Annotated in this window: 64 protein-coding genes, 3 tRNA genes, 2 rRNA genes and 1 pseudogene (2 of these 70 cut by a window edge); 19 read left to right on the plus strand and 51 right to left on the minus strand. The window is 23.8% G+C overall.

Annotated features, from left to right (window positions below):
• Positions 1 to 1,341 carry the 5' portion of a cytochrome o ubiquinol oxidase subunit I gene (gene cyoB / locus BUCICURV3402_RS01520; RefSeq protein ID WP_154029341.1) on the minus strand. It extends 657 nt beyond the left edge of the window, so the window shows 1,341 of its 1,998 coding nt (coding positions 1-1,341); it begins with the start codon at positions 1,339 to 1,341; its stop codon lies off the left edge, out of view.
• A gap of 67 nt (positions 1,342 to 1,408) precedes the next feature.
• Positions 1,409 to 2,287, minus strand: coding sequence for a ubiquinol oxidase subunit II (gene cyoA / locus BUCICURV3402_RS01525; protein WP_154029342.1), 879 nt, complete (start codon positions 2,285 to 2,287; stop codon positions 1,409 to 1,411).
• Between the two features lie 935 nt (positions 2,288 to 3,222).
• Here cyoA and BUCICURV3402_RS01530 point away from each other — a divergent pair.
• The 10 genes from BUCICURV3402_RS01530 to BUCICURV3402_RS01580 all read left to right on the plus strand — a co-directional run bounded on the left by BUCICURV3402_RS01530 (position 3,223) and on the right by BUCICURV3402_RS01580 (position 17,805).
• Positions 3,223 to 3,840 carry an ATP-dependent Clp protease proteolytic subunit gene (locus tag BUCICURV3402_RS01530; RefSeq protein WP_154029343.1) on the plus strand — a complete coding sequence of 206 codons (618 nt, stop codon included), beginning with the start codon at positions 3,223 to 3,225 and terminating at the stop codon, positions 3,838 to 3,840.
• Between the two features lie 38 nt (positions 3,841 to 3,878).
• Positions 3,879 to 5,144 (plus strand): ATP-dependent Clp protease ATP-binding subunit ClpX, encoded by a 1,266-nt coding sequence (gene clpX / locus BUCICURV3402_RS01535; protein ID WP_172598553.1) that lies wholly within the window; start codon positions 3,879 to 3,881, stop codon positions 5,142 to 5,144.
• Positions 5,145 to 5,268: 124 nt separating this feature from the next.
• A complete protein-coding gene (gene lon / locus BUCICURV3402_RS01540; RefSeq protein ID WP_154029345.1) occupies positions 5,269 to 7,617 on the plus strand; it encodes an endopeptidase La in 2,349 nt (782 codons plus the stop codon).
• 139 nt (positions 7,618 to 7,756) lie between these two features.
• The gene (locus tag BUCICURV3402_RS01545) at positions 7,757 to 9,583 is read left to right on the plus strand and encodes a SurA N-terminal domain-containing protein (RefSeq protein WP_154029346.1); all 1,827 of its coding nucleotides are present in this window, start codon (positions 7,757 to 7,759) and stop codon (positions 9,581 to 9,583) included.
• Positions 9,584 to 9,714: 131 nt separating this feature from the next.
• A complete protein-coding gene (locus tag BUCICURV3402_RS01550) occupies positions 9,715 to 11,451 on the plus strand; it encodes an ABC transporter transmembrane domain-containing protein (protein WP_154029347.1) in 1,737 nt (578 codons plus the stop codon).
• Positions 11,452 to 11,496: 45 nt separating this feature from the next.
• Positions 11,497 to 13,248: an ABC transporter transmembrane domain-containing protein gene (locus BUCICURV3402_RS01555; protein ID WP_154029348.1), complete on the plus strand. Its 1,752-nt coding sequence runs from the start codon at positions 11,497 to 11,499 to the stop codon at positions 13,246 to 13,248.
• Between the two features lie 291 nt (positions 13,249 to 13,539).
• Positions 13,540 to 14,667: a DNA polymerase III subunit gamma/tau gene (gene dnaX, locus BUCICURV3402_RS01565; RefSeq protein ID WP_154029349.1), complete on the plus strand. Its 1,128-nt coding sequence runs from the start codon at positions 13,540 to 13,542 to the stop codon at positions 14,665 to 14,667.
• Positions 14,668 to 14,782: 115 nt separating this feature from the next.
• Positions 14,783 to 15,088, plus strand: a complete 306-nt coding sequence (locus tag BUCICURV3402_RS01570; RefSeq protein WP_154029350.1) for a YbaB/EbfC family nucleoid-associated protein — start codon at positions 14,783 to 14,785, stop codon at positions 15,086 to 15,088.
• Positions 15,089 to 15,195: 107 nt separating this feature from the next.
• Positions 15,196 to 17,070, plus strand: coding sequence for a molecular chaperone HtpG (htpG, locus tag BUCICURV3402_RS01575; RefSeq protein ID WP_154029351.1), 1,875 nt, complete (start codon positions 15,196 to 15,198; stop codon positions 17,068 to 17,070).
• Between the two features lie 75 nt (positions 17,071 to 17,145).
• Positions 17,146 to 17,805, plus strand: coding sequence for an adenylate kinase family protein (locus BUCICURV3402_RS01580; RefSeq protein ID WP_232036851.1), 660 nt, complete (start codon positions 17,146 to 17,148; stop codon positions 17,803 to 17,805).
• Positions 17,806 to 17,812: 7 nt separating this feature from the next.
• Here the strand turns inward: BUCICURV3402_RS01580 and BUCICURV3402_RS01585 are convergent.
• Positions 17,813 to 17,887, minus strand: a tRNA-Arg gene (locus BUCICURV3402_RS01585).
• Between the two features lie 322 nt (positions 17,888 to 18,209).
• On the minus strand, positions 18,210 to 19,619 hold the full coding sequence (gene cysS / locus BUCICURV3402_RS01590; protein WP_154029352.1) for a cysteine--tRNA ligase: 1,410 nt from the start codon (positions 19,617 to 19,619) through the stop codon (positions 18,210 to 18,212).
• 256 nt (positions 19,620 to 19,875) lie between these two features.
• Here cysS and ybeD point away from each other — a divergent pair, with 256 nt between their 5' ends.
• Positions 19,876 to 20,139 (plus strand): DUF493 family protein YbeD, encoded by a 264-nt coding sequence (gene ybeD, locus BUCICURV3402_RS01595; RefSeq protein WP_154029353.1) that lies wholly within the window; start codon positions 19,876 to 19,878, stop codon positions 20,137 to 20,139.
• Between the two features lie 90 nt (positions 20,140 to 20,229).
• Here the strand turns inward: ybeD and cspE are convergent, their stop codons facing one another.
• From cspE to aroE, 5 genes are all read right to left on the minus strand, one after another.
• Complete coding sequence (gene cspE, locus BUCICURV3402_RS01600) at positions 20,230 to 20,439, minus strand: transcription antiterminator/RNA stability regulator CspE (protein ID WP_025369112.1); 210 nt, start codon at positions 20,437 to 20,439, stop codon at positions 20,230 to 20,232.
• Positions 20,440 to 20,667: 228 nt separating this feature from the next.
• Positions 20,668 to 20,783, minus strand: a 5S ribosomal RNA gene (rrf, locus tag BUCICURV3402_RS01605).
• Positions 20,784 to 20,818: 35 nt separating this feature from the next.
• Positions 20,819 to 23,747: ribosomal RNA gene (locus BUCICURV3402_RS01610) — 23S ribosomal RNA — on the minus strand.
• Between the two features lie 134 nt (positions 23,748 to 23,881).
• A tRNA-Glu gene (locus BUCICURV3402_RS01615) sits at positions 23,882 to 23,953 on the minus strand.
• Positions 23,954 to 24,131: 178 nt separating this feature from the next.
• On the minus strand, positions 24,132 to 24,977 hold the full coding sequence (gene aroE / locus BUCICURV3402_RS01620; RefSeq protein WP_154029354.1) for a shikimate dehydrogenase: 846 nt from the start codon (positions 24,975 to 24,977) through the stop codon (positions 24,132 to 24,134).
• Positions 24,978 to 25,127: 150 nt separating this feature from the next.
• Between aroE and def the strand changes: the two genes are divergently transcribed.
• Complete coding sequence (gene def / locus BUCICURV3402_RS01625; protein ID WP_154029355.1) at positions 25,128 to 25,577, plus strand: peptide deformylase; 450 nt, start codon at positions 25,128 to 25,130, stop codon at positions 25,575 to 25,577.
• A gap of 39 nt (positions 25,578 to 25,616) precedes the next feature.
• A complete protein-coding gene (fmt, locus tag BUCICURV3402_RS01630) occupies positions 25,617 to 26,573 on the plus strand; it encodes a methionyl-tRNA formyltransferase (RefSeq protein WP_154029356.1) in 957 nt (318 codons plus the stop codon).
• Positions 26,574 to 26,678: 105 nt separating this feature from the next.
• On the opposite strand, the gene rplQ is transcribed toward fmt, so the two are convergent.
• From rplQ to aroK, 39 genes and pseudogenes are all read right to left on the minus strand, one after another.
• A complete protein-coding gene (rplQ, locus tag BUCICURV3402_RS01635; protein ID WP_154029357.1) occupies positions 26,679 to 27,041 on the minus strand; it encodes a 50S ribosomal protein L17 in 363 nt (120 codons plus the stop codon).
• A 69-nt stretch (positions 27,042 to 27,110) separates the two neighbouring features.
• The gene (locus BUCICURV3402_RS01640) at positions 27,111 to 28,100 is read right to left on the minus strand and encodes a DNA-directed RNA polymerase subunit alpha (protein WP_154029358.1); all 990 of its coding nucleotides are present in this window, start codon (positions 28,098 to 28,100) and stop codon (positions 27,111 to 27,113) included.
• A gap of 31 nt (positions 28,101 to 28,131) precedes the next feature.
• The gene (gene rpsD, locus BUCICURV3402_RS01645; RefSeq protein ID WP_154029359.1) at positions 28,132 to 28,752 is read right to left on the minus strand and encodes a 30S ribosomal protein S4; all 621 of its coding nucleotides are present in this window, start codon (positions 28,750 to 28,752) and stop codon (positions 28,132 to 28,134) included.
• A gap of 32 nt (positions 28,753 to 28,784) precedes the next feature.
• Complete coding sequence (rpsK, locus tag BUCICURV3402_RS01650) at positions 28,785 to 29,165, minus strand: 30S ribosomal protein S11 (RefSeq protein ID WP_430809861.1); 381 nt, start codon at positions 29,163 to 29,165, stop codon at positions 28,785 to 28,787.
• Positions 29,166 to 29,194: 29 nt separating this feature from the next.
• The gene (rpsM, locus tag BUCICURV3402_RS01655) at positions 29,195 to 29,554 is read right to left on the minus strand and encodes a 30S ribosomal protein S13 (RefSeq protein ID WP_154029361.1); all 360 of its coding nucleotides are present in this window, start codon (positions 29,552 to 29,554) and stop codon (positions 29,195 to 29,197) included.
• 113 nt (positions 29,555 to 29,667) lie between these two features.
• Positions 29,668 to 29,784, minus strand: a complete 117-nt coding sequence (rpmJ, locus tag BUCICURV3402_RS01660) for a 50S ribosomal protein L36 (protein WP_154029362.1) — start codon at positions 29,782 to 29,784, stop codon at positions 29,668 to 29,670.
• Between the two features lie 35 nt (positions 29,785 to 29,819).
• On the minus strand, positions 29,820 to 31,115 hold the full coding sequence (gene secY / locus BUCICURV3402_RS01665) for a preprotein translocase subunit SecY (protein WP_154029363.1): 1,296 nt from the start codon (positions 31,113 to 31,115) through the stop codon (positions 29,820 to 29,822).
• Between the two features lie 48 nt (positions 31,116 to 31,163).
• Entirely contained in the window at positions 31,164 to 31,601 is a 438-nt protein-coding gene (gene rplO / locus BUCICURV3402_RS01670; protein WP_154029364.1) for a 50S ribosomal protein L15, read from the minus strand.
• The gene (gene rpmD / locus BUCICURV3402_RS01675) at positions 31,592 to 31,786 is read right to left on the minus strand and encodes a 50S ribosomal protein L30 (RefSeq protein WP_172598550.1); all 195 of its coding nucleotides are present in this window, start codon (positions 31,784 to 31,786) and stop codon (positions 31,592 to 31,594) included. The genes rplO and rpmD overlap by 10 nt, the downstream gene beginning before the upstream one ends.
• Before the next feature lie 21 nt (positions 31,787 to 31,807).
• Positions 31,808 to 32,302 carry a 30S ribosomal protein S5 gene (gene rpsE, locus BUCICURV3402_RS01680; RefSeq protein ID WP_154029366.1) on the minus strand — a complete coding sequence of 165 codons (495 nt, stop codon included), beginning with the start codon at positions 32,300 to 32,302 and terminating at the stop codon, positions 31,808 to 31,810.
• A gap of 18 nt (positions 32,303 to 32,320) precedes the next feature.
• Positions 32,321 to 32,689, minus strand: coding sequence for a 50S ribosomal protein L18 (gene rplR, locus BUCICURV3402_RS01685; RefSeq protein WP_154029367.1), 369 nt, complete (start codon positions 32,687 to 32,689; stop codon positions 32,321 to 32,323).
• Position 32,690: 1 nt separating this feature from the next.
• The gene (rplF, locus tag BUCICURV3402_RS01690) at positions 32,691 to 33,230 is read right to left on the minus strand and encodes a 50S ribosomal protein L6 (RefSeq protein ID WP_154029368.1); all 540 of its coding nucleotides are present in this window, start codon (positions 33,228 to 33,230) and stop codon (positions 32,691 to 32,693) included.
• Positions 33,231 to 33,265: 35 nt separating this feature from the next.
• On the minus strand, positions 33,266 to 33,658 hold the full coding sequence (gene rpsH / locus BUCICURV3402_RS01695; protein WP_154029369.1) for a 30S ribosomal protein S8: 393 nt from the start codon (positions 33,656 to 33,658) through the stop codon (positions 33,266 to 33,268).
• A 57-nt stretch (positions 33,659 to 33,715) separates the two neighbouring features.
• Entirely contained in the window at positions 33,716 to 34,021 is a 306-nt protein-coding gene (rpsN, locus tag BUCICURV3402_RS01700) for a 30S ribosomal protein S14 (RefSeq protein WP_154029370.1), read from the minus strand.
• A gap of 20 nt (positions 34,022 to 34,041) precedes the next feature.
• Complete coding sequence (rplE, locus tag BUCICURV3402_RS01705) at positions 34,042 to 34,581, minus strand: 50S ribosomal protein L5 (RefSeq protein WP_154029371.1); 540 nt, start codon at positions 34,579 to 34,581, stop codon at positions 34,042 to 34,044.
• Between the two features lie 24 nt (positions 34,582 to 34,605).
• Positions 34,606 to 34,920: a 50S ribosomal protein L24 gene (rplX, locus tag BUCICURV3402_RS01710; protein ID WP_154029372.1), complete on the minus strand. Its 315-nt coding sequence runs from the start codon at positions 34,918 to 34,920 to the stop codon at positions 34,606 to 34,608.
• A gap of 13 nt (positions 34,921 to 34,933) precedes the next feature.
• A complete protein-coding gene (rplN, locus tag BUCICURV3402_RS01715) occupies positions 34,934 to 35,305 on the minus strand; it encodes a 50S ribosomal protein L14 (RefSeq protein WP_154029373.1) in 372 nt (123 codons plus the stop codon).
• A gap of 145 nt (positions 35,306 to 35,450) precedes the next feature.
• Positions 35,451 to 35,705, minus strand: coding sequence for a 30S ribosomal protein S17 (rpsQ, locus tag BUCICURV3402_RS01720; protein ID WP_154029374.1), 255 nt, complete (start codon positions 35,703 to 35,705; stop codon positions 35,451 to 35,453).
• Positions 35,702 to 35,899 (minus strand): 50S ribosomal protein L29, encoded by a 198-nt coding sequence (rpmC, locus tag BUCICURV3402_RS01725; RefSeq protein ID WP_154029375.1) that lies wholly within the window; start codon positions 35,897 to 35,899, stop codon positions 35,702 to 35,704. The genes rpsQ and rpmC overlap by 4 nt, the downstream gene beginning before the upstream one ends.
• Before the next feature lie 2 nt (positions 35,900 to 35,901).
• Positions 35,902 to 36,312, minus strand: coding sequence for a 50S ribosomal protein L16 (rplP, locus tag BUCICURV3402_RS01730; RefSeq protein WP_154029376.1), 411 nt, complete (start codon positions 36,310 to 36,312; stop codon positions 35,902 to 35,904).
• 17 nt (positions 36,313 to 36,329) lie between these two features.
• Positions 36,330 to 37,034: a 30S ribosomal protein S3 gene (gene rpsC / locus BUCICURV3402_RS01735; protein WP_154029377.1), complete on the minus strand. Its 705-nt coding sequence runs from the start codon at positions 37,032 to 37,034 to the stop codon at positions 36,330 to 36,332.
• Positions 37,034 to 37,384, minus strand: coding sequence for a 50S ribosomal protein L22 (gene rplV / locus BUCICURV3402_RS01740; RefSeq protein WP_154029378.1), 351 nt, complete (start codon positions 37,382 to 37,384; stop codon positions 37,034 to 37,036). Before rplV ends, rpsC begins: the two co-directional genes overlap by 1 nt.
• Before the next feature lie 22 nt (positions 37,385 to 37,406).
• A complete protein-coding gene (gene rpsS, locus BUCICURV3402_RS01745; protein ID WP_154029379.1) occupies positions 37,407 to 37,688 on the minus strand; it encodes a 30S ribosomal protein S19 in 282 nt (93 codons plus the stop codon).
• A 19-nt stretch (positions 37,689 to 37,707) separates the two neighbouring features.
• Positions 37,708 to 38,529, minus strand: coding sequence for a 50S ribosomal protein L2 (gene rplB / locus BUCICURV3402_RS01750; protein ID WP_154029380.1), 822 nt, complete (start codon positions 38,527 to 38,529; stop codon positions 37,708 to 37,710).
• Between the two features lie 18 nt (positions 38,530 to 38,547).
• Positions 38,548 to 38,853: a 50S ribosomal protein L23 gene (rplW, locus tag BUCICURV3402_RS01755; RefSeq protein WP_154029381.1), complete on the minus strand. Its 306-nt coding sequence runs from the start codon at positions 38,851 to 38,853 to the stop codon at positions 38,548 to 38,550.
• Positions 38,850 to 39,455 (minus strand): 50S ribosomal protein L4, encoded by a 606-nt coding sequence (rplD, locus tag BUCICURV3402_RS01760; RefSeq protein WP_154029382.1) that lies wholly within the window; start codon positions 39,453 to 39,455, stop codon positions 38,850 to 38,852. The genes rplW and rplD overlap by 4 nt, the downstream gene beginning before the upstream one ends.
• Positions 39,456 to 39,475: 20 nt before the next feature.
• Positions 39,476 to 40,108 (minus strand): 50S ribosomal protein L3, encoded by a 633-nt coding sequence (gene rplC / locus BUCICURV3402_RS01765; RefSeq protein WP_154029383.1) that lies wholly within the window; start codon positions 40,106 to 40,108, stop codon positions 39,476 to 39,478.
• Positions 40,109 to 40,158: 50 nt separating this feature from the next.
• Positions 40,159 to 40,470, minus strand: a complete 312-nt coding sequence (gene rpsJ / locus BUCICURV3402_RS01770; protein WP_154029384.1) for a 30S ribosomal protein S10 — start codon at positions 40,468 to 40,470, stop codon at positions 40,159 to 40,161.
• Positions 40,471 to 40,724: 254 nt separating this feature from the next.
• Entirely contained in the window at positions 40,725 to 41,909 is a 1,185-nt protein-coding gene (tuf, locus tag BUCICURV3402_RS01775; protein ID WP_154029385.1) for an elongation factor Tu, read from the minus strand.
• A gap of 60 nt (positions 41,910 to 41,969) precedes the next feature.
• Positions 41,970 to 44,081 (minus strand): elongation factor G, encoded by a 2,112-nt coding sequence (gene fusA, locus BUCICURV3402_RS01780; protein ID WP_154029386.1) that lies wholly within the window; start codon positions 44,079 to 44,081, stop codon positions 41,970 to 41,972.
• Positions 44,082 to 44,162: 81 nt separating this feature from the next.
• Positions 44,163 to 44,633, minus strand: coding sequence for a 30S ribosomal protein S7 (gene rpsG, locus BUCICURV3402_RS01785; protein WP_154029387.1), 471 nt, complete (start codon positions 44,631 to 44,633; stop codon positions 44,163 to 44,165).
• 21 nt (positions 44,634 to 44,654) lie between these two features.
• The gene (rpsL, locus tag BUCICURV3402_RS01790) at positions 44,655 to 45,029 is read right to left on the minus strand and encodes a 30S ribosomal protein S12 (RefSeq protein WP_154029388.1); all 375 of its coding nucleotides are present in this window, start codon (positions 45,027 to 45,029) and stop codon (positions 44,655 to 44,657) included.
• Between the two features lie 118 nt (positions 45,030 to 45,147).
• Positions 45,148 to 45,438: a sulfurtransferase complex subunit TusB gene (tusB, locus tag BUCICURV3402_RS01795; RefSeq protein WP_154029389.1), complete on the minus strand. Its 291-nt coding sequence runs from the start codon at positions 45,436 to 45,438 to the stop codon at positions 45,148 to 45,150.
• Between the two features lie 13 nt (positions 45,439 to 45,451).
• A pseudogene (tusC, locus tag BUCICURV3402_RS01800) lies at positions 45,452 to 45,810 on the minus strand (sulfurtransferase complex subunit TusC).
• Between the two features lie 21 nt (positions 45,811 to 45,831).
• The gene (gene tusD / locus BUCICURV3402_RS01805; protein WP_154029390.1) at positions 45,832 to 46,218 is read right to left on the minus strand and encodes a sulfurtransferase complex subunit TusD; all 387 of its coding nucleotides are present in this window, start codon (positions 46,216 to 46,218) and stop codon (positions 45,832 to 45,834) included.
• 207 nt (positions 46,219 to 46,425) lie between these two features.
• Positions 46,426 to 47,442 (minus strand): tryptophan--tRNA ligase, encoded by a 1,017-nt coding sequence (gene trpS, locus BUCICURV3402_RS01810; RefSeq protein ID WP_154029391.1) that lies wholly within the window; start codon positions 47,440 to 47,442, stop codon positions 46,426 to 46,428.
• A gap of 66 nt (positions 47,443 to 47,508) precedes the next feature.
• Entirely contained in the window at positions 47,509 to 48,171 is a 663-nt protein-coding gene (gene rpe / locus BUCICURV3402_RS01815) for a ribulose-phosphate 3-epimerase (RefSeq protein WP_154029392.1), read from the minus strand.
• 106 nt (positions 48,172 to 48,277) lie between these two features.
• A complete protein-coding gene (gene aroB, locus BUCICURV3402_RS01820; RefSeq protein ID WP_154029393.1) occupies positions 48,278 to 49,381 on the minus strand; it encodes a 3-dehydroquinate synthase in 1,104 nt (367 codons plus the stop codon).
• A gap of 42 nt (positions 49,382 to 49,423) precedes the next feature.
• Positions 49,424 to 49,966 carry a shikimate kinase AroK gene (gene aroK / locus BUCICURV3402_RS01825; RefSeq protein ID WP_154029394.1) on the minus strand — a complete coding sequence of 181 codons (543 nt, stop codon included), beginning with the start codon at positions 49,964 to 49,966 and terminating at the stop codon, positions 49,424 to 49,426.
• Between the two features lie 195 nt (positions 49,967 to 50,161).
• Here aroK and BUCICURV3402_RS01830 point away from each other — a divergent pair.
• Positions 50,162 to 50,248: transfer RNA gene (locus tag BUCICURV3402_RS01830), tRNA-Ser, on the plus strand.
• 70 nt (positions 50,249 to 50,318) lie between these two features.
• Here BUCICURV3402_RS01830 and BUCICURV3402_RS01835 read toward each other — a convergent pair.
• Entirely contained in the window at positions 50,319 to 50,900 is a 582-nt protein-coding gene (locus BUCICURV3402_RS01835) for an NfuA family Fe-S biogenesis protein (protein WP_154029395.1), read from the minus strand.
• Positions 50,901 to 51,042: 142 nt separating this feature from the next.
• Between BUCICURV3402_RS01835 and BUCICURV3402_RS01840 the strand changes: the two genes are divergently transcribed.
• On the plus strand, positions 51,043 to 51,822 hold the full coding sequence (locus BUCICURV3402_RS01840; RefSeq protein WP_154029396.1) for an alpha/beta fold hydrolase: 780 nt from the start codon (positions 51,043 to 51,045) through the stop codon (positions 51,820 to 51,822).
• Positions 51,823 to 51,877: 55 nt separating this feature from the next.
• On the opposite strand, the gene ssb is transcribed toward BUCICURV3402_RS01840, so the two are convergent.
• The gene (ssb, locus tag BUCICURV3402_RS01845; protein ID WP_154029397.1) at positions 51,878 to 52,408 is read right to left on the minus strand and encodes a single-stranded DNA-binding protein; all 531 of its coding nucleotides are present in this window, start codon (positions 52,406 to 52,408) and stop codon (positions 51,878 to 51,880) included.
• Between the two features lie 274 nt (positions 52,409 to 52,682).
• On the opposite strand from ssb, the gene dusA reads away from it, so the two are divergent.
• From dusA to hemW, 4 genes are all read left to right on the plus strand, one after another.
• Positions 52,683 to 53,696: a tRNA dihydrouridine(20/20a) synthase DusA gene (gene dusA, locus BUCICURV3402_RS01850; protein ID WP_154029398.1), complete on the plus strand. Its 1,014-nt coding sequence runs from the start codon at positions 52,683 to 52,685 to the stop codon at positions 53,694 to 53,696.
• Between the two features lie 65 nt (positions 53,697 to 53,761).
• On the plus strand, positions 53,762 to 55,135 hold the full coding sequence (gene dnaB / locus BUCICURV3402_RS01855) for a replicative DNA helicase (RefSeq protein ID WP_154029399.1): 1,374 nt from the start codon (positions 53,762 to 53,764) through the stop codon (positions 55,133 to 55,135).
• Positions 55,136 to 55,399: 264 nt separating this feature from the next.
• On the plus strand, positions 55,400 to 55,804 hold the full coding sequence (gene ruvX, locus BUCICURV3402_RS01860) for a Holliday junction resolvase RuvX (protein WP_154029400.1): 405 nt from the start codon (positions 55,400 to 55,402) through the stop codon (positions 55,802 to 55,804).
• Between the two features lie 108 nt (positions 55,805 to 55,912).
• Positions 55,913 to 57,049, plus strand: a complete 1,137-nt coding sequence (gene hemW, locus BUCICURV3402_RS01865) for a radical SAM family heme chaperone HemW (protein ID WP_172598554.1) — start codon at positions 55,913 to 55,915, stop codon at positions 57,047 to 57,049.
• A 22-nt stretch (positions 57,050 to 57,071) separates the two neighbouring features.
• Here hemW and trmB read toward each other — a convergent pair whose 3' ends face one another.
• Positions 57,072 to 57,671 carry the 3' portion of a tRNA (guanosine(46)-N7)-methyltransferase TrmB gene (gene trmB / locus BUCICURV3402_RS01870; RefSeq protein WP_154029402.1) on the minus strand. 120 nt of this gene lie beyond the right edge of the window, so 600 of the gene's 720 nt are visible here — the last part of the coding sequence; its start codon lies beyond the right edge, outside the window; its stop codon occupies positions 57,072 to 57,074.

Below are 57,671 nucleotides of genomic sequence, written 5' to 3' on the forward strand. Positions count from 1 at the left end.
AAAACCAAAAATTTTTGGAAACCAATAAGTTATTCCGGCAAAACAACCAAAAACTACACCTCCAATAATAACATTATGAAAATGAGCAACCAAAAATAAACTATTGTGCAATATAAAATCCACCGGAGGTATAGATAATAATACCCCTGCCATTCCTCCTATTGTAAAACTAATCAAAAAACCAATAGTCCATAACATAGAAGAATGAAAAAAAATACTACCTCGATACATTGTAAATAACCAATTAAATATTTTAACACCAGTTGGAATAGCTATTATCATAGTTGTAATACTAAAAAAAGAATTTACATCAGGACCCGAGCCCATTGTAAAAAAATGATGCAACCATACAAGAAAAGATAATATTGTAATAACAATAGTAGCCCATATCAAAGATATATATCCAAATAATGATTTTCTTGAAAAAGTAGATACTATTTCAGAAAAAACACCAAATATTGGCAATATTAATATATAAACTTCAGGATGCCCCCATATCCAAATTAAGTTAACATATAACATCATATTTCCACCCATATCGTTAGTGAAAAAATGAAATCCAAAATATCTATCTAAAGATAAAAGTAATAGAGTAGTAAATAAAACGGGAAAAGAAATTAGAATAAGAATATTAGTACATAATGCAGTCCAAGTAAAAACAGGTAATTTAAACATAGTCATACCTGGAGCGCGAAAATTAATAATAGTTACTATAAAATTAATAGAAGTTAAAATAGCACCTAATCCTGAAATTTGCAAAATCCAAATCCAATAATCTACACCCACTCCCGGACTATATTTTATTCCTGATAATGGTGGATACCCTAACCAACCAGTTTGAGCAAATTCACCAATTCCTAAAGATAACATCATTAAAATGACTGAACTTGCAGTTAACCAAAAACTCAGATTATTTAATACAGGAAATGCTAAATCTCTTGAACCTATTTGTAGAGGAACAACAAAATTCATTAATCCAATGACCAAAGGCATAGCTACAAAAAAAATCATAATAACGCCATGAGCGGTAAATATTTGATCATAATGATTGGCTGGTAAAATACTTATATGTTCAGGTAAAGAAGAAAAAAATTGTTGAAATCGCATCATTACCGCATCTGAAAAACCGCGAATAAACATTAAAAAAGCTAATATAAAATACATAACAGCAATTTTTTTATGATCAACTGAAGTAAACCATTGATTCCATAAATATAACCATTTTTTAAAATATGTAATATATATAAAACCTAAAAAAGAAAATAAAAAAATCAAAATATATGTTATTACAATAATTGGTTCATGGTATGGTATTGAATTAAAAGTCAATTTTCCAAACACTATCGTTTATCCTCAAAATATTAAATATATAAAAAATTACTAATTTTTATTTATATAAATATAAAAATTAAACATTATGTAATATGTTAAACATATCAATTATTTTATAAAATAATAAAGGATCAATATATGAAAAATATTGTATATGATGTTGTTTACTATTATATGATAATTTTAAGAATTGTTTTTTAGAAAACAAAACATTTTTTTTTAATTTTATTCTTTTTATCCATTTATTAAAACTAAAGAGATTATTTTGTACACACACTCTAAATTTCATGTTAGAAAAACCATGACCGCTATAATTTGATGAAATACCTTTATAAATACCACTATTCATTGCAATTAAATTTAAATTAGTTTTCATTCCAGCCATAGTATAAATTTGACTACCTAAACTAGGAATAAAAAAGGAATTCATAACAGAATGAGAAGTGATATTAAAATGTACAGGAACATGTTTAGGGAAAGCTATTTCATTAATAGTAGCAATTTTATAATCAGGATAAATAAATAACCAACGCCAATTTAAAGATATAACTTCAATAGTAATTGGTTGATTAGTATTTAATTGTAATGATTTACTAGGATCTAATTTATGTGTAGTCTTATATGATAAATTTGCCAGGAAAGATATTATCATAACTGGAATTAACCAACATATTATTTCTAAAAAATATGAATGATTCCAATTAGGCTGATAACTTGAAGAAACATTAGATCGACGATAGTAATAGATAATAAAAATAGTTAAAAAAAATACAGGAATAATAATAACAAACATAAGTTTAAAAGTCGTTAAAACTAACCTAAGTTCATTTGTCAATATATACCCATAAGAATTTATATATATTTGTTTACTTGCATAAACTATTAATAATGTCACTAAAGAAAAAAAAGAAAAAATCAAAAATTTAAATATGTTATTTTTGTTAAATATTTTCATTATACTTAAACCTATATAAAAAAATATATTTATTTTATATTATTCATTTTAAAAAATGTAATAAAAAATACATTAAAAATAATAATAAAAATTATTTTTTCATTATAAAAATTATATTTTTATTAAAAAATAAAAATATATAAATATATTTTATTAAATGAAATTATTATAGTTAATACATTTAATCATTCTAAATTGACAGAAACAATAATTATATTGTATATTAAAAATAAAATTATTTTTAACTATAATAAAATTTTTAAAAAAAAGTGAATTAATAATATTAATTAATATATTATTTCTAATAATATAAATATATAAAAATTTATATTAAAAATAAATATTTCAAATATTATCAATATTATTATAATACTAAATTCATAAGTTTAATAATTTATCTTTATTAAAATAATAAAATATTATCTATAAAATATCCTTTAAATGTGTTCCTAAAAAATTGTTCAGTATTATATATATAATAATGTCATATAAAAATATTTTTATATTTATATGTATGAATAAAAAGTATATATTTTCGTTAAAATAATCATGTCTAGATATGTCTCATTAATATTAAGTATTATTTAAGGATAAATAAATAATAATATAAAAAAATAAATATTTATTAAATAAATATTAAATCTAATTAATAATAATTATTATTTTCTATCTTTATATTATATTAATTATTATATACTATGATTCAAAATGGTTTTATATTTATAAAAAATTTATTTTTATAAATTTTATTTATTACAAATTTAAATTTAAATATTACTATATAAATCAAAAAAAATGCAAAAAATAAATTATTACAATAATATGTAAATTTTATATAAATAATTATTACTTTTATAACAAAAATAATCCAAAACAATAAAATTAATAATATTTTTATTAATAAAAAAATAAATTTTTAAAAAAAGGATAATTAAATGAATTATATTAAAAAAAGAAATAAAAATAAAAAAAAAATGTCTTTAATACCTTTTGTTATTGACAAAAATTCACAAGGAGAAAGATCCTATGATATTTTTTCACGTTTATTAAAAGATAGAATTATCTTCCTAACAGGAAAGATTGATGATCACCTTGCTAGCATCATTATATCTCAAATATTATTTTTAGAATCAGAAAATAAAAAAAAAGATATTTTTTTATATATTAATTCACCTGGAGGAATAATTACTTCCGGTTTGTCTATTTATGATACTATGCAATTTGTTCAACCTGATATTAATACAATATGTCTAGGGCAAGCTTGTTCAATGGCTGCCATACTATTATGCGCAGGAAAAAAAGGAAAAAGATTTTGTTTACCTCATGCAAGGGTTATGCTACATCAACCATTAGGTGGATTTCAAGGACAAGCTTCAGATATTATAATACATGCTAAAGAAATAAAAAAAGTAAAAAAAATAATAAACAATTTATTATCTTTTCATACTAATGTATCTATAAAAAAAATAAACAAGGATACAGAAAGAGATTTTTTCTTTTCCCCTAAAGAAGCTATAAAATATGGACTTATAGATTCAATTTTAAAAAAATAAATAATAACGTTTACTATAAAATTATACAAATACTATTTATAATAGAGAAAAATATGGATAATACTATTAATAATAAAAAACTTATAATCTGTTCTTTTTGTAAAAAAAATCAAAATGAAGCAAAAAAAATGATTAGTGGTCTTTCAGGACATATTTGTGATCAATGTATTTTATTATGCAATGATATTTTAAATAAATATAATTTTAAAAAAAATAATAAAATAATTCCATTACAAACACCTAAAATTATAAAAAAATATTTAGATAAGTTTATAATAGGTCAAAAAAAAGCAAAAAAAATCATTTCTGTTGCAGTATATAATCATTATAAAAAATTAAATTATTTATTACAAGATAATCATAGCATTAAATTAGAAAAAAGTAATATTTTGTTGATCGGACCAACCGGTACAGGAAAAACATTAATTGCTGAAACATTAGCAAAATATTTAAAAGTACCATTTTCTATTGCAGATGCTACAACATTAACAGAGGCAGGTTATGTTGGAGAAGATGTTGAAAATATTTTAAGAAGATTAATAGAAAATAGTAATTATGATATTAAACAAGCAGAGAAGGGAATTATATATATTGATGAAATAGATAAAATTACAAAAAAATCAGAAAATATTTCCATTACTCGGGATGTATCAGGAGAAGGTGTTCAACAATCTTTATTAAAAATCATAGAGGGAAAGATAGCTTCTGTACCTATAAAGGGAGGAAGAAAACATCCTGAACAAGAAACATGGAAAATTGACACCTCAAAAATTTTATTTATCTGTGGTGGAGCATTTTTTGGTTTAAAAAATATTATTTCTAAACGTATAAATAATAAATCTAAAATTGGTTTTAATATAAAAAATATACATAAAAAAAAGAAATTTAGTTATAAAAAATATATACAACCTATAGATCTTATTAAGTATGGTTTAATACCAGAGTTTGTTGGTAGATTACCAATAAATATTATGCTTAAAAATCTAACACAAAAAGATCTAATCAAAATACTTTACAAACCTAAAAATGCTTTAATTAAGCAATATAAAAAATTATTTTCTTTAGAAAATATTAAATTGAAATTTGATAAATCAGCTTTAATAGAAATAGCAAAACAAACAATAAAGAAAAAAACTGGAGCTAGAGGATTACGATCAATTTTAGAGTCCATATTGTTAAATACAATGTATAAAGTACCTAATTTAAAAAATATAACTAGTGTTTATATAAATAAATCTGTTGTACAAAAAAAAAGTTCACCAAAATTATTTTTTCTAGAAAAAAAAACAGATAAAAAAATATAATATGATAATCTATTATTATAAATAAATATAAAATAAAAAATATTTACTATATATAAATACCATAAATAAAAATATAAAATTACAAAAATTTTTGTATATTAAAACACTGAAAAGAGAGATATATATGAATTCTGAGTATTCAGAAAATATTAATATTCCAATATTACCTTTACGAGATATAGTAGTATATCCGTATATGGTTACTCCTTTATTTATCGGTCGTAAAAATTCAATTAAATGTATAGAATTTTCTATGAAAAATGATAGAAAAATACTCTTAATTACACAAAAAGAAGCAAAAACAGAAAAACCAAAAAAAAATGATTTATTTAATATTGGAACAGTTGCAAAAATTTTACAAATATTAAATTTACCCGATGGTACTATAAAAATAGTAATAGAAGGAAAAAAAAGAGCAAAAATAAAAAATATAAAAAAAAATGATAATTACTATTTAGCTAACATTAAATATATAAAATCTAAAAAAATAAAAGAAAAAGAAAAGAAAGTATTTATTAAAACTACTGTTAATCAATTTAAAAGATATATTGAATTAAATAAAAAAATACCAATGGAAATTTTAGATTCATTGAAAAAAATTAGTAATATAGAAAAGTTAAGTGATATTTTAGCATATCATATGCCTTTAAAAATAAAAGAAAAACAAACATTATTAGAAATATCATGTATAAAAAAACGTTTAGAATTTCTAATTGGAATAATGGAATCTGAAATTGACCTATTAAAAATAGAAAAAAACATAAGAAATAGAATTAAACAACAAACAGAAAAAAATCAAAGAGAATATTTTTTAACAGAACAAATGAAAGCAATTCAAAAAGAATTAGGTGATTCAGAAAATTCTATTGATGAAAATGAAAAATTAAAAAATAAAATAAAATTAGCAAAAATGCCTAAAGAAGCTAAAAAAAAAACACAAGCAGAATTAAAAAAATTACAAATGATGTCTCCCATGTCAGCTGAAGCTACAGTTGTCAGAAATTATGTTGAATGGATGATACAAGTCCCTTGGAATAAAAAAAGTAAAATAAAAAAAAATATTCAAGTAGCTCATAAAATTTTAAATATTGATCATTTTGGATTACATGATGTAAAAGAACATATTTTAGAGTATTTAGCAGTTCAAAATAGAATAAGGAAAATTAAAGGTCCTATTCTATGTTTAGTAGGTCCTCCGGGAATTGGAAAAACTTCACTAGGTAAATCAATTGCTAGGGCAACTGGTAGAAAATACATTCGTATGGCTTTAGGAGGAATAAGAGATGAAGCTGAAATTAGAGGGCATAGAAGAACATATATTGGTTCTATGCCCGGAAAATTAATGCAAAAAATAACTAAATCAGGTGTAAAAAATCCTCTATTTTTATTAGATGAGATTGATAAAATGGCATTTGATATACGTGTAGATCCAGCTGCTGCTTTATTAGAAGCATTAGATCCCGAACAAAATAATTCCTTTAATGACCATTATTTAGAAATAGATTATGATTTATCAGAAGTAATGTTTATTGCGACTTCTAATTCTATGAATATACCAGCACCATTATTAGATCGAATGGAAGTTATTCGATTATCAGGATACACCGAAGAAGAAAAAATAAATATTGCAAAAAAATATCTACAACCAAAACAAATGAAAGAAAACGCCTTAAAAAAAACAGAATTATATATTCAAGATAATGCATTAATAAATATAATTCGATATTATACAAGAGAATCAGGAGTTAGAAATCTTGAACGATCTATATCAAAAATTTGTAGAAAATCAGTTAAAAAAATTTTACTAGAAAAAGATATTAATAATATAAATATTAATAAAAAAAATTTAAAAAATTATTTAGGTATTAAAAAATATACATATGGAAAAATCAACCAAAATAATGAAATTGGACAAGTAATAGGATTAGCTTGGACAGAAATGGGAGGTGATTTATTAACTATTGAATGTACATGCATTCCAGGTAAAGGTAAACTACTATATACTGGATCTCTCGGAAAAGTCATGCAAGAATCCATACAAACCGCCTTAACAGTTGTTCGATCACAAGCTAAAAAATTAGGTATTAAAAAAGATTTCTATAATAAAAATGATATTCACGTACATGTCCCTGAAGGTGCTACACCTAAAGATGGACCAAGTGCAGGGATAACTGTATGTACTGCTATAGTATCATGTTTAACAAATAATCCAGTTAAATCTGATATTGCTATGACTGGAGAAATTACTCTTAGGGGTCAAGTATTAAACATTGGAGGGTTAAAAGAAAAATTAATAGCAGCACATAGAGGAGGAGTTAAAAAAGTTTTAATTCCCTATGGAAATAAAAGAGATTTATCAGAAATACCTAAAAATATTCTTTCTGATTTAAACATACACCCAATAAAGAATATAGAAGAAGTACTAGAACTATCTTTAGAAAATCATCCCTACATTAATAATTTAAATAAATAAAAATGTGAAAAAAATTGAATAAAGTTATACTTTATACAATATAGCTAGAAGAATAGTATATTCTTACTAGCTAAAAGATTTTAAAAATAGAAAATTTATATAGCAATTAAAATGATTTAATTAAAAGGTTAATTTTACTATGTCTTTATTGAAAAACTTTTATAAAAAAATAATCTTAATAATTATTACTACTGTTATTGTATTATCTATAATACTCAGTAATATTTCTGGACTTTTTATAAATCAAAAAGAATTACCTATTATACATATAAATAAAGAAAAAATTTATTCTAAAATATTACAATTAAGCTATAATATTATTAAAAGAAAAAATAATACTAATATTAAAAATATATTAGAACACAGAATAAGCAAACAAGAATATAAACAATATATTCTTCAACAAATTATTATAAAAATAATTAACGAATCTCTTTTAAAACAATATATAGATATTATCGATCTAAAAATGTTAGGAAAATATGTAAAAGAATTAATTTATTCTTCAAAATATTTTAATGTTAATAATTCTTTTAATTATATTAGATATTTTAAGTTTATTAATTTTATTATGTATTCGCATAATCAATATGTTAATGTTTTAAAAAAAAAAATAGCAGTGCAATATTTAATAAAAATATTATTGAAATCAATTATAATTTTAAAACAAGATATATTTAATAAATTTAAAAAAATAACAAACAAAAAAAATATACAAATCACCAATTTTAAAATTGATTTAACAAAATCAGAAAAAAAAAATAATATTAATGACATCAAAAAATATTTTTATTTAAATAAAGAAAAATTCTATGCACCTTCATCTGCTACTATTCATGTAGCTAATTTAAAAAAAAAAATACCAATAAAAAATAACAATATTCAGTCATTAATAAAAAATATAAAAAAAAAATTAATAAAAAAAAAATATAATTTTAATTTTATTAAAATTAATCCCTCTACAATAAAAAATTTTTTTTTAAAAATATATCAAAGAAAAAAAATAAATAAAGAAATAAAAAATAAAAAAATAAATTATATAAAATTAGGATGGATAAAATCAAAAAACACACCTAAAATTATAAAAAAGTTTCGATTAAAAAAAATAGGAGATTACTCTAAAATAATATTTTATAAAAATAATTTTTTTATTTTCAAATTAAATTCTATACAAAACATAAATAATAAAAATATACATAAAATTAAAAATTATGTTATTAAAAAAATCAAACATCAAAAAAATATTTTTAAAAAAATAATTTTTAATAATATGTTATATATTTTATTAAATAATCATAATATAAAATTAAAAAATTTATTACCAAAAAATTCTATCAAAGTATACAAAAAAACAATAATAAAATTTCCAAAACAAATTAAAAATTATTATTTAAATACTTTTAATAAATATATAAAAAAAAACTTTTTTTATAAAAAAAAATCATACTTTAATCCAAACATCCAAACATATACTAATAAAAAAAAACATATTTATTTATTAAAAATGAAATCATATGTTAAAAAACATTTATTAAATAAAAAAATAGTTTATAAAAAAATATTAGGTAATTTTTTATTAAAAAAAATGTATAAAAAAAATCATACATCTATAAAAAACTTCTTACTAAAAAAATATAACAAAAAAAAATTCTTTTTTGACAAAAATCCGATATATATTTATAATCCTCAAACATTATTTTTTAAACATAATGATGAAATAAAAAAAATTATTAAACAATTACCTTCTATACAAAAGAATCGTTATATATACATTTTTTTTAAAAAATCTAAACAAAAAAATTATTTAATAATTTTTAAAAAAGAATTTTTTGAAAAAATAAATAAAACAGAAAAATATTTAATAAATCAGCAAATTAAACAATATCTAAAATTAAAAGTAATTACAGCAATTTTACAAAATTTATATAAAAAATCTAAAATAACGTATAATTCTAATATAGAATAATATATTTTAAAATAATATAAATTCAATAAAAATTAATAAAATAATTATTTATATATATCTTTTATATAAAATTAAATATTATTTTATTTTTTCAAAAACTATCCTATTCATAATAAAAACAAGGTAATTTTGTGAAATTATTTAAAGAATTAAAATGGTATTTTATAAAAGAATGGAAACGATATGCGGGTACATGCATTCTTTTAATGATAATTACATTATTACAATTACTACCTGCTAAAATTATTGGTTCTACTATTGATTTAATATTAACTAATCAAGCCTCTAATCAAGATGTAATAATAAAAATTACACAAATAGTTTTAATATCTATAACAATTTATATACTAAAATATTTTTGGAAAATTTTATTATTTAGTTCATCTTATCATCTAATTTCTCAATTAAGAATAAAATTTTGTTCTGCTTTGTTAAAAAAAAATTCGATATTTTATTCAAAATATAACAATGGAGATCTAATATCTAGGGCTACTAACGATATTGAAAGGGTAGTTTTTTCTATAGGAGAAGGAATACTAACAATAGCTGATTCTTTTATTACAGGAATTTCAATTTTTATTGTAATGTGTATACAAATAAACTGGAAGTTATCTTTTTTTTCATTACTTCCAATGCCTGTTATGGCTATAATTATTAAAAAATGTGGAAATAGATTATATTCAAAATTTCAAAAATCACAAAAATATTTTTCTATTTTAAATAATCAAGCTCAAAATAGTTTAAATAATATACATATGATACGAAATTTTCAGTTAGAAAAAACAGAAATCAAAAAATTTTCTAAAGCAGCAAACGATGTTAAGAAAAAAGATTTTCAAGTATCTAAAATAGATGCTCAATTTAATCCAATTATTCATATTTCAATTGCTATGTCTAATTTATTTGCAATCTTAGGAGGTAGTTTTTTAATTACAACAGAACAAATAACTTTTGGTCAATTAACAAGTTTTATTTTGTATTTAGGGTCTATGATTTGGCCAATTCTAGCATTTGCATGGATGTTTAATATTTTAGAACGAGGTAATGTATCTTGGAAAAGAATACAAGAAATAATAATAACAAAAAACAAAAAAACAGAAAAAAATAATAACATTAATAAAATTAATATAAAAAATAATTTATTTATAAATATAAAAAAATTTTCTTATCCTGAAAGAAAAAAAAAATCATTAAAAAATATAAAATTAGAAATACCAAATAATACTACTTTAGGTATTTGCGGTCCAACAGGATCAGGAAAAACTACTTTAATTCGTTTAATTCAAAAACATTTTGAAATACCATCAGGATATATCAAATATCATAAATATGATATAAAAGATATATGTATAAAAGAATGGCGTAAAATAATATCAGTAGTTAATCAAACACCATTTTTATTTTCTGATAGTATTTTTAATAATATTAGATTTGGAAAAGTAAATTCTTCCATGAAAGAAATTAAAAATGCAGCTAAATTAGCATGTATACATGATGATATAAAAAAATTACCTCAAGGATATAATACTCAAGTAGGAGAAAAAGGAATTAAATTATCTGGTGGACAAAAACAACGAATTACAATCGCTAGAGCTTTTTTAATTAAATCTAAAATTTTTATTTTAGACGATCCTTTATCATCTGTAGATCATGATACAGAACGCAAAATCATTAGAAATATTAAAAAATATACACAAAAAAATAAAATAACTACTATTATAGTTACTCATAGATTATCAATTTTAGAACAATTTAATAATATCCTTGTTTTAAAAAAAGGAGAAATTTTACAAATAGGTTCACATAAAAAATTATTATCTGAAAAAAATTGGTATCATAAAATGTATAATTATCAAAAATTTAAATAATAAAATATACATTTTCATATACTTTAATAAAAATAGGAAAAAAAAATGGAAGATCAACAATATTCTTCATGGAAGATAATAAAACGATTATTATCTTATTATAAAAAAAAAAAATATTTATTATTATTATCGTGTATATTAATTTTATTAGCGACAATAACTGAAATTTCCAGTCCTATTATTCTTAGTAATTTTATTAATAACATTTTAAAATATCGTATATTAAAAATGACAAAAAATTTATATCTAATTAGTTATTTTATAATATTACAAATATTGTCATCATGTTTTAATTATTTTTATACAATATATTTTAGTAAAATATCTACTGAAATTATTCAAGAATTAAGAATAAATATCATGAATGTTGCATTACAACAACCTATGAAAGTGTTTAATCAAAAACCAATAAATTCAATAATAACCAAAATAACAAATGATACAGAATCAGTAAAAGAATTTTATGAAACAATTTTATCTTCTTTTTTAAAAAATTTTATATTATTTTTCATAATTTTAACATCTATGTTTATTTTGGAATGGAGAATGGCTTTAATTAGTTCTCTTATGATACCTATAGTTTCTATTATAGTTATAATTCATCAATACTATAGCAAACCGATAATTAAAAAAATAAAATCATCTCTATCTAATTTAAACAATACAATTAATGAAATTATTAATGGAATTACTATAATTCAACAATTTAATCAAGAGAAAAAATTCATTGAAAAAATTAACTATATTAACAATGAAAGTTATTTAAATAGAATAAAAACATTAAAAATAGATAGTTTATTATTACGACCATTATTAAATTTAATATCTTCTATTGTTTTGTCCTGTATAATTACGACATTAAAATTATTTCCAATGGCGATTATAAAAATAAGTATCATACATACTTTTATAAATTATTTAAGACATTTAAATGAACCAATAATTGCAATTACAGGTCAACAATCACTATTACAGCAAGCTATTGTCTCTTCAGAAAGAATTTTTAAATTTATTGATTCCCCAATAAAAACATACGGAAATAATATTTCATCATTAAAAACCGGAGAAATACAATTTAAAAATGTGAATTTTACTTATCCAGAAACAAAAAAAAGAATTTTAAAAAATATTAATATAAATATTCCAGATAGAAGTTGTATAGCATTAGTAGGAAAAACAGGAAGTGGAAAAACTACTTTATCTAATTTAATTTTAGGACATTATACTGTTACAGAAGGGAAAATATATATAGATAAAAAACCAATAAATACTTTATCAAACAAAGTATTACGTAAAAATATTTCTATTGTTCAACAAGAACCTACAATTTTATATGATAGTTTAATTAATAATATATCTCTTAATAGAGAAATAAAAGAAAAAACAGTTATTAACGCACTATATAAAAGTCAGTTAAAACAACTGGTCGATGTATTGCCAAATGGATATATGTCAATAATTGGACAAAATAATGATTCTCTTTCTCAAGGACAAAAACAATTAATAGGTATTGCTAGAATATTAGTTTCTCATCCTAAAATACTAATTTTTGATGAAGCAACTGCTAGCATAGATTCTGAATCTGAACAAAAAATACAAAAAATATTATCTTCTATTCAAAAAAAATCTACAGTAGTAATTATAGCTCATAGATTATCTACAATAATAAATTCTGATATAATTATAGTACTAGATAAAGGAAGAGTAATAGAAACAGGAAATCATAAAGAATTATTAAATAATAAGGGATTGTATTATAAAATGTTTACATATCAACATAATTATAAAAATATTTGATTATGTAACAAAAATAAAATAAAAAAATAATTTTAATTTAACCTGTTAGGGGAAATCATAAAACCTATATCTTTTAATTTGGCTGCTTCCTTCCGAACCTGACCAGATAACTAAAAGTAAATAGAATTAAAATTAAACCCTAACAGGAGATTTTAATAATTAAAAAAAATTATTAATAAAAATAAAATTTATTTAAATGATATTTTCTATTAATATACCATATAAATCTTTAAAAATATATATATTTTAATATAAAAATTTAAAATTAAAAAATTTTTAATCTGGAGAAAAATGAAATATCAAATATTATCTAATCAATGGAGACCTCAGACTTTTAATCATATTGTAGGACATAAATACGTTATACGTATCATTAAAAACAGTCTTGATTTAAATAGAATTCATCAATCCTGGTTATTTTCAGGAATACATGGAACCGGGAAAACAACTATAGCAAGAATATTAGCTAAAAGTTTAAATTGTAAAACTGGAATTACATCTAAACCATGTCGAAAATGTTCAAATTGTATTTCAATAGAAAAAGGAAAATTTTTAGATTTTATAGAATTAGATGCAGCTTCTAAGACAAAAATAGAAGATATCAGAAGTGTATTAGATACAACAAAATATCCACCTATGGAGGGAAGATTTAAAATTTATTTAATTGATGAAATACAAATGTTGTCTAAACATAGTTTTAATGCTTTATTAAAAATATTAGAAGAACCTCCAAAATATATTAAATTTATTTTAGCTACTACACATGTAAACAAAATACCTGAAACAATTATTTCACGATGTCTTCATATACATCTTCCATACATTACATCTAATAATATATTTAATTATTTAAAAAAAAAACTAAAAAAAGAAAAAATAAAAATTAATAAAGAAACTTTAAATATAATATCAAATTCTGCAAATGGAAGTATTAGAAGCGCGCTTAATACTCTTGAACTTGCTATTTGTTCAACTAAAAATAGAATAATAGATACAAAAAAAATTAATAAATTATTAGGTATTTTTGATAAAAAAAAAATATTTATATTAGCTGAAAACATTATTATTAATAATATTAATAAAATATTAAATATACTAGATAATATAGAAGCAATAGGTATACAGTATAATAATATTATATCATCATTAATTATTTTTTTTCATAACTTATCTATAGTAAAAATTACTATATCAAAAAAAAATTATATAATAAATAATTTATCAGAATATAATAAAAACATTTATTTTTTATCTAAAAAAATTTCCTTTAAAGATATACAAATTTATTGTAAAATCCTTATTCAAGGAGAAAAGTATATGAAATATGCACCTAATCCTAGGATTGGTATAGAAATAATATTATTTCAAATATACCAATATATAAAAGAAAAAAATATATCTAATAAAATTTGTTTATAAAATAAATAATATTTATATCATATAAACATTTTTAATTTAAAACTTAAAATTATAAATAATATAATAAAATGTTTATTTATAATAAAAATTCTACTTAAGAAAAAAAAGAAAAAACATGTCTACAAACGAAAAAATTAATGAAATATTTAAACAAGCTCAAAAAATGCAGAAAAAAATGGAAGAAATACAAAAAGATATTAGCAAAACAAGTATTACTGGAAAATCAGGAGCTGATTTAGTAAAAGTAATTATGAATGGAAATTATAACTGTAAGTCTATTAAAATTAATGATGAACTCTGGAATGAAAATAATAAAATATTATTACAGGATTTAATTACATCAGCGATTAATGATGCTATTACACAAATTACAAAAATGCAGAAAAAAAAATTATCATTACAATCTAGTTTTATAAAATAAAAATAATATAAATAAAGTACAAAAAATCAGTTATAATATATTTTTAATAAAATTATCTCTATAAAATAGAGATATTAATTTAATAAATAAAGAAAATAGGATTTAAAATGAAAGATAAACAAAAAAAAACTCATATTTTTCAATCAGAAGTAAAAGAATTACTACATCTTATGATTCATTCTTTATATTCAAATAAAGAAATATTTTTAAGAGAATTAATATCTAATGCATCTGATGCAATAGAGAAAATAAGATTTGAAAAATTATATAATCCAGAAAAATACTCAAAAAATAATTATATACCTAAAATACAAATTTCAATAAAGAAAACAGAAAAACAAATCATTATTTCTGATAATGGTATTGGAATGACCTATAAAGAAGTTATAAAAAATTTAGGTACTATAGCTAAATCTGGAACAAAATCTTTTTTAAAAAAAATTGATAATATAGAAAACAAAGAAAAAAATGAATTTATTGGCCAATTTGGAGTAGGATTCTATTCATCTTTTATAGTTTCTGAAACTGTTTCAGTATATACAAAACATGCATCCAATAAAGAAAAAAATGGAACACTATGGATATCTAACGGGAAAGGAGAATATTCAGTAGAAACTATTCCTATGGAAGAATATGGAACAAAAATTATACTATTATTAAAAGATTCAGAAAAAGAATTTTTAGAAAGCTGGAAAATTAAACAAATCATAAAAAAATATTCTGATCATATTTCTATACCTATTGAAATAGAAAACTATGATAAAAAAACTAAAACAATTTCTTGGGAAAAAATTAATGAAGCACAAGCTCTATGGACGCAAAATAAAAATAATATTACTAAAGAATCCTACCAAAAATTTTATACATATATTACCCATGATTCTGAAAAACCGCTAATATGGAGTCATAATAGAGTTGAAGGAAATCAAGAATATATTAATTTATTATACATTCCTAAAAAAGCAACATGGGATATGTGGCATAGAGAAAATAAGCATGGTTTAAAATTATATGTAAAACATATATTTATAATGGATGAAGCTACACAATTTCTTCCAAATTATTTACGTTTTGTAAAAGGTATAATAGATTCTCAAGATCTTCCTCTTAATATTTCTAGAGAAATATTACAAGATAGTTCTATTACTCATATTTTAAGAAAATCATTAACAAAACGTGTTTTAAACATGTTAAATACATTATCAGAAAAGAAAAAAAAACAATATCAGGAATTTTGGAATATATTTGGATTAGTAATCAAAGAAGGATTAGCAGAAGATTCAGAAAATCAAAAAATAATTTCAAATTTATTAAGATTTTCATCTATTCAGACAAAAACAAAAGAACAAATTTTATCTTTAAAAGAATATACTGATAATATGATAGAAGGACAAAAAAAAATTTATTTTATTACAGCAGATAGTTATAAATCAGCTTTAAATAGTCCACATTTAGAAATATTTAAAGAAAAAAATATTGATGTTTTATTATTATCAGACAGAATAGATGAATGGATGATGAATTATCTTATTGAATTTAATAAAATTCAATTTCAATCTGTAAGTAAAGCGGATCAATCACTTGATGATCTTGTATCAAATAAAAAAATTGATAAAAATAAAAATAAATTTGATAATTTTATTAAAAAAATAAAAAAAGTATTAAATGATAAAGTTAAAGATGTACGTATTACTTATCGTTTAAAAAATACACCTTCAATGGTATTAACAGATTCAAATGATATGAGCACTCAAATGGCAAAAATATTTAGTGCTGCCGGACAACCTGTACCCAAAATAAAATATATATTAGAAATTAATCCTATACATCCTTTAATTAAAAAAATAAAAAAAATAGAAAATCAAGAAATATTTTCTAATTGGATTGAAGTATTATTTGAACAATCTATTTTAGCAGAAAAAGGTAGTTTAGATAACCCTCATTTATTCATTAATAGAATTAATGAATTACTTTTATCATAAAAAATTTATTTTTATTGAATTAAAAATTAAAATTATTTATATAGTGAAATCATTCTTTTAGAGGGAAATTTTATTATGATACGTATTATTATGCTTGGAGCTCCTGGAAGCGGGAAGGGTACACAGACACAACTATTATCAAAATACTTTTATATACCTTTCATTTCTACTGGGGAAATCTTACGTCAAGAAATAAAAAAAAATGAAAAAATACGTAACTATATAGAAGATACTATTAATCAAGGAAAGTTAGTAAAAAATTCTTTTATAATACAATTAATTAAAAAAAAAATTCAAGAAAAAAAATGCTACAATGGATTTATACTTGATGGATTTCCAAGAACTATTGAACAAGCAAAATCACTAAAAAAAAATATTAAAATACAATATGTAATACATCTAAAAATTAAACATGATTCTATAATAAATAGAATTAAAGGAAGGTTAATACATGAACCTTCAGGTAGAACCTATCATGAAATATTTAATCCACCAAAAAAAAAAAATCAAGATGATATAACAGGTGAATTATTAAATAAAAGAAAAGATGATAATGAAAGAATTATTATAAACCGATTAAAAGAATATGAAATACATACTAAACCATTAATAAAATGGTTTAAAAAAGAAATAAAAAATAATATTAAATATTTAGAAGTTAATTCTAATGCATCTATTAAATATATAAATAAAAAAATAATTAATTATATAAATAATAATAAAAAAAATAACTAGTTTTTTTTGCGCTCTACAGGATTCGAACCTGTAACCTACAGCTTAGAAGGCTGTTGCTCTATCCGAATTGAGCTAAGAGCGCGAAGAAAATAAAATATATAAATATCTATATATATTATAGATAATATAAAATAAATATCAATAATTCTATATATAGAAAATTATAATTATTTTAATAAAAACTTAACATAAAAGTATTATTTTTATAATTTTTATAAAATATAATACATTTTAATAAATGTATATATTAAAAATATCTAAATAAATTAAAAAAATTTAATTTAATATAATAATAAAATTAAAAATTAATTTTTTAAATACATTTAAAAAAATTAAAATATGAATATATAAGATTATTTTAATATATTTAATTATTTTTAATAGATAAAAAATTAAATAAATTATTAATTTATAAATCTATATGTTGAATTATTTAGATTATCTTCAACAATTACTCCTAAAGTTAATAATTTTTTTCTAGCAATATCCGCTAAATTCCATTGTTTATTAATACGATAAGAATTGCGTAATTTAACTAAAATTTCAATTATATTAATTTGACTAAAGGATATATTTTTATTTTTAAATAAAAAATCTTTTGGAATATAATTTAATAAACCTAAAATATTACCTAATTTAACAAGATCAGTAGCTAATATATTAGCTAAATAAATATTATTTTTTTTAATTTTATTTATATAACGGGATAATTTCTGAAGTATTAAACATGCTTTAGGTGTATTAAAATCATCATTCATAGCATCATAAAATTTGTTTCTAAATATATTTCGTAATTTAATTTTATAATTGGTTTTAACATGAAAATTAGTTATACAATTCAATAATGACATATATATTTTTTCTAAAATATTTTTAGATAAACACAAATTTTTTTCTAAAAAATATAATGGATGTCGATAATGAGTAGATAAAAAATAATACCTAATTACTTCAGAATCATATTTTTTTAATAAATAACGTATAGAAATAGTATTTGACAAAGATTTTGACATTTTATTGTTATTAATAATAACCATTCCAGAGTGCATCCAGAATTGAACAATAAAATCATTTTTAAAACTTTTTAATTGAGCTAATTCATTTTCATGATGTGGAAATAATAAATCAACTCCACCTCCATGAATATTAACTTTTCCTTTAAAAAATTTATTAATAATAGCTGAACATTCAATATGCCAACCAGGACGACCTGAACCCCAAGGAGACGGCCAAAATGGTTCATTTGGATCTATACTTCGTTTCCATAAGACAAAATCTTTAGTATAAATTGAACTTAAATTATTAATATTTTTATTTTCATAAAAACAACAATTATTAATTTTATGAGATAATGATCCATAATTTTTATATCTACAAATAGAAAACAATATATCACCATTATCAGATATATAAGCATGATTTTTTTTTAATAAAATCTTTATTATAAATATAATGTCTGATATACACTCTGTAACTCTAGGCTCTTTGTTTGGACGTAATAAATTTAAACATAAAAAATCTTCATTCATTAATTTAATCATACGTTTTGAAAAAAAACTAATTGATTCTTTTTTTTGTTTTGATTTATAAATTATTTTATCATCAATATCAGTAATATTTCTAACGTAATAAGTTTTATATCCTAAATTTTTTAAATAACGTATTATTATATCAAACATAATAAATGTACGTGCGTGACCAATATGACATAAATCATATACTGTTACACCACATACATAAATATTTATTTGTTCTGTAAATAAAAAATCAAATTTTTCCTTTTTCTTTGTTAAAGTATTAAAAATTTTTAACATATTGATGCTCTTAACGCTTAAAATAAAATTTATATTATAAAACAATTGATTAATTACTTACATAAATATAAAAATATTTTATTTATATAAATTATTTTATTTAATAGAAAAATACAATATAATATATAAATAAAAATTTAATTAAAAAAAATTTTATTATTAAATAATAAATTAATATATTATAAAATAAATTTAAAAAGAAGAGATAAAAAAAACAGTAAAATTATATAATAATATAAACAATAAGAGAGAAAAAATGAAAAATAAACTAGAAAAAATTTTAAAATTTCCCTGTACCTTTACTTATAAAGTAATAGGTTTAGCTCAACCAGAACTAACAAATAATATTATTAAAATAATACAACAACATATACCTGGAGATTATGCTCCTCAAATAAAATCTAGTAATAAAGGAACATATTTATCTATTTCTATAACTATTTGTGCAAAAAATTTTAAACAAATAAAAAATCTGTATACAGAACTAAGTAAAATACACTTAGTTAGAATGGTTCTTTAAATAATTTTGCGATGCGAGATTACTAATATTCGCACCGCAAAAGTACTACTAATATTTAAATAAATAAAATTTTTTTATTTCAAAAATTTATTATAAACTAACAACATTAGCAGCTGACGGCCCTTTTGCGCCTTCGGTAATTTCGAATTCAACACTTTGACCTTCTGCCAAAGTTTTAAATCCGTTGCTTTGGATAGCAGAAAAATGAACAAAAACATCTTTGCTTCCATCTTCCGGAGTAATGAAACCAAAACCTTTCGATTCATTAAACCATTTTACATTACCTTTAATCTTGGACATCTATATATTACCTTAGAGTGAAAAATTTAAACTAAAACTTATACCTACAGTTAATGCATTATTTATTATAATAAATAAATCTAGTATAGATTAGTAATATCTTAAATAAAATACAAAAACTTTACTAAATAAGTATTTAAATTAAATTAAAAAATTTAAAAAAATAGATATAAATAAGAATATAAAAATTTTAAAAAATATGATAGAAAATTAAATAAAAAAAACAATACCTGGCAATGTCCTACTCTCACACAAGGAGACCTTGCACTACCATTGGCGTTGATACGTTTCACTTCTGAGTTCGAAATGGATTCAGGTGGTACCATAACACTATTATTGCCAGGTCTTATTTTTTTTAGAAAAACACCTCTGGTGTTGTAAGGTCAAGCCTCTTGGGTCATTAGTACTAGTTAGCTCAACACATTACTATGCTTACACACCTAGCCTATCTACGTCGTAGTCTCCAACGTCCCTTCAGTAAATATATTTACATATATCACAGGGAAAACTAATCTTGAGGCAAGTTTCGTGTTTAGATGCTTTCAGCACTTATCTCTTCCGTATTTAGCTACCGGGCAATGCCATTGGCATGACAACCCGAACACCAGAGATACGTCCACTTCGGTCCTCTCGTACTAGAAGCAGCCCCTCTCAATTTTCCTACGCCCACGGCAGATAGGGACCGAACTGTCTCACGACGTTCTAAACCCAGCTCGCGTACCACTTTAAATGGCGAACAGCCATACCCTTGGGACCTGCTTCAGCCCCAGGATGTGATGAGCCGACATCGAGGTGCCAAACACCGCCGTCGATATGAACTCTTGGGCGGTATAAGCCTGTTATCCCCGGAGTACCTTTTATTTGTTGAGCGATGGCCTTTCCATACAGAAACCACCGGATCACTAAGACCTGCTTTCGCACCTGCTCGCATTATCACGCTCGCAGTTAAACTGGCTTATGCCTTTGCACTAACCTTACGATGTCCAACCGTAATTAGCCAATCTTTGTACTCCTCCGTTACTCTTTGGGAGGAGACCGCCCCAGTCAAACTACCCACCAGACACTGTCTCTATATCGGATAACGATACAAGGTTAGAAAACCAATGTTTATAGGGTGGTATTTCAAGGTTGACTCCATTAATACTAGCGTACTAACTTCTCCGTCTCCCACCTATCCTACACAATAAAAATCAATTCTCAATGTCAAGCTATAGTAAAGGTTCACGGGGTCTTTCCGTCTTGCCGCGGGTACACTGCATCTTCACAGCAAATTCAATTTCACTGAGTCCTGGATGGAGACAGCCTGGCCATCATTACGCCATTCGTGCAGGTCGGAACTTACCCGACAAGGAATTTCGCTACCTTAGGACCGTTATAGTTACGGCCGCCGTTTACCGGGGCTTCACTCAAAAGCTTTAGGTTTCCCTTAACTTCATCAATTAACCTTCCGGCACCGGGCAGGCGTCACACCGTATACGTCCACTTTCGTGTTTGCACAGTGCTGTGTTTTTAATAAACAGTTGCAGCCAGCTGGTATCTGCGACTAACTTAAGCTTCAAAAGTAAATCTTTACACTTATATGTTAGCGTGCCTTCTCCCGAAGTTACGGCACTATTTTGCCTAGTTCCTTCATCCAGGTTCTCTCAAGCGCCTTAGTATACTCTACCTAACCACCTGTGTCGGTTTCGGGTACGATTTACATTTTACCTATATGCTTAGAGGATTTTCTTGGAAGCGTGGTATCAGTTACTTCATTATTTACATAATTCGTATTCGTATCTTAGATTTATACAGAAAATCGGATTTTCCTAATTTTCCATCCTACATACTTAAACCGAGACTACCAACACCCGGATAACCTAACCTTCTCCGTCCCCCCATCGCAGTAAAAATAAGTACTAGAATATTAACTAGTTTCCCATCGACTACGCCTATCGGCCTCGCCTTAGGGGTCGACTTACCCTGCCCCGATTAACGTTGGACAGGAACCCTTGGTTTTTCGGCGAGCAGGTTTTTCACCTGCTTTATCGTTACTCATGTCAGCATTCGCACTTCTGATACCTCCAATATTTTTTTCAAAATATCTTCACAGGCTTACAGAACGCTCCCCTACCCAATAAAAAAATCTTTATTGCCGTAGCTTCGGTACATAATTTAGCCCCGTTATATCTTCCGCGCAGGCCGACTAGACCAGTGAGCTATTACGCTTTCTTTAAATGATGGCTGCTTCTAAGCCAACATCCTGGCTGTTTATGCCTTCCCACATCGTTTCCCACTTAATTATGATTTAGGGACCTTAGCTGACGGTCTGGGTTGTTTCCCTCTCCACAACGAACGTTAGCACCCGCTGTGTGTCTCCCGTGATAACATTCTTCGGTATTCGGAGTTTGCGTTGATTTGGTAGGCCGGGATGGCCCCCTAGTCAAAACAGTGCTCTACCCCCGAAGATGAGTTCACGAGGCGCTACCTAAATAGCTTTCGGGGAGAACCAGCTATCTCCCGGTTTGATTGGCCTTTCACCCCTAACCACAAGTCATCCGCTGATTTTTCAACATCAGTCGGTTCGGTCCTCCAGTTGGTTTTACCCAACCTTCAACCTGCTCATGGATAGATCACCGGGTTTCGGGTCTGTATCTTGCAACTATAAAAAATCGCCCATTTAAGACTCGGTTTCCCTACGGCTCCCTAAAATAAGTTAACCTTGCTACAAAATACAAGTCGCTGACCCATTATACAAAAGGTACGCAGTCACTTTTCAAATAATTAAAAGCTCCTACTGATTGTACGTATTTGGTTTCAGGATCTATTTCACTCCCCTAACCGGGGTTCTTTTCGCCTTTCCCTTACGGTACTAGTTCACTATCGGTCATTCAGGAGTATTTAGCCTTAGAGGATGGTCCCCCTATCTTCAAACAAGATTTCTCGTGTCCCGTTCTACTTTTTGAATTCCAGAAAAAAAATACTTCATATACAGGACTATCACCTTGTATCGTTAATTTTTCCAAATTATTCTACTATATTTTTATTCTTTTATAATTCTAGGCTTTTCCCATTTCGCTCGCCACTACTAAGGGAATCTCAATTGATTTCTTTTCCTCAAGGTACTTAGATGTTTCAGTTCCCTTGGTTTGCTTTATTAATCTATTAATTCAATTAATAATGATGTTTTTAACACCGGGTTTCCCCATTCGGAAATCATCGGATGATAACGCTTCATATCAGCTTACCGATGCTTATCGCAGATTAGCACGTCCTTCATCGCCTCTGAATGCCAAGGCATCCACCAAACACGCTTATTATGCTTAACCTTACAACCCACAGGTGTTTTTCTAAATTTCAATCATATCCAAATTTTTAAAGAACATTAAAGTCAATCTTTTTTTTATTACAAAATGATTATATCATATATTTTTTTTTAGTATACAAAAATATTTTTAATTTTTGTCCTCTAGGGGATTTGAACCCCTGTTGCCGCCGTGAAAGGGCGATGTCCTAACCACTAGACGAAGAGGACTAAAAAAAATCAAATAATCATTAATTTTTAATGTTACAGAATGAATTAAAAGTGTCAAGTGTTTTTTATATTTTTTATAAAAAATAAATATAAAAACAAATTTTTTTTAATAATTTATTTATCTTTTCTAATAAAAAATATTTTTTTTAAAAAGTTATCTTTAATATAAATTTAAAATTTATATAGTTAACTTTAAAAGATCAATATTTTTTTTAATATTAGGTAATATTTTAAACCATAAAAAACACGAATAAGCTGCTTGAGCTACTAACATACCTAGACCATCAGAGCAATATTTACTACCTAAATATTTACATAGTAATAAAAAAGGAGTTAACAATTTTTTCTTGGCATAAGAAATATCATAACATCTTGTATCAGGAAAAATTAATTTTTTAGGAAAAATTGGAGATTTATTATCTAATCCACAAGAAGTAGCATTAATAATAATATCAAATTTATTTTCATATAAATAATCTGAAAAAATAAAAATTTTTCCAAAATGTTTAAATCTTTTCACTAATTTAATAGAATTAATAATTGTTCTGTTTAAAACGAAAATACAACATTTTTCTTTTAATAAATGATATACAACAGAATAAGCTGCACCTCCAGAACCTAATAACAATACAATTGTATTATTTTTTTTTAAATATTTTAAACGCTTTAAATCATATATTAAACCAATTCCATCTGTATTATCACCTAAAAAATTATTATCCTCAATTTTTACTAAAGTATTTAAAGAACCAGAAATATATGCTTTTTTACTATATTGATCAGGAATTCTAAATGAGTCTCTTTTAAACGGTACAGTAATATTACATCCATAACCGCCAGAATTAAAAAATTCTACTACTTTTTTAAAAAAATTTGATTTTGTACATAAAAAAGAGCTATAATTATAGTTTATTTTTATATCTCTAGAAAAATTTCTATGAATGACTGGTGATAAAGAATGTTTTACTGGATTACCAAATAATCCAATATATTTTATTTTTTTTTTTAATTTTTCTTTTTTCATACTGTTTCCTACAATTTTAATAATTATTTTTTATGAAAATATAAATTATATAAAAAAATAAATTTTTATAATTATACGATTTTACTTATATTTAAAAATTTTATTATAAAAATTAACAAATACATTTAACTAATATTATAAATAATGTTTATGTCGATACGCAAAATTTTAAAATTTCCAGATTATCGTTTACGATTAAAATCAAAACCAATTAAAATAATTAACTACAAAATAATAAAAATAATACGAGATATGTTTGATACAATGTATGCTAATAATGGAATTGGATTAGCTGCACCACAAATAAATATATTAAAAAAAATTATTGTGATCAGTTCATTAGAACCAAATCAATCAGAATTAATTTTAATAAATCCTATTATTTTAAAAAAAAACCAAAAATATATTCGTACAAAAGAAGGTTGTTTATCAATTCCTAAAAAAACAGCTATAATTAATCGATCAAGTTATATAAAAATAAAAGCAATTGATCATCTCGGACAGCTATTTATATTAGAAGCGAGATCATTATTATCTATCTGTATCCAACATGAAATGGATCATTTAATTGGGAAACTATTTATAGATTATATTAATTAATAATATATTTTTTATAAATCAATCTATTTATATTATAAAATGTCAAAAAAAACATTAAAAATTATTTTCGCAGGTAGCAATGATTTTTCATTAGCACACCTATACTCATTATTTTATTCAAAATATGTTATATCAGCCATAATAACTAAACCAGATAATTTATATTGTAAAAAAAAAGATAATATTTTTTCTTCTATTAAAAAATTTGCAATTAAAAATAATATTAAAATATTACAACCAGATAATTTACTAAAAAAAAATTTTTATCAATCTATTTTAGATATAAAAGCAAATATATTAATAGTATCATCTTATGGATCTATTATACCAAAAAAAATTCTAAAATTATTTCCTTTAGGAGGAATAAATATACACGCATCTTTATTACCAAGATGGAAAGGTGCTGCTCCAGTACAATGGGCAATATTATCAGGAGACAAAAAAACAGGTATTAGTGTAATAAAAATGAACTCCAGTATTGATTCAGGAAAAATAATTTATATGTTACCCTGTCCTATTGATTTAACTGATACTACTATAACATTATGTGCAAAACTAATTCCAATCTCATTACAATGTATGTATCAATCTCTAAACATTATAAATAATCCAAATATAAAAAAATACCTTAAACAAGATAAAACAGTTAAAACTATTGCTCCAAAAATACAAAAAAAAGATTCAAGAATCTCTTGGTCACTTTCTGTAAAAAAAATAGATCGATTAATTAGGGCATTTACTCCTTGGCCCGGCTGTCAATTCTTAATAAATAATTATTTTATAAAAATAAAAAAACATTCAATTATATCATTTGATAAAAATAACTTTCATTGTGGAGAAATTATAAAAATAAATAAAAAAGGAATACAGATAAATACTAAAAAGGGAATATTAAATATAGAAAAAATAAAAATTCCTGGAAAAAAAACTACACATATTAGTCAAATTATACATACAAAAAAAAAAATATTTGTTAAACATGCAATACTTAAATAATATTTAATATTTTAAAATATAAAAATTATCAGAAGAACGGCATAAACATGCCGTTTTTATTAAACTTATAAATTTAAAAATTAATTAAAAATTGTTTAATAATTTTTAAAAATTTCGACCTACTAATTCTATATATGCTATAGTAGCATTATCACCTTTTCTAAAACCACATTTTAGTATACGCAAATAACCACCTGGTCGAGAATAAAAATAAGGCCCTAATTCATGAAATAATTTTTTTACTGTAAAAATATTATGAATACGAGAAAATACTAGTCTACGATTAACTATCGTATCATATTTAGATAATGTAATAATAGGTTCAACAAAACGACGCAATTCCTTTGCTTTAGGTAAAGTAGTTTTAATATATTCATGTTTAATCAATGAACACGTCATATTCTTTAACATAGATTTTAAATGACTACGCTTTCTATTTAATAATCGTCCTATTTTTCTATGTCTCATAGTATTGCTATCCTGTTAAAAATTGAAAAATTTTTAATATATACTAAAAAATATTTTATTTAAAAGAATTTAATCTTCTATCAGAATTTTAGGTGGCCAATTATCTAATTTCATTCCTAATGATAAACCCCTAGATGCTAATATATCTTTAATTTCAGTTAATGATTTTTTTCCTAAATTAGGAGTTTTTAATAATTCTACTTCAGTTTTTTGTACTAAATCACCAATATAATGAATACTTTCAGCTTTTAAACAATTAGCAGATCGTACGGTTAGCTCTAAATCATCTACAGGACGCAATAAAATAGGTTCAAATTCAGGTTTTTCTTCTTTAATTTCTGGCTCACGAATACCTCTTAAATCTATAAAAGATTCTAATTGATCAGCTAAAATAGTAGCTGCTTTTCTAATAGCTTCTTCTGGATCAATAGTTCCATTAGTTTCCATATCTATAATTAATTTATCTAGATCAGTTCTTTGTTTTACACGAGCAGATTCAACATTATAAATAATACGTTCTATAGGACTATATGATACATCTAAAAATAATTTACCAATAATTCGATTATTTTTATTTAAATCTTTACTAGATTTAGCTGTCATATACCCCCTTCCACGCATTACTTTCATTCGAATATCAATAGAAACATTAGGACAAGTTAGATGACAAATAATGTGCTTTAAATTTATGATTTCTGTAGAAGAATCATAATCAATATCTGCAGCAATAACTGGCCCTACGCCACTTTTTTTTAAATGTAATATAACTTCATCTTTCCCAAATAATTTTATTGATAAACCTTTTAGATTTAACAATATATCTAAAATATCTTCTTGAACTCCTTCTTTATGCATATATTCGTGTAATATACCATTTATCTCAACTTCTGTAACAGCACACCCGGACATAGAAGATAATAAAATTCTTCTTAAAGCATTTCCTAATGTATGTCCAAAACCACGCTCTAATGGTTCTAAAGTAATCTTTGCACGTGTAGTACTTATCTGTTTAATGTCTACTAATCGTGGTTTTAAAAAATCTTCTACAAAATCCTGCATTATTCTCCTCTCTAAATATATTTTATCTAAATTACTTAGAATACAATTCTACAATTAAATGTTCATTAATATCAGAGGACAAATCATCACGTTCTACAGCACGTAATAAAACTCCTTCCATTTTTTTATAATTTACATCTAACCAAGAAGATTTTTCACGCTGATTCATAATTTCTAAAGAAGCTTTAATTCTTAATTGATTTTGAGATTTTTTAAAAATAGATATTTTATCATTTATAGAAACTTGAAAAGAAGGAATATTTACAATATTATTATTAACACAAATAGATTTATGACTAATTAATTGACGTGATTCAGCGCGTGTAGTACCAAAACCCATACGATATACAATATTATCAAGACGTTTTTCTAACAAAAACAATAAATTCTGTCCAGTATTTCCTTTTAATTTAGAAGCTTTTTTATAATAATTATGAAATTGTCGTTCTAATATTCCATATAAACGACGTAATTTCTGTTTTTCTCTTAATTGTTTTGCATATTCAGATAATCGTAATTTTCTAGATCCATGTTGACCTGGAGATTGATCAATATTACATTTAGATTCAATAGAACGAACACCAGATTTTAAGAATAAATCTGAACTTTCTCGTCGACTTAATTTTAATTTGGGACCTAAATATCTTGCCATATTTACATTTCTCTTTTTTATTTTAAATAAAATTAAACTCTACGTTTTTTAGGTGGTCGACATCCATTATGAGGAATAGGAGTAATATCTTTAATATTAGTAATACGAAAACCTGAAGCATTTAAAGCTCGAATTGTTGATTCTCGACCAGGTCCTGGACCTTTAACCATTATTTCTAAATTTTTTATCCCGTAATCTTTTACACGATCCGCACATTTTTCTGCTGCCACTTGTGCTGCAAATGGAGTTGATTTTCTTGAACCTCTAAAACCAGAACCTCCAGAAGTTGCCCAACCTAATGTATTACCTTTACGGTCAGTAATAGTAATAATAGTATTATTAAAAGAAGCATGAATATATGCAATACCATCTAAAATTTTTTTTTTTATATTTTTTTTGGAATTACTTACCATTTTTTTTGACATAATAAATTATTTTCCTATTATCTACTTTTAATTAATTTTCTAGGACCTTTACATGTACGAGCATTTGTTTTTGTTCTTTGCCCTCTAACGGGAAGATGTTTACGGTGACGAAACCCTCTATAGCAACCAATATCCATTAATCTTTTTATATTAATAGTTTTTTCTCTTCGCAGATCACCTTCAACAATAAATTTAGATATTATTGAACGCAATATTTCAATTTGATTTTCTTTTAATTCACTAACTTTTATATTATATGGAATACCTGACTCACAACAAATTTTTTTAGATAATGATACACCAATTCCATAAATTCCAGTTAATGCTATTGATATATGCTTATAGTCTGGAATATTTATTCCCGCAATTCTTGCCATAAATATTTTTCCTTATAAATATAAATTAATAATAAAATATTTATTTTACTATTAAATATATAAATTAAACAAATTAATAATTTATTTTTTAAAAATATATAAAACTAATTTAATTAACCTTGTCTTTGTTTATGTTTAGGATCATTACTACAAATTACACGAATTATATTTTTTCTACGTATAATTTTACAACTTCGACAAATTTTTTTAACAGATGCGCGTACTTTCATTATCTCTCCAAAAATAAATATTAATTGACAATATTTTAATTTTTTAAATATAAATTTGCTTTCTTAAGTATTCTCTTATATTTAGTAGACATCATTAATGTTTGTATTTGCATAATAAATTCCATTAATACCACAACAACAATTAATAAAGAAGTACCACCAAAATAAAAAGGAACTTTCAAGTATATTTGCATAATATCTGGAATTAAACATATAAATATCGTATAAATAGAACCAATTGTTGTTAATTTAAAAACAATTTTTTTAATAAATTGTGATGTACGTATACCAGGGCGAATTCCAGGAATAAAAGCACCAGATTTTTTTAAATTCATTGCTGTATCTCGAACGTCAAAGACAATACTTGTATAAAAAAAACAAAAAAATATTATTAATGCAGTATTAATTAATAAATAAATGCTATGATTAAATTTAAAATAATTAAAAAATTGTATTAAATAAAAATAATCATGAAAAATATAACGAAAATAAGTAATAACAATAGACGGAAATACAATTAAACTAGAAGAAAAAATTACGGGCACTACACCAGCCATATTTAATTTTAAAGGTAAATAACTATTATGTGCAGAATGCATACGATGACCTTGTTGACGGCGAGCATAACATACAGTAATTTTACGTTGACTTTTTTCAATAAATACTACTATAAAAATTACAGAAATCATTATAAAAGAAATTAATAATATATATAAAAAATTAAAATTATTAATTTTCATAACTTTTAATGTTTGTATAGCAGAAACCGGTAAACTAGAAACTATACCTGAAAAAATAATTAAAGAAATACCGTTTCCTAAACCTTTTTCAGTAATAAATTCTCCAAGCCACATTAAAAACATTGTTCCTGTAACTAAACTTATAATAGAAAGAAAATAAAAATAACGATCTGTACACATTACAAGATTATTCATACCAGGAAGAAAAGGTAATCCAGATACTACACTAATAGATTGAATAGTTGATAATAATAAGGTTAAATATTTAGTATATTGATTAATTTTTTTTTTTCCTATTTCTCCTTCTTTTTTTAAATTACTTAAATAAGGAATAATAAAAGTTAATAATTGAATTATTATAGAAGAGGAAATATAAGGCATAACTCCTAATGCAAATATCGATGCTCTATTTAAAGAGCCTCCAGAAAACATATTGAATATTGTTAACACAGAACTATTTTTATGAAAAAAAAATTGTTCTAAAATCTTTATATCTATACCGGGGATAGGAATAAAAGAACCGATACGAAATATTATAATTGCTATAAAAACAAGTAGAATTCTTTTTTTTAAGTTATATAATGTAGACATAATTGATTTTCTATTAATAAAAAATAGTTTAATAATATTATTATATATTTAATTATTAATCTTTCCTCCTGCTAATTCAATACATAAACGAGCTCCTTTAGTAACAGACAAACCAGAAACAATTATAGGTCTCTTAATATTTCCTACTTTAATAATTTTAACATATTTAATATTTTTTTTAATTAAATTTATTTTTTTTAAAACAGACAAATTTATAGTAGATACACTAGATAAGTTGTTTAATTCAAATAATCTAATTTCATCAACAAGTATTTTTTTTTTAGAAACAAAACCAAATTTTGGAAGTCTTCTATACAAAGGTGTTTGACCCCCTTCAAATCCTTTTCGAATTTTTCCACCAGATCTAGATTTTTGACCTTTATGTCCTCTTCCTCCAGTTTTTCCAAAACCTGAACCAATTCCTCTGCATATACGTTTTCTTTTTTTATTTTTATATATAGAATTTGATATTGTATTTAAATACATAATTTATCTCCTTTCTTTATAGATATCATGTAAAAAACCTGTCTTATCATACCTCTAACTGAACCAGTATCTTCTCTTTCTACAGTATCACCAATATAACGTAAACCTAGTCCTTTCATAGTTGCTATATGTTTAGGTAAACGACCAATCTGGCTTTTTATTTGTGTTATAAAAATTTTTTTCATAAATATGAATACACCATATATTTAAAAGTTAGTAATAGATTTACCTAATTTTTTAGCAATCATTTTAGGTGATCTGATTTTTTTCAAACCATCTATAGTTGCTCGAACTACATTAATTGGATTAGTAGATCCATATATTTTAGCTAAAATATTATGAATGCCAACTACCTCTAATATCGATCTCATTGCACCTCCAGCAATAATACCAGTACCTTCTGATGCTGGTTTCATAAATACCTTAGAACCTGTATGCGAACCATATACAGAGTGTTGTATAGTTTTCTGAAATAACGGAATAGTAATCATATTTTTTCGTGCTTTTTCCATAGCTTTTTGAATAGCTGCGGGTACTTCCTTTGCTTTCCCGTATCCAAAACCAACTTTTCCATTACCATTACCTACTACAGTCAAAGCAGTAAAAGAAAAAATCCTGCCTCCCTTTACTGTTTTTGAAACTCTATTTACAGAAATTAATTTTTCCTTTAAATCTATAGATAATTTTTTATCAAAATTCATATATACTTCCTTTTTTTATTAAAAAACTAAACCAGATATACGCGCTGATTCAGCCAATTCTTTTACTCTACCGTGATATTTAAAACCAGAACGATCAAAAGAAACTGTTTGTATACCTTTTTTCAAAGCTCTTTTAGCAATCAACTGCCCTATTAATTTAGCAGATACTTTATTGCCTGTGTATATATTTTGTATTTTTAATTTTTTAAATTCTAATGTAGATGCACATACGGAAATAACAGATTTATTATATGAAATAATTTGCGCATAAATATGTCTTGAAGTTCGATGTACCACTAAACGAAAAGTACAATTACTTTGTATTTTCTTTCTTACTTTTGTATATCGTCTAATACGGGAATATCTTTTATTTATTTTTCCTTTCATTTTACTTCTTTTTTGCCTCTTTAATACGAACTACTTCATTGAAATAACGAATACCTTTTCCTTTATAAGGCTCAGGAATACGATAAGATCGTATATTAGCTGCTACTTGCCCTACAAGCTGTTTATCTATTCCAGATAAAATAATTTCATTTTGAGGTAATAAAATTGCCTTTATTGAATTTGGAAGTTTATAAAAAACAGGATGTGAAAAACCTAAATATAATTTTAGAATATTATTTTCTTTTATTATAACACGATAACCAATACCAAATAAATTTAATTGTTTTTTAAAACCAATAGTAACACCAATAATCATCATATATATTAAAGAACGACAAGTACCTGCTTGCATCCAACCATATGATTCAGAAGAATGATTATGTGAAAAAAATAAACAGTTATCTTTTTTTATAATTTTTACACAAATATGAATTACACGTTTTAATGAACCTAATGGACCGCTAATTATAATCTCTAAATTATCTAATGTAATAGTTACATTTTTAGGAATAACTATAGGTGATTTTGCTACACGAGACATTATTTAAATTCCTCTATTTATATAAATTAATGATATTAATTTACGTAACATATAATTTCTCCACCTAAACCTTTTTCTCTTGCAACACGATCAGTCATAACTCCCCTAGAAGTAGAAATAACTGCAATACCTAAATTATTCATTACTACAGGTAAATTATGTTTATTACAATATTTACGTAAACTTGGGCGACTTATTCTAGAAATATGCTCAATAACAGATTTTCCATTATAATATTTTAAAAAAATTTTTAATTCTAAATTATTAATTTTCTTTATTTTATAATTATAGATATATCCTTCATATTTTAATACTCTTATAATATTTTCTTTTACTTTAGAAAAAGGAACAGTGACAAAAATTTTATTCGAATTTTGACCATTACGAATACAAGTTAACATATCAGATATTGGATCTTGCATACTCATTATAGTACTCCTTATTTAATAATAAAAAATAATTAAAAAAATAATTAATATAATTTTTTACCAACTAGCTTTAGTTAAACCTGGTATTTCTCCTCTCATAGCAGATTCACGTAATTTCATACGACTTAATCCAAATTTTCTCAAAAAAGCATGAGGACGTCCAGTTTGTCGACAACGATTACGTTGTCTGGAAGGACTAGAATCTCTAGGTAATGTTTGTAATTTTAACATAGCATTCCAACGTTCTTTATCTGAAGAATATTTAGATTTAATAATATTCTTTAGTTGAGATCGTATAGCATAATATTTTAATGCTAATTTAACTCTTTTAATTTCTCTTGCTTTCATAGATTGTTTAGCCATATAATTCTACCTATATAATATTATTTTTGAAAAGGAAAATTAAAAGCGGAAAGTAAAGATTCGCCTTCTTGATTGGATTGAGCATTAGTAGTAATTGTAATATTCATACCTCTAATAGAATCAATTTTTTCATAATTAATTTCAGGAAAAATAATTTGTTCTCGAATACCTAAACTATAATTACCTCTACCATCAAATGATTTACGAGACATTCCTCTAAAATCACGTATTCTCGGTATTGCAATAGTAATTAATTTATCAAAAAAATCCCATTGTCTCTTTCCTCTTAAAGTAACCTTGCATCCTACTGGGTATCCTTTTCGAATTTTAAAAGTTGCAATAGATTTCTTGGCAACAGTAATTACTGGTTTTTGTCCAGAAATTTGAGTTAAATCATTTATTGCGTAATCCAATATTTTTTTATCTGTAATTGATTTTCCTACACCCATATTTAAAGTAATCTTTTTAATTTTAGGAACTGCCATTATTGTAGAATAATTAAATTTATTCATTAATTTTGGAATAACATCAGTAATATAAAAACTCCGTAATCTACACATAATAGATATACCTCTTATATTAAGTTAAAATGATTCGTGATTAGATTTATATCGACGTATTTTTTTTCCTGAAGTCCAAAAAAATTCTACTTTATCTGCTTTATTAAGTTTTTTATTAAAAATAGATAAATTAGAAATATGAATAGGCGCTTCTTGTAAAATAATTCCGCCAGCCTGTTTTTTTTCTGGTACAGATTTTTGATGCTTTTTAATTATATTAATTCCACTCACAACAACCATATTATTATTACGATAAATTTTTTTAACTACACCCGTTTTACCTTTATCTTTACCAGTTAAAACTATAACTAAATCATTAAAACGAATTTTAGCAGACATTATTAATTTCCTTTTATAAAACCTCTGGTGCCAAAGAAATAATTTTCATAAATGATTCTGTTCTTAATTCTCGTGTTACAGGACCAAATATACGTGTACCAATAGGTTGTCCTGTAGTATCATTTAAAATAACACATGCATTACTATCAAAACAAATCATAGATCCATCTAATCTACGAATTCCTTTTTTAGTACGCACAATAACTGCTTTCATAACATCACCTTTCTTTACTTTACTACGAGGAATTGCTTCTTTAATAGCTACTTTTATTATATCACCAATACGAGCATAACGTCGTCGTGAACCACCTAAAACTTTTATACACATAACTAAACGAGCACCAGAATTATCAGCAACATGTAAAATTGTTTGTACTTGTATCATATTATATAATCCTTAAATTTTAAATTTATTTAATAATATTTTTAAAAAATATAATAATATTAATTATTAATAAATTAATAGAAGACATGAAACTTAACCATAAATGCAATTATCATGCCTTCCGGTTATAAAAAATAAAAAATTTTTAAATTATAGATTTTTCCAATATTTTTAATAAAATCCAAGATTTTGTTTTAGATATTGGTCGATATTCACAAATTTCAACTAAATCACCAATATTACAAATATTTTTCTCATCATGTACACATAATTTTGTTCTTTTTTTTATAAATTTTCTATAAATAGAATGTTTAATTCTACGAATAACAACAACAATAATAGATTTTTGCATTTTATTACTAATTACACGACCTTGTAAAATATTTTTTTTCTGATTCATGATATATTATTTATCCGATCTGTTAATAAAGTTTTAATACGTGCAATATCTTTTCTGACTTTTCGTATCAAATGTGTCTTTTTTAACTTTCCTGAAGATAATTGCAATCGCATATTAAATTGTTCTTTTAATAATTCAAGTAATTTCTCTTCTAAATCTTTCTGTAAAATATTTTTTTGTATTATCATATTCATAGTTACATTACCGTTTTAGATACAAAAATAGTTTTAATAGGTAATTTTGATGAAGCTAGTTTAAATGCATAACGAGATTCTTGTTCTGAAATACCATTAACTTCATATAATATTTTTCCGGGTTGTACTAAAGCAACCCAATATTCTACATTACCCTTACCTTTTCCCATACGAACTTCTAAAGGTTTTTGTGTAATAGGTTTATCTGGAAAAATACGAATCCACATTTTTCCTTGACGTTTTACAGAACGTGTAATAGTCCTACGAGCAGATTCAATTTGCCTAGAAGTTAATCTTCCTCGAGTAAGAGCTTTTAAACCATATGTGCCAAAACTTATTTTATTATCAATAGATAAACCTCTATTTTTTCCTTTATGCATTTTTCGAAATTTTGTACGTTTTGGTTGCAACATATATAAATCTCCGTAATTTATCTTCGACTTCTTCGAGAATTTTTTTTCACTGAACTAAATTTCTTTTTATCTTTTTTTTGAGCAAAAACCATTCCATCTAATATTTCACCTTTAAAAATCCATACTTTTACTCCAATTATTCCATATGTAGTATGCGCTTCTGAAGTATTATATTCAATGTCTGCTCTTAATGTATGTAAGGGGACTCTTCCTTCTCTATACCATTCTCTACGAGCAATTTCCACCCCTCCTAAGCGTCCACTTACTTCTACTTTAATACCTTTTGCTCCTTGACGAATAGCATTTTGAACTGATCGTTTCATAGCTCTTCTGAACATAATTCTTCTTTCTAACTGAGATGCAATGTTATCTGCTACTAATTTTGCATCTAATTCTGGTTTACGAATTTCAGAAATATTTATTTGTGCTGGCACATTAGTTAACTTAGAAATTTCTATACGTAATTTTTCAACATCTTCTCCTTTTTTTCCAATTACAATACCAGGTCTTGCTGTATATATAGTTAATTTAATACTTTTTGAAAGACGTTCAATAACAATTTTAGATATTGAGGCTTTTATTAATTTTTTCATTATAAAACTACGAACTTTAAAATCATTATCTATATAATTTGAAAATTCTTTTTTACCAGCAAACCAAAAAGAATTCCATGATTTAATAACACCTAATCGCATTCCATTAGGATGTACTTTTTGACCCATTAGTTCCCCTCCGAATAAATAGCATCAGATAAAATAATTGTAAGATGACTTGTTCTTTTTAAAATTCTATCAGCTCTACCTTTTGCTCTTGGCATCATACGTTTCATACTACTACCACTATTAACAAAAATTTTTGAAATAATTAATATTTTTGTATCACAATTATAATTATGTTCAGCATTCGATAAAGCTGAATTTAATAATTTTTTAACTAAAATAGCTGATTTTTTATTTAAATTTGATAAAATTTGTAATGATAATAGTGCATTTTTGCCACGAATAATATTTGTAATTAAACGTATTTTTTGAGCTGAAGAACGAATTTGGTTATATTTAGCTAATATATTCATATTATTTTCTTTTTAGTTTTATTTAAGTAGTGTTTTTAATTTTTTTATCTGCAGTATGCCCTCTATAAGTTCTTGTAATAGAAAATTCTCCTAATTTATGACCAACCATTTCTTCAGTAATAAATACTGGAATGTGTTTACGACCATTATGTACTAATATTGTTAAACCAATCATATTAGGAAAAATTGTAGAACGTCTAGACCATGTACGAACTGCTTTTTTTTTTTCTTCTTGTAATGAATTTTGAATCTTTTTTAATAAATGTACATCAATAAAAGGACCTTTTTTAAGAGATCGAGGCATATACTTTTCCCCTATATAGTTATTTATTTCTATGGCGTACAATAAATTTTTCAGTTCTTTTATTTCTTCTAGTTTTTTTACCTTTTGTTTTCATTCCCCAAGGACTAACTGGATGTTTACCAAAATTTCTACCTTCACCACCTCCATGAGGATGATCTACCGGGTTCATTGCAGTACCACGTACTGTAGGTCTAATACCATATCGACGAGAGGCACCAGCTTTTCCTAAGATACGTAACATATGTTCTGCATTACCTACTTCTCCTATAGTTGCACGACATTCCGTATGAATTTTTCTTAATTCTCCAGAACGTAATCGTATAACTGCATACTTATTTTCTTTAGAAATTAACTGAGCATAATTTCCAGCAGATCGAGCAATTTGACCCCCTTTACCAGATTTCATTTCAATATTATGTATAATAGTACCAATAGGAATATTTTTTAAGGGTAAAGTATTTCCTATTTTAATCGGTACTAAATTTCCAGATTCAACAATATCACCAACTTGAATACCTTTAGGTTCTAAAATATAACTTCTACTACCATCTTTATATAATATTAAAATAATATTCGATGATCTATTAGGATCATATTCAATTCTTTTAACTATACCTTTAATATTATCTTTATACCTTTTAAAATCAATACAACGATATAATTGTTTATGCCCACCACCAATATGACGTGTTGTAATACGACCGTAATTATTTCTTCCGCCCGTTTTAATCTTTTTCTGTAATAAAGGTGCATATGGTCGACCTTTATATAAATTAGAATGCACTACCTTTATTACATGACGTCTACCAGGAGATGTTGGTTTACATTTTATAATTGCCACATAACCTCCTTTTCATCATTATTGTGTTGAATGACCTAAAAATTCTAAATTTTGACCAGATTGTAAAATCACATATGCTTTCTTCCAATCATTACGTTTACATAATTTATTTTTCTGACGTTTTCTTTTTCCTTTTACTATTAAAGTATTAATTTTATATACTCGGACTTGAAAAAATTTTTCAACAGCTGATTTAATTTCAAATTTAGTAGAATTTTTTAATACTTTTAATACTACTGTATTATTCTTTTTCATATTATCTGATGTTTTTTCAGAAATATGAGGTGATAAAAGTACTTTTAATAATTTTTCTGTATAAATCATTGCAACATAACCTCAATTTTTTTAATCGCTGAAAAAGTAATTAATATATTTTCATATGATATTAAACTAATGGGATTAATCGATTTTACATCCAAAACACATATAGAATATAAATTTCTAGATGCAAATAATAAATTTTTATTTATATCATCAGTAATAATTAAAGCTCGAATAAAATTCATTAATTTTAATTTTTTCAATAATATTTTTGTTTTTGGAGATTCAATTAAAAAATCTTTAAATAAAAATAAACGATTTTGTCGAATCAATTCTGAAAAAATACTTTTTATAGCACCTTTATACATTTTTTTATTTACTTTTAAAAAATATTTTTTAGGTTTAGCTGCAAAAGTAACTCCTCCTGATCTCCAAATAGGACTTCTTAAAGATCCTGAACGAGCTCTACCTGTACCTTTTTGTCTCCAGGGTTTTTTACCTGAACCTGATACTTCTGATCTACTTTTCTGAGCTTTACTCCCTTGTCTTTTACGAGCCAAGTATGTAACTACAATTTGATGAATAAGAGGCTCATTAAAAGAAACGTTAAAAATACGTTCGGATAAACAACATGATTCATCTGTACCTTGAAACATTAATTCCATATTTTTTTACCCCCCTTCCTTTATTTATTCTTAATTGCTGGTTTAATTAATACATTACTTCCAATACAACCAGGAATAGATCCTTTAATAAATATTATTTTTTTTAGGTCATCTATTTTTATAATACATAAATTTTGCATTGTAGTACGTTTATTACCTAAATGACCTGACATTTTTTTACCTTTAAAGACATGACCTGGAGTTTGATTTTGACCAATAGAACCGGGAACACGATGAGATAAAGAATTTCCATGAGTAGCATCTTGCATACTAAAATTCCAACGTTTTACTGTACCAGAAAAACCCTTACCTTTAGAAATACCTGTTACATCTACTTTTTTTATACCATTAAATAAATTTATAGTTATTTTTTGACCACATTTAAATTTTGATGAATCATTACATCTAAATTCCCATAACCCTCTACCAATAGGTACTTTATATTTCATGTAGTGACCTAATTCAGGTTTTAAAATACTATTTTTTTTTTTAATACCTGTAGTTAATTGAATAGATTCATATTTATCATTATTCAATGATTTAATTTGTACAATAGTATTATCAAGAACTTCAATTAATGTTACAGGAATAGACGCACCATCATTCATAAAAATACGTGTTATTCCTAATTTTTTACCAACTAGACCTATCATTACTATTTGCCTTTCTTAATTGAAAATTAATTTTATATAATATTTTTATGTTAATCTAAACTAATTTGTACATCAACTCCTGCAGCAAGATCTAAACGCATCAATGCATCAACAGTTTTTTCTGTAGGTTGTATAATGTCAATTAATCTTTTATGAGTTCTAATTTCATATTGATCACGAGCATCTTTATTTACATGAGGTGAAACTAAAATGGTAAATCTCTCTTTTCGAGTAGGTAAAGGAATTGGTCCCAATACTTTAGCTCCAGTACGTTTTGCTGTATCTACAATTTCTGCTGTAGATTGATCAATTAAACGATAATCAAAAGCTTTTAAACGAATACGAATTCTCTGACCGGGCATAAACACAGAACTCCTTATTTAAGTAAATTCTATTTTATCAATTTAATTTAATTAATAAAATTATTCAAATAATAATTTATTTTTCAAAAAAAACAACAGATTAAATATTTTTATGTAACAATTTTATAAATAATTATTACTTTTCACTAAAACAAATACTACATAATATTTATATATATATGTCAAGAAAAGAGAAATACTCTATTCTTGACAAAATGTCAAAATATTGATATATAATAAAATTTATATTAATATTATGCAATTACTTTTGCAACTACACCAGCTCCGACTGTTCTACCGCCTTCTCGAATCGCAAAACGTAATCCTTCAGCCATAGCAATAGGATGTATTAATGTTACTATCATTTTTATATTATCTCCAGGCATAACCATTTCAACATTATCAGGAAGCTCAATAGAACCGGTAACATCAGTTGTTCTAAAGTAGAACTGAGGGCGATAACCTTTAAAAAAAGGAGTATGTCTTCCACCTTCTTCTTTTGATAAAACATAAACTTCAGATTCAAATTTCAAATGAGGATGAATAGTTCCCGGTTTAGATAAAACCTGACCACGTTCAATATCATCCCGTTTTGTTCCCCGTAATAAAACACCAACATTTTCTCCTGCACGACCTTCATCTAACAACTTACGAAACATTTCAACACCAGTACATATCGTTTTAGTAGTAGGTTTAATTCCAACAATTTCAATTTCTTCACCAACTTTAATAATACCACGCTCAATACGACCAGTTACAACTGTACCGCGACCAGAAATAGAAAAAACATCTTCTATTGGCAATAAAAATGGTTCATCAATAGCTCTAACTGGTATAGGAATATATTTATCTAAATAATTTGCTAACTCAATAATTTTATCTTCCCAAACTTTATCTCCTTCCAGCGCTTTTAAAGCTGATCCGCGTATAATAGGAATGTCGTCTCCTGGAAAATCATACTGTGTTAATAAATCACGCACTTCCATTTCAACTAATTCTAATAGTTCTTCATCATCAACCATGTCACATTTATTTAAAAAAACAATAATATGTGGAACTCCTACCTGTCTTCCCAATAAAATATGTTCTCTGGTTTGAGGCATAGGACCATCAGTAGCTGCTACTACTAAAATCGCTCCGTCCATTTGAGCTGCACCAGTAATCATATTTTTTATATAATCAGCATGTCCAGGACAATCAACATGAGCATAATGACGAACTTCTGTATCATATTCAACATGTGAAGTATTAATTGTAATACCTCTAGCTTTTTCTTCTGGAGCATTATCAATTTGTTCAAAAGCACAAGCCTTACCACCAAATCTTTTTGATAAAACAGTAGTTATAGCTGCTGTTAAAGTAGTTTTCCCGTGATCTACATGACCAATAGTTCCAACATTAATATGAGGTTTAGAACGATTAAACTTTTCTTTTGACATTATTTTTTCCTTTATTAATAAACTTATTTTTTAAAAATAAAAAATATATAAAAAATATTATTAATATTTTCTCTTAGAGATAATAGTATCACAAATTGAACTAGGAGCTTCTGTATACTTTATAAATTCCATAGAATAAGAAGCTCTTCCTTGAGTTTGAGACCGTAAATCAGTAGCATATCCAAACATTTCAGATAAAGGAATATATGCTTTAATATTTTTTCCGCCTATTAAATCATCAACCATACCTTCAATAATTCCTCGACGACGATTAATATCACCAATTACATCACCCATATATTCTTCAGGTGTCTCTACCTCAACTTGCATAATAGGTTCCAATAAAATTGGATTTGCTTGTTTAAATGCTGATTTAAATGCATATGAAGCAGCTAATTTAAAAGCAAGTTCTGAAGAATCAACATCATGATATGATCCATCATGTAATCGTACTCCAATATCAACAACAGGATATCCAGCTAAAGGACCAGACTTTAATTGTTCCTGAATACCTTTATCAATAGAAGAAATATATTCTCCTGGTATAACCCCCCCTTTAATATCATTAATAAAAGAATAACCTGATTCATTTGGTTTCAACGGAAAAATATCAATTACAACATGCCCATACTGTCCTCTACCTCCAGATTGCTTAATATGTTTACCTTCAACATCTATTACTTTATTTAAAATCGTTTCACGATAAGCAACTTGCGGTTTACCTATATTAGCATCAACATTAAATTCACGTTTCATTCGATCAACAATAATTTCTAAATGTAACTCTCCCATACCAGCTATAATTGTTTGATTAGATTCATTATCTGTCCATACTTTAAATGAAGGATCTTCTTTAGCTAATCTATTTAAAGCTAAACCCATTTTTTCCTGATCAACTTTAGTTTTAGGTTCAACTGCAATAGAAATAACTGGTTCAGGAAAATCCATTTTTTCTAAAATAATTGGATGATTTACATCACATAATGTATCACCAGTAGTAACATTTTTTAAACCAATTGCAGCAGCAATATCTCCAGCTCTAACTTCTTTTATTTCTTCACGTTTATTCGCATGCATTTGTACAATTCTACCAAATCTTTCAGTATGTGATTTCACTGAATTTAATACTACATCACCTGATCGAACAACACCCGAATAAACACGAAAAAAAGTTAAGTTTCCAACAAAAGCATCGGATGCAATTTTAAACGCAAGAGCAGAAAAAGGTTGTTTGTCATTAGAACTTCTAAATAAAACAGTCTTTTTTTTATCTTTTATAAAATTTTTAATTTCATCAATATCTTTAGGTGAAGGTAAATATTCAATAACAGCATCTAATAAAGCCTGTACACCCTTATTTTTAAATGCAGAACCACAAGTTATTAAAGTAATTTCATTATTTAATGCTCTTTTTCTTAATCCTTTTTTAATATCTTGTTCATTCAAATCTTCATTTTGTAAATATTTTTCCATTAAATCATCATCTGCTTCAGCTGCAATTTCAACTAAATTTACATGCCATTTTTTAGAAATAGATAATAACTCTTTTGGAATTTCATAATATTTAAATGTTATACCTTGATCTTTTTGAGACCATTTTATTGCTTTCATTTTTACTAAATCAACAATACCTAAAAAATTTTCTTCAGAACCAATAGATAACTGAATTGGAACAGCTATAGTGTGTAAACGTGTACGGATTTGATTAACAACTTTAAAAAAATCCGCTCCCATTCTATCCATTTTATTTATAAAAGCAATTCTTGGTACTTTATATTTATTTGCCTGTCTCCACACCGTCTCTGATTGAGGTTGAACTCCTCCAACAGCACAGTAAATCATTACTACTCCATCTAATATTCTCATTGATCTTTCGACTTCAATTGTAAAATCAACATGACCTGGAGTATCAATAATATTAATTCGATGTGATAAAAATTGATTAGCCATTCCTGACCAAAAAGTAGTTGTTGCTGCAGAAGTTATTGTAATCCCTCTTTCTTGTTCTTGCACCATCCAGTCCATAGTAGCAGCGCCGTCATGAACTTCTCCAATTTTATGATTAACGCCAGTATAAAACAATATACGTTCAGTCGTAGTTGTTTTACCTGCATCAATATGTGCACTAATACCAATATTTCGATATTGAGTAACAGGTGTTATACGTACCATAAAAATCCTCTTATTAATATAAGATCCGTAATAAAATAATTTTATATATTTATATATATAAAAATATTTTTATAAATAAAATTACCAACGATAATGTGCAAATGCTTTATTTGCATCAGCCATTTTATGAACCTCTTCACGTTTACGTACAGCTGAACCTTTATTTTCTATAGCATCTGCTAATTCATTAGTTAAACGTATTGACATAGACTTATCAGTACGTTTACGAGCAGCTTCTACAATCCACCTCATTGCTAAAGCATTTCTTCTGACTGGACGAACTTCTACTGGAACCTGATAAGTAGATCCTCCAACACGACGTGATTTTACTTCTACAAGCGGTTTTACATTATCTAATGCTGATGTAAAAACATCTAATTCTTTTTTTTTCATTTTTTTGGATAAATTTGATAAGGCTGAATAAACAATATTTTCAGCAATAGACTTTTTACCATCAATCATTAATATATTAATAAATTTAGCTAATAAATCTGAAGAAAATTTAGGATCTGGTAAAATTTTACGCTGTCCTATTATGTGACGACGAGGCATATATACACTCCTTTAAAATATCTATGTTTTTAATTTTTTAACACCATATTTAGATCGACCTTTTTTTCGATCCTTAACACCTGAACAATCTAAAGAACCTCTAACTACATGATATCGTACACCAGGTAAATCTTTTACCCTTCCTCCGCGTATTAAAATAACTGAGTGTTCCTGTAAATTATGACCTTCTCCTCCAATATAAGCTGTTACTTCATAACCATTAGTTAATCGAACACGACAAACTTTTCTTAATGCAGAATTTGGTTTTTTAGGTGTGGTAGTATATACTCTGGTACAGACTCCTCTTTTTTGAGGACAGCCAGATAAAGCAGGAACATTACTTTTTACTAATTTTCGTACTCTAGGAGTACGTACTAATTGATTAATGGTAGACATATATTCTCCTAAATACTCTATTTTTAATATTAAAATTATTAAAAATATTATACCGAATAAAGTAGTAATAATAAAAATTACTCAATATAAATTATATTAATTTTAACTTTTAAAATAATTACCAAGTCATATTTCTGTTATGACTTAATGTTAATAATACAAAACTATAATAGTTAGTCATAATTAAATTATTTTTTTTAGCTAATTTTAATAAACCTCTAGCAGATAAATCATCTTCTAAAAAATAAATTAAATTAAAATTTTTATAAAATTTTTCTAAAAAAATATTATTTATAACTCCTAATATCACACCATCCTGAAGACAAATTAAATCATCATATTCAGAACTAAATGAAAACAAAGATGATATAGATATATCATACGGAGAATTTAATAAAATATGTAACATAAATTTTTTATTATCACCACTTAAAAATAAAATCAAATTTATTAATTTTTTTTTGAATACAAAAACTATTTAAAAATTTTACCGGTAATAAAAATTTATCATTATCTTTTAATCCTCTCTGATAAGCAGAATCTTTACAAAAAAAAAATCTTTTATATCATATAATGATAGAATCTTAAAAGAAAGAGAATAATTATGTAATTTAATTAAACTTGGTTTTTGATATTTCATTAATTGAAATACACCATCATCAATAAAAAACAAAGAAATTTTATTACTAAATAAGGAAAAAGATAAAATAAAATCTAATCCTTCTCTACCTATACTATTTCCATATGGAGCTTTAGAAAAAACAAAAGCAATAGATTTCATTAGGTTGAACTTTATTTAAAATTAGAATTGTATAATACGATCACAATTATTTATAGAATAAGATAATTCATTTAAACTAGTTAAGTTAAATGAAGATGAATAAATTTCTTGAATATATTTAGGTTTAATAATAGATTTATCTAATAATATCCCCCGTCTATAAGCAGAACCAGGACAAATACACAATTTCAAATTATATTTTTTTTTTAAATTTAGCCATCCTTTTAATATATTAAATTCATTTATGGGTGGTGAAATCATAGCATTAGCATTATATACACCCGAAGCATAAAAAAAAATTTTTTTTATATGGTGATTTAAAAAAAGAATAGATTTAACAAATAAAAAAGCGGTTATAGAATTCTGAGTTCCATAAGGTGGTCCAGATACAAAAAGAATAAAGTTCATATTAATACCATAATTAATTGAATTTATATAAAAAAAATAAAATATATTATGTTTATAACTATAAATATTTAATTTTCAATAATTAATTAAGATTAATAATATAAATATATATTCATAAAAATAATGAAATTATATTTAAAAGATATAAATTTTTTTTATTTAAAAATAAAAAAATTATTATTTTTTTTTAAAATATTATTATATTAATTATACTAAATTTAATACACTAAAAATTTTCTTTAAATTATTTTTACTATAATTCAATGCAGTCTTTTTTCCAGACTTTAAAATATCAATTAAATAATCTTCGTTTTTTCTAAAATAGATATATGATTGTTGTATCTTAAAAATTGTATCACAAATAACATCTGATAATATTTTTTTAAAACTAGAATATTGATAAAATTTAAATCTTTTTTCTAATATAGAAATATCAGTATTTGTTAGAGATGAAAAAATTGATAATAAATTAGAAATACCTGGTTTTTTTTTAGGATTAAATACAATTTGAGGTGGGTTATCAGAATCTGTTAATGATTGTTTTATCTTTAAACATATAACATCTATTTTATCTAATAAAAAAATTGTATTATCTACATTTATATCTGATTTAGACATTTTTTTTTTAGGATTTTGTAAAGCCATAATTTTAGATCCTATTGATTCTATTAAAATATCTGGTATAATAAAAATATTTTCATATATAGAATTAAAACGAAGAGCAATTTTTTTTACTAATTCTATATGTTGTTTTTGATCTAAACCAACAGAAACACAATTAGTATTATATAATAAAATGTCAGCAGCCATTAAAACAGGATAAGAAAATAAAGACAAATTAATTTGAGTATTATTATATAATAATCTTTTCTTAAATTGTGTCATACGAGACAATTCACCAAAATAAACAAAATTACTCAAAATCCAATATAATTGACTATGTGTATACACGTGAGATTGTAAAAAAATTACACTATTAGTAGGATCTACACCACATGATAAATATAAAGCTACCATATCCAAAATATTACTAGAAAAACAATATTTTGAATTATCTATTTTAAAAGTAGTTAATGAATGTAAATCAGCAATACAAAAAAAACATTGATAATCTTTCTGAATATTTCTCCATCTATACATAGTTCCACAATAATTTCCCAAAGTAAGTAAACCAGTTGGTTGAATGCCTGTAAACATAATATCTTTTTTTTTAAAATATAACATATATAAAAAACCCTTAAAAAATATTTTTTAAAATGTATAGAGTACATATTTATATAAACTATAAAATCAAATTAAAATATTTTTAAAATCTTCTATAGTTTGTATACAATCATGAGAGTTAAAAATAGCTGATCCAATTACTAAAATATCAGCACCTGAATGTATAACACTTGAAAAATTTGATAAATTAATCCCTCCATCTACCGATAATAAAATATTTCTTTTTCTTTTATTAATTAAATAACGTATATATTTGATTTTTTTTAAAATGTGCTTTAAAAAAAACTGTCCTCCAAAACCAGGGTTAACTGTCATTACTAATATTAAATCTAATTCATCAAGTATATAATCTAAAAAATTTAAAGAAGTTGCAGGATTTAAAGCAATACCAACTCCGCAACCGATATTTTTGATAAGTCGTATAGTTTTATCTAAATGATTAGTAGTTTCAGGATGAATAGTTATAAATTTTACATTTAAATTAGAAAATAAGGAAATTAAAGAATCTACGGGAGAAGCCATTAAATGTACATCAATTTGAACTGGAATTTTATTATCTTTTATAGATTGTAATATTATAGGACCCATAGTAAGATTAGGAACATAATGATTATCCATTACATCAAAATGAATAAGATTACAACCAGCATGTAAAACTTTCCGTATATCATTTTCTAAATTACAAAAATTTGCAGATAAAATTGATGGAACAATTAAAAACTTTTTCATACACTTCCTATATTATAACAGTTAATATATAATTTTTAATGAAAAATATTTATAAAAATAAAATTATAAATAATTATAATGTATAATAAATAGATTAATTAATTTTTTAAAAAATATATTTTTTTTGAAATTTTTTAATAGATTCTAAAAGAACGTTTTGATCTATAGAAGAAAAAATTTTTACTTTACCAATAGTAATAGGTAAAATCAAACGAATAACTCCATTTAATACTTTCTTATCTCGTAACATTAAAAAAAGATAGTCATTTGGTTTCATATTTTTAGGTCCTGTTGTTGGTAAACCAATATTATGAAAAATTTTTATTATTCTAAATAAATCATCTTCTTTCAAAATATTTAACTGAAAAGATAAATATGATGCCATTATAATACCAACTGAAACAGCATCACCATGTAACCACTTTCCATAACCTGTATAAGTTTCAATAGCATGCGCAAAACTATGTCCTAAATTTAGGAAAGCTCGTGAATTATTTTCTTTTTCATCATTTTCAACAATTCGCACTTTTAATTCACAGCATTTTTGTATACAAAATAATAATTCATTTTCATGTAAATTCAATATTTTTAATAAATTTTTTTCTAACCATATAAAAAAACTATTATCAAAAATAATTGCATATTTAATAATTTCAGCTATACCTGAAATAATATGTTTTTTAGGTAAAGTTAAAAGAAAATCAATATCAACTAATACACCTTTAGGCTGCCAAAATGAACCAATCATATTTTTTCCTAAAGAATGATTAATACCAGTTTTTCCTCCTATAGAAGCATCAACTTGAGCTAATAAAGTAGTAGGAATCTGAAAAAAATTAACTCCTCTTTGATATATTGATGCAACAAAACCTGTAATATCACCAATAACTCCGCCGCCTAAGGCTATCAATGATAAATCACGGCCGTATGATTGATTTAATAAAAAAGATATTATTTTTTCAACAGTTTTAAAATTTTTGTAATACTCTCCATCTTTAATTAAAAAAAATTTTATATCTTTAATATAATTATAAAAATTAGTTTTTAATTTATTTTTTAAGATAATATTATACACATTTTCATTTATAATAATGACACTATTTTTATTACTTAAAAAAAAAGATGATATAGATTCATCCTTTAATAATTGACTACCAATATATATATCATAACTATTAAAATTTAAATTTACATGTATTTTATTTATCATAATATAAACTCTTGTTTAATTTAAAAAATTAAAATTATTACATTAATCCAACAAATTACTCGTACGTATATGATATATAATATCAGATATAATTGATTTTATTTTTTTATTATAAGTATCAACGATAATATGAGAAACATTTTTATATAAAGGATCGCGTATTTGAAATAAATCATGTAATATTTTTTTATTTTTATTATAATTAATAGATAATAAAGGTCTTTTTTTTCCAATTTTAGTTCTAATTAATTGTTCATTAACAGTAGCTCGTAAATATACAACAGTACCTCTGGAAAATAAAAAATCCCTTGATTTAGATGATAAAATTGATCCTCCTCCAGTAGCTAATATTATACCTTTTTTATTGGTTAATTCATTAATAATTTTTTCTTCACGTATACGAAATTCTGATTCGCCTTCTACCTCAAAAACCCAATCTATATCTACACCAGTTCTCTTTTCAATTTCAATGTCAGAATCATAAAATCGCATATTTAATAATTTAGATAAATAACGACCAATAGTGCTTTTTCCTGCTCCCATTGGACCAACTAAAAAAATATTTTTTTTTTTATCTTTATTCATAAATACCTTCCAAAATCATTAATAATCATTAAATATAATTATTTTTTTACTAAAAGATTAAAAATCTTAATAATTAAAATAAATATTTAAAAAAATAAAATATAAAAATTGTTAATATAAACTTAATAATATAATAAAAAGCTTGATTTTAAAAATACTTTTTAATATTATGAATAATTAATATTGTATTATAAAGGTGAGATGTCTGAGTGGATTAAGGAGCATGCCTGGAAAGCGTGTATATTGTAAAAAGTATCAAGGGTTCGAATCCCTTTCTCACCGAAAAAATTTAATATAATAATACCAATATAATTATTATTTAATTTATTAAATTTATTTATTTAAAAATTAATTAATAATATGAATGTTTACCAGATATATGATTAGTAATGTCACTTACACCAGATATTTCAGGAAAATGCTTAGTTAATCTTTTTTCTATTCCTATTTTTAAAGTTTGATCTATCATAGAACATCCATTACATCCTCCAGAAAATTTTATAACCGCTATACCAGTAGAACTGATTCCAATTAAAATAACTGAACCTCCATGTAACAAAAGTTTTGGATTAATTTTAGTAGATAAAAATCTTTTTACATTAAATTCTAGCTGAGAAAATTTTTTTGATTTTTTTAATATTTTTGCATAAGGAGCTTTTAAAGTAATTTGTGTGCCTAAATCATTTTCTATAATGTCTATAATAGCATTTTTTAAAAATGGAAGCATAGATTTAGAAATATAAATATTAAATTTACTAAAAGATATTACTTTATCATTTATATTATCAATATCTTGATGATCACAATAAGCCATACCACATTCAGCATACATGGTACCTGGAGAGTTAACAAAAATTCTAATATGTGTCTTAGTTTTTTTTTTAGATAATAATTTAATAATATATTTTTCAGCTAAATTAGAAATTGTAATCATAGAATTGCCCTTTATAATATGTTATTGTATAATAATATAAATAAAATATGTTTATATTAATATAATCATAATAATATACAAAATTTTTATTAATTAAATTGTTTTAAAAATATTAATTAATAATAAAAAATTTATAAATTAAATGAACAAAAAAATATATTGGTCTATTATAGGAAAAGGAAAAATAAATATAGTTTTTTTTCATGGATGGGGTATACACTCTATTGTTTGGAATAAAATTATTCCAATATTAAAACTATCCTTTACATTACATATAATTGATTTACCGGGTTTTGGAAAAAGTATTAATTGTTCAGTTATGAATTTTAAAGAAATATCTAATTATTTATTAAAAAAAATAAAAAAAAAAGTAATATGGTTAGGATGGTCTATGGGAGGGCTTATTGCTCATTATATGAGTTTAAATTATCCAAATTATACCATTGCTATGATTCATGTAACTTCATCACCTTTTTTCATAAAAAAAAAAGAATGGTTAGGTGTATCAAAAAATATATTAAAAGTAATAAAAAAAAATATATTTACTAATTACAATAAATTTTTAAAACAGTTTATTATATTACATGTTTTTGATAAAAAAATTAAAAATTTATCAATAAATAATTTTTTTTTAAAAAAATATCCTAATCCAAAAAAAAAAGCTATTGAAGTAGGATATCGATGGTTAACAGAAATTGATCAAAGAAACGAAGTACTCTCAAATAATATTCCCGTACTCAAAATATATGGTGAATTAGATAAAATTGTACCTCGAGAAATATGTTATAAAATAAATTATATACATAAAAATAGTAATTCTATTATTATTAAAGGCGCTAAACATGCTCCTTTTTTATCACACCCTAATATTTTTTGTAATATTTTAAAAAAATTTATTAAAAATAAAAAAATTGATAATTAAAATTAAAATATATTTAATAATAACAGTAATATTAATAAAAAAAATTAATCAATAATTAAAAAGGAATATCTTCATCATCAAAATCAATCTTAGATGTTGTATCTACTAAATGAGATTTATTTTTATAATCTGAAGAAATATCATCATTTAATAATTTATTTTTTCTAATAGATTTATTTTTATTATTTGATATATCCTGAATTTTATCAATAGATGTATTCGATACATTGTTTATATTACGAGAACCTAACATTTGCATAGATCCTGTAACGCTAACAATAACTTCTGTTGTATATCGATCTAGTCCATTTTGATCTTTCCATTTACGTGTTTGCAAAGATCCTTCAATATAAACTTGAGATCCCTTTTTTAAATATTGGCCTGAAATTTCAGCAATTTTTCCAAATAAAACTACTCTATGCCATTCAGTCTTTTCTTTTGTTTCACCTGTATTTTTATCTTTCCATACATCAGAAGTAGCAATAGTAATATTGACTACCGCTCCACCATTAGGCATATACCGTATATCTGGATCCTGCCCTAAATAACCAATCAAAATAACTTTATTTACACCTCTACTAGCCATAAAATTTAACCTAAATGTAATGAATATAAATGTATAAATATTAAAAATTATATCATAAAATATAAAAATATTTTATACTTCTAACTATTTTAGTTAAATCAAATATATATAGATTAAATTATCTATTTATATAAAAATATATTATAGAAATAGATATACATAAAAATTATTTAACTAACTATTATATTTTAAAATAAAAGAAAAAAAATACAACTTTTATATTAGACTAATATATTATCTAATATATCTATATAAGAAAACAAATAAAAAAAACATGAAAAATAATTACTCAAATAAATTTTCTGTTGCTCCTATGTTAAAATATACGGATCAACATTGTCTATTTTTTTATCGACAATTAACAAAAAATACCCTTTTATACACTGAAATGATTACTACACAAAAAATGTTACACTCAAGAAACTTGTTTAATAAAAAACAAATAAAAAATAATCACCCTATAGCAGTGCAACTAGCTGGAAGTAATCCGAAACATATTGAAAAATGTGCAAAAATAGCATATTCAATGGGTTTTAATGAAATAAATTTAAATATTGGTTGTCCATCTAAACATGCGCAACTAGGTAATTTTGGTGTATGTTTAATGCATAAACCTACTTTAGTATATCAATTAATTAAATCTATATATTTCACAGTACCTCTTCCAATAAGTGTTAAAATTAGAATAGGAACTAATAAAAAAAATGATTATCAATCTCTTAAAAATTTTATTAAAAAAGTATCAAAAAATAAATATTGTATTAAATTTATTATTCATGCCAGAATTGCTGATTTAAAAATACAAAGCCCTAAAAAAAACCGCAAAATACCTTTATTAAATTATGATTATGTATATAAAATTAAAAAAGATCTACCAGATTTAATAATTATTATTAATGGAGGAATAAAATCTATTTTAGAAATAAAAAAACATTTACAAAACGTAGACGGAGTTATGATGGGGAGAGAAATATATAAAAATCCATTATTACTTCATAAAATTGAAAAAGAAATTTTTTCTTATAAAAAAAATATCAATTTAAAAAAATGTTTAAAAAAAATGTTGATCTATATTAATCAGGAAAAAAAAAACGGAAATAAAATTATTCATATAATAAAACATATGTTAAATATTTTTTATAATCATCCACAAGCAAAAAAATGGAAATTATATATTTTATATTGCATACATAATAAAAAAAATATATTTAATTTATTTAAAAAAATAAATAAAATTTTTGATAAAAAAAATAAAAATTTTTCCATAAATAATAATATTAAATATTAAAAATATTATTTATATAATAATATTAAATTTATATTTAAAAATTTATATAAGAGAAACTATTGTTTATGATAGATTTTAAAAAAAAAATAAATAAACTAAAAATTCCACCTCATTCATTAGAAGCAGAACAATCAGTTCTAGGTGGTTTAATGTTAGATAATCAACAATGGGATATAGTTTCAGAACATATTGTTGCTGAAGATTTTTATAATAGACAACATCAATTAATTTTCTGTGAAATGAAAAACCTAATTGAAAAAGGTTCTCCAATAGATTTAATTACATTATCAGAATCTTTAGAACAAAAAGGTGAATTAAATAATGTAGGGAGATTTTCTTACTTAGCAGAAATCTCTAAAAATACACCTAGTATTACTAATATTATTGCATATGCCGAAATAATCAGAGAAAGAGCAATTGTACGCGAAATTATTTTAACAGCACACAATATTGCGTATTCTGGATATTACCCTAAAGGAAGAAAAAGTACGGAATTATTAGATTATGCTGAATCTAGCATATTTAAAATATCTGAAACACGAAAAAAAAATAACACAGGTCCAAAGAATATCGAAAAAATTTTAGATAGCACAATACAATCAATTGAAAAACTTTTAAAAAAACCTAATAATGGTATTACTGGATTAAATACCGGATATCATGATCTAAATAAAAAAACATTTGGTTTACAACAATCAGACTTAATTATTATTGCTGCTCGACCATCAATGGGGAAAACAACATTTGCTATGAATCTATGTGAAAATACAGCAATGTTATATGAAAAACCAATTTTAATTTTTAGTTTAGAAATGCCCGGAGAACAAATTATGATTCGTATGTTAGCTTCATTATCAAGAGTAAATCAATCAAAGATTAGAACTGGAAAATTAAATGATGAAGAATGGAGTAGAATATCTAGCACTATTAATATTTTATTAAAAAAAAAAAACATATATATTGATGATTCATCAGGTCTAACACCTAATGAAGTACGCTCACGTTCAAGAAAAATATATAGAGAAAATAACGGATTAAGTTTAATTATGATTGATTATTTACAATTAATAAAAATACCATCATTATCGGGAAATAGAACATTAGAAATAGCTGAAATTTCAAGAACATTAAAATCACTGGCAAAAGAACTTAATATTCCTATTATAGCTTTATCACAATTAAATCGATCATTAGAACAAAGATCTGATAAAAGACCAGTAAATTCAGATTTAAGAGAATCTGGCTCTTTAGAACAAGACGCTGATTTAATTTTATTTATTTATAGGGATGAATTATATCATGAAAATAGTGAATTAAAAGGAATTGCAGAAATTATCATAGGAAAACAAAGAAATGGCCCTACTGGAACAGTTCGATTAACATTTAATGGACAATGGTCAAGATTCGATAACTATTATAATCAAAAATATCAATTCTAAACTTTAAATAAATAAAAAATATATTTAAATTTTATATATAAAAATATATTAAAAAAAAATTTATATAAAAAATTATTTATCTGATATAAATAAATAATTCATTTTATGAGAATAATTATGTTATCACATTAAGTTAGATCATATCTCTATAAATATAGAAAATTTTTTATATTTATGATATATTTATTATATAAAAAAAATAATTTTATTTATTTAAATAAATAAAAATATAATAAAATACTTATAAAATATCCAATTATTAATATGATTATATTATCTTTTGATTATGGTATTAAAGTTATTGGTGTTGCTATATCTGAAACTAAATTAAATTATTCTATTCCTATAAAATCTATTATAAATAATAAAAAAAATACTCTTTGGGAAAAAATTAACAATATAATAAAATATTGGAATCCCAAATATATTATTATAGGTTATCCATATAGAATTAAAAAAAACATTAATAAAAAAATAAAAAATTTTAGTGAACAAATAAAAATACGATTTAAAAAAAATATTTATTTACATGATGAAAATTATTCAACAACAGAAGCTAAATTATTATTAAAAAAAAATTTAAAAAAAAAAAAATCACATTGTATACATTCTGTTTCAGCAAAAATAATTCTTGATAGTTGGTTAGAAACTAATAAGGATATTTATTAAAATAAGTAAATTGTATTTTTATTCATAAAAATAAATTTTATACAAAAAATATAACTATTTTTATTAAAAAATTAAATTTATAATTAAAAAACTATGTATAAGAAAAAAATATATATTTTACCACCAATTAGTTTATATATTCATATACCTTGGTGTATAAAAAAATGCCCATATTGTGATTTCCATTCATATAAATATTCTAAAAAAATTTCAGAAGAAAAATATATAAAACATATAATCAAAGATCTAAAAGAAGATAAAAAAATAATTTCAAATAGATCAATTAAATCAATTTTTATTGGAGGAGGAACACCAAGTTTATTAAAGAGTAAAACAATTGAATTATTAATTCAAAAAATAAAAAAAACTATATCAGTTTCTAAAAAAATAGAAATTTCTATAGAAATCAATCCAGACAAATATCAAAGAGAAAAAATAATAAAATACCATCAATCCGGAATTAATAGATTTTCTATTGGCGTACAAACATTCAATAATAATTTACTTAAAAAAATTGAAAGAACATATAAAAAAAAATCAGTAATTGATCTTATTAAATCTACTAAAAATATAGTAAATAGAAATCTAAATATAGATATTATTTATGGATTACCTCATCAATCTGTTAAAGAAGCTCTTAGTGACTTAATACAAGCAATAAAATTAAAACCAGAACATATTTCATGGTATCAACTAGATATTGAACCAAATACTAAATTTTATACACAAGATATTATATTACCTTCTCTTTTAGATATAAAAAAAATAAGATCAAAAGGAAAAAAAATACTAAGAAAATCAGGATATAAACAATATGAAATATCTGCTTTTACAAAAAAAAAAAAATATCAATGTATACATAATCTTAACTATTGGAATTTTGGTGATTATATAGGAATAGGATGTGGCGCACATGGTAAAATTACACAATTAAATAAAAAAATTATTCGTACTATAAAAACTAAAAGAGATGAAATTTATATAAAAAAAAAGTATACAGAAAAAAAATATATTGTACCTAAAGAAGATATTCCATTTGAATTTTTTTTAAATAAATTCAGATTATTAAAACCTATTTCTTATTCAAGTTTTGAAAAAAGTACTAATTTAAACATACAAATAATTCAAGAGAAAATTTTTTCAGCTAAAAAAAAAGGATATTTAATAGATAAAAATTATCATTGGATCATAACAAAATACGGAAAAAAACATTTAAATTCTCTCTTGTCAATATTTTTAAAATAAAATTAAAAAAAATATTCATAAACTATTTAAAATATAATTGATATTTATAATCAAAAATATCATGATTTAATAAAATAGCTTTTTTTTCAAATTTAGTTTGCACATATATATTATGTAATGGAAAGAAAAATTTTTTAAAAAAAATACGTTTAAAAATAGAATTTTGTGACATCAAAGTAAATATATTATTTGAGTATAAATGACAATCAGTTCTTATATGTAAGTAACCCTTATAAACTATTTTTTTTTCTATTAAGTGAATAAAATTATTATTTATTAATCGTCTTTTATGATGTTTTAATTTAAACCAAGGATCAGGAAAAAAAATTTGAAGAATAAATACTGAAAAATCTGGAATCATATACATTAAAACTTCAACAGCATCATGAAATATTATTTTTAAATTATTTACTTTATATAAGCAAGCATACTTAATAGCTGAATAAATACTTAATGGATATACTTCAATTCCAATAAAATTTATATGAGGATTATTTAAAACTTTTTGTATGAATGAATATCCATCACCAAAACCAATTTCTACAATAATTTTTTGATTTAAAAAAAATAATAACGAAAAATTTAATTGAGTATAACAAAAATCAATCCCATAATTTTTCCA

Origin of the sequence: Buchnera aphidicola (Cinara curvipes) (genome assembly GCF_900698915.1) — a bacterium.
In the GTDB taxonomy this organism is placed as follows: Bacteria; Pseudomonadota; Gammaproteobacteria; order Enterobacterales; family Enterobacteriaceae; genus Buchnera_F; species Buchnera_F aphidicola_AY.

What these genes read in the sequence shown, in the direction of transcription:
- cyoA (WP_154029342.1), bottom strand. Translation starts at nt 2,287, where the DNA reads ATGAAAATATTTAACAAAAATAACATATTTAAATTTTTGATTTTTTCT.
- BUCICURV3402_RS01530 (WP_154029343.1), top strand. Translation starts at nt 3,223, where the DNA reads ATGAATTATATTAAAAAAAGAAATAAAAATAAAAAAAAAATGTCTTTA.
- lon (WP_154029345.1), top strand. Translation starts at nt 5,269, where the DNA reads ATGAATTCTGAGTATTCAGAAAATATTAATATTCCAATATTACCTTTA.
- BUCICURV3402_RS01545 (WP_154029346.1), top strand. Translation starts at nt 7,757, where the DNA reads ATGTCTTTATTGAAAAACTTTTATAAAAAAATAATCTTAATAATTATT.
- BUCICURV3402_RS01555 (WP_154029348.1), top strand. Translation starts at nt 11,497, where the DNA reads ATGGAAGATCAACAATATTCTTCATGGAAGATAATAAAACGATTATTA.
- dnaX (WP_154029349.1), top strand. Translation starts at nt 13,540, where the DNA reads ATGAAATATCAAATATTATCTAATCAATGGAGACCTCAGACTTTTAAT.
- BUCICURV3402_RS01570 (WP_154029350.1), top strand. Translation starts at nt 14,783, where the DNA reads ATGTCTACAAACGAAAAAATTAATGAAATATTTAAACAAGCTCAAAAA.
- htpG (WP_154029351.1), top strand. Translation starts at nt 15,196, where the DNA reads ATGAAAGATAAACAAAAAAAAACTCATATTTTTCAATCAGAAGTAAAA.
- BUCICURV3402_RS01580 (WP_232036851.1), top strand. Translation starts at nt 17,146, where the DNA reads ATGATACGTATTATTATGCTTGGAGCTCCTGGAAGCGGGAAGGGTACA.
- cysS (WP_154029352.1), bottom strand. Translation starts at nt 19,619, where the DNA reads ATGTTAAAAATTTTTAATACTTTAACAAAGAAAAAGGAAAAATTTGAT.
- ybeD (WP_154029353.1), top strand. Translation starts at nt 19,876, where the DNA reads ATGAAAAATAAACTAGAAAAAATTTTAAAATTTCCCTGTACCTTTACT.
- cspE (WP_025369112.1), bottom strand. Translation starts at nt 20,439, where the DNA reads ATGTCCAAGATTAAAGGTAATGTAAAATGGTTTAATGAATCGAAAGGT.
- aroE (WP_154029354.1), bottom strand. Translation starts at nt 24,977, where the DNA reads ATGAAAAAAGAAAAATTAAAAAAAAAAATAAAATATATTGGATTATTT.
- def (WP_154029355.1), top strand. Translation starts at nt 25,128, where the DNA reads ATGTCGATACGCAAAATTTTAAAATTTCCAGATTATCGTTTACGATTA.
- fmt (WP_154029356.1), top strand. Translation starts at nt 25,617, where the DNA reads ATGTCAAAAAAAACATTAAAAATTATTTTCGCAGGTAGCAATGATTTT.
- rplQ (WP_154029357.1), bottom strand. Translation starts at nt 27,041, where the DNA reads ATGAGACATAGAAAAATAGGACGATTATTAAATAGAAAGCGTAGTCAT.
- BUCICURV3402_RS01640 (WP_154029358.1), bottom strand. Translation starts at nt 28,100, where the DNA reads ATGCAGGATTTTGTAGAAGATTTTTTAAAACCACGATTAGTAGACATT.
- rpsD (WP_154029359.1), bottom strand. Translation starts at nt 28,752, where the DNA reads ATGGCAAGATATTTAGGTCCCAAATTAAAATTAAGTCGACGAGAAAGT.
- rpsK (WP_430809861.1), bottom strand. Translation starts at nt 29,165, where the DNA reads ATGGTAAGTAATTCCAAAAAAAATATAAAAAAAAAAATTTTAGATGGT.
- rpsM (WP_154029361.1), bottom strand. Translation starts at nt 29,554, where the DNA reads ATGGCAAGAATTGCGGGAATAAATATTCCAGACTATAAGCATATATCA.
- rpmJ (WP_154029362.1), bottom strand. Translation starts at nt 29,784, where the DNA reads ATGAAAGTACGCGCATCTGTTAAAAAAATTTGTCGAAGTTGTAAAATT.
- secY (WP_154029363.1), bottom strand. Translation starts at nt 31,115, where the DNA reads ATGTCTACATTATATAACTTAAAAAAAAGAATTCTACTTGTTTTTATA.
- rplO (WP_154029364.1), bottom strand. Translation starts at nt 31,601, where the DNA reads ATGTATTTAAATACAATATCAAATTCTATATATAAAAATAAAAAAAGA.
- rpmD (WP_172598550.1), bottom strand. Translation starts at nt 31,786, where the DNA reads ATGAAAAAAATTTTTATAACACAAATAAAAAGCCAGATTGGTCGTTTA.
- rpsE (WP_154029366.1), bottom strand. Translation starts at nt 32,302, where the DNA reads ATGAATTTTGATAAAAAATTATCTATAGATTTAAAGGAAAAATTAATT.
- rplR (WP_154029367.1), bottom strand. Translation starts at nt 32,689, where the DNA reads ATGAAAGGAAAAATAAATAAAAGATATTCCCGTATTAGACGATATACA.
- rplF (WP_154029368.1), bottom strand. Translation starts at nt 33,230, where the DNA reads ATGTCTCGTGTAGCAAAATCACCTATAGTTATTCCTAAAAATGTAACT.
- rpsH (WP_154029369.1), bottom strand. Translation starts at nt 33,658, where the DNA reads ATGAGTATGCAAGATCCAATATCTGATATGTTAACTTGTATTCGTAAT.
- rpsN (WP_154029370.1), bottom strand. Translation starts at nt 34,021, where the DNA reads ATGGCTAAACAATCTATGAAAGCAAGAGAAATTAAAAGAGTTAAATTA.
- rplE (WP_154029371.1), bottom strand. Translation starts at nt 34,581, where the DNA reads ATGTGTAGATTACGGAGTTTTTATATTACTGATGTTATTCCAAAATTA.
- rplX (WP_154029372.1), bottom strand. Translation starts at nt 34,920, where the DNA reads ATGTCTGCTAAAATTCGTTTTAATGATTTAGTTATAGTTTTAACTGGT.
- rplN (WP_154029373.1), bottom strand. Translation starts at nt 35,305, where the DNA reads ATGATACAAGTACAAACAATTTTACATGTTGCTGATAATTCTGGTGCT.
- rpsQ (WP_154029374.1), bottom strand. Translation starts at nt 35,705, where the DNA reads ATGAATCAGAAAAAAAATATTTTACAAGGTCGTGTAATTAGTAATAAA.
- rpmC (WP_154029375.1), bottom strand. Translation starts at nt 35,899, where the DNA reads ATGAATATGATAATACAAAAAAATATTTTACAGAAAGATTTAGAAGAG.
- rplP (WP_154029376.1), bottom strand. Translation starts at nt 36,312, where the DNA reads ATGTTGCAACCAAAACGTACAAAATTTCGAAAAATGCATAAAGGAAAA.
- rpsC (WP_154029377.1), bottom strand. Translation starts at nt 37,034, where the DNA reads ATGGGTCAAAAAGTACATCCTAATGGAATGCGATTAGGTGTTATTAAA.
- rplV (WP_154029378.1), bottom strand. Translation starts at nt 37,384, where the DNA reads ATGAATATATTAGCTAAATATAACCAAATTCGTTCTTCAGCTCAAAAA.
- rpsS (WP_154029379.1), bottom strand. Translation starts at nt 37,688, where the DNA reads ATGCCTCGATCTCTTAAAAAAGGTCCTTTTATTGATGTACATTTATTA.
- rplW (WP_154029381.1), bottom strand. Translation starts at nt 38,853, where the DNA reads ATGATTTATACAGAAAAATTATTAAAAGTACTTTTATCACCTCATATT.
- rplD (WP_154029382.1), bottom strand. Translation starts at nt 39,455, where the DNA reads ATGGAATTAATGTTTCAAGGTACAGATGAATCATGTTGTTTATCCGAA.
- rplC (WP_154029383.1), bottom strand. Translation starts at nt 40,108, where the DNA reads ATGATAGGTCTAGTTGGTAAAAAATTAGGAATAACACGTATTTTTATG.
- rpsJ (WP_154029384.1), bottom strand. Translation starts at nt 40,470, where the DNA reads ATGCCCGGTCAGAGAATTCGTATTCGTTTAAAAGCTTTTGATTATCGT.
- tuf (WP_154029385.1), bottom strand. Translation starts at nt 41,909, where the DNA reads ATGTCAAAAGAAAAGTTTAATCGTTCTAAACCTCATATTAATGTTGGA.
- fusA (WP_154029386.1), bottom strand. Translation starts at nt 44,081, where the DNA reads ATGGTACGTATAACACCTGTTACTCAATATCGAAATATTGGTATTAGT.
- rpsG (WP_154029387.1), bottom strand. Translation starts at nt 44,633, where the DNA reads ATGCCTCGTCGTCACATAATAGGACAGCGTAAAATTTTACCAGATCCT.
- rpsL (WP_154029388.1), bottom strand. Translation starts at nt 45,029, where the DNA reads ATGTCTACCATTAATCAATTAGTACGTACTCCTAGAGTACGAAAATTA.
- tusB (WP_154029389.1), bottom strand. Translation starts at nt 45,438, where the DNA reads ATGTTACATATTTTATTAAATTCTCCGTATGATATATCTATATCATCT.
- tusD (WP_154029390.1), bottom strand. Translation starts at nt 46,218, where the DNA reads ATGAACTTTATTCTTTTTGTATCTGGACCACCTTATGGAACTCAGAAT.
- trpS (WP_154029391.1), bottom strand. Translation starts at nt 47,442, where the DNA reads ATGTTATATTTTAAAAAAAAAGATATTATGTTTACAGGCATTCAACCA.
- rpe (WP_154029392.1), bottom strand. Translation starts at nt 48,171, where the DNA reads ATGAAAAAGTTTTTAATTGTTCCATCAATTTTATCTGCAAATTTTTGT.
- aroB (WP_154029393.1), bottom strand. Translation starts at nt 49,381, where the DNA reads ATGATAAATAAAATACATGTAAATTTAAATTTTAATAGTTATGATATA.
- aroK (WP_154029394.1), bottom strand. Translation starts at nt 49,966, where the DNA reads ATGAATAAAGATAAAAAAAAAAATATTTTTTTAGTTGGTCCAATGGGA.
- BUCICURV3402_RS01835 (WP_154029395.1), bottom strand. Translation starts at nt 50,900, where the DNA reads ATGATTACAATTTCTAATTTAGCTGAAAAATATATTATTAAATTATTA.
- BUCICURV3402_RS01840 (WP_154029396.1), top strand. Translation starts at nt 51,043, where the DNA reads ATGAACAAAAAAATATATTGGTCTATTATAGGAAAAGGAAAAATAAAT.
- ssb (WP_154029397.1), bottom strand. Translation starts at nt 52,408, where the DNA reads ATGGCTAGTAGAGGTGTAAATAAAGTTATTTTGATTGGTTATTTAGGG.
- dusA (WP_154029398.1), top strand. Translation starts at nt 52,683, where the DNA reads ATGAAAAATAATTACTCAAATAAATTTTCTGTTGCTCCTATGTTAAAA.
- dnaB (WP_154029399.1), top strand. Translation starts at nt 53,762, where the DNA reads ATGATAGATTTTAAAAAAAAAATAAATAAACTAAAAATTCCACCTCAT.
- ruvX (WP_154029400.1), top strand. Translation starts at nt 55,400, where the DNA reads ATGATTATATTATCTTTTGATTATGGTATTAAAGTTATTGGTGTTGCT.